58 protein-coding genes and 1 riboswitch (2 of these 59 only partly in view) are annotated in these 54931 nt (G+C 65.7%); of the genes, 21 read left to right on the top strand and 37 right to left on the bottom strand.

The annotated features are described in order from the left end of the window. Positions 1-168, bottom strand: the start of a protein-coding gene (locus AB7F10_RS03265; protein WP_428557703.1) for a ferric reductase-like transmembrane domain-containing protein. Its footprint begins 441 nt before the window's first position; only the first 168 of its 609 coding nucleotides appear in the window; its start codon is at positions 166-168; its stop codon lies beyond the left edge, outside the window. A gap of 20 nt (positions 169-188) precedes the next feature. Next, positions 189-677: a Twin-arginine translocation pathway signal gene (locus AB7F10_RS03260; protein ID WP_428557704.1), complete on the bottom strand. Its 489-nt coding sequence runs from the start codon at positions 675-677 to the stop codon at positions 189-191. Between the two features lie 162 nt (positions 678-839). Between AB7F10_RS03260 and AB7F10_RS03255 the strand changes: the two genes are divergently transcribed. Next, positions 840-2054 (top strand): NADP-dependent isocitrate dehydrogenase, encoded by a 1215-nt coding sequence (locus AB7F10_RS03255; protein ID WP_428557705.1) that lies wholly within the window; start codon positions 840-842, stop codon positions 2052-2054. A 136-nt stretch (positions 2055-2190) separates the two neighbouring features. Here AB7F10_RS03255 and AB7F10_RS03250 read toward each other — a convergent pair whose 3' ends face one another. Beyond that, on the bottom strand, positions 2191-3945 hold the full coding sequence (locus AB7F10_RS03250) for a cation:proton antiporter (protein ID WP_428557706.1): 1755 nt from the start codon (positions 3943-3945) through the stop codon (positions 2191-2193). 155 nt (positions 3946-4100) lie between these two features. On the opposite strand from AB7F10_RS03250, the gene AB7F10_RS03245 reads away from it, so the two are divergent. After that, positions 4101-4655, top strand: coding sequence for an AAA family ATPase (locus AB7F10_RS03245; protein WP_428557707.1), 555 nt, complete (start codon positions 4101-4103; stop codon positions 4653-4655). Here the strand turns inward: AB7F10_RS03245 and alaS are convergent. The 4 genes from alaS to recA all read right to left on the bottom strand — a co-directional run bounded on the left by alaS (position 4652) and on the right by recA (position 11830). Beyond that, positions 4652-7327 (bottom strand): alanine--tRNA ligase, encoded by a 2676-nt coding sequence (gene alaS, locus AB7F10_RS03240; protein ID WP_428557708.1) that lies wholly within the window; start codon positions 7325-7327, stop codon positions 4652-4654. The genes AB7F10_RS03245 and alaS overlap by 4 nt on opposite strands. Positions 7328-7530: 203 nt before the next feature. After that, the gene (htpX, locus tag AB7F10_RS03235) at positions 7531-8460 is read right to left on the bottom strand and encodes a zinc metalloprotease HtpX (RefSeq protein WP_428557709.1); all 930 of its coding nucleotides are present in this window, start codon (positions 8458-8460) and stop codon (positions 7531-7533) included. Positions 8461-8654: 194 nt separating this feature from the next. Continuing rightward, positions 8655-9953, bottom strand: a complete 1299-nt coding sequence (locus AB7F10_RS03230) for a hypothetical protein (protein ID WP_428557710.1) — start codon at positions 9951-9953, stop codon at positions 8655-8657. A gap of 779 nt (positions 9954-10732) precedes the next feature. Continuing rightward, positions 10733-11830, bottom strand: a complete 1098-nt coding sequence (gene recA, locus AB7F10_RS03225) for a recombinase RecA (RefSeq protein WP_428557711.1) — start codon at positions 11828-11830, stop codon at positions 10733-10735. A 325-nt stretch (positions 11831-12155) separates the two neighbouring features. Between recA and AB7F10_RS03220 the strand changes: the two genes are divergently transcribed. Then, positions 12156-12554 carry a response regulator gene (locus AB7F10_RS03220; RefSeq protein WP_428557712.1) on the top strand — a complete coding sequence of 133 codons (399 nt, stop codon included), beginning with the start codon at positions 12156-12158 and terminating at the stop codon, positions 12552-12554. Between the two features lie 887 nt (positions 12555-13441). Next, positions 13442-13819 carry a hypothetical protein gene (locus AB7F10_RS03215; protein ID WP_428557713.1) on the top strand — a complete coding sequence of 126 codons (378 nt, stop codon included), beginning with the start codon at positions 13442-13444 and terminating at the stop codon, positions 13817-13819. A gap of 54 nt (positions 13820-13873) precedes the next feature. Here AB7F10_RS03215 and AB7F10_RS03210 read toward each other — a convergent pair whose 3' ends face one another. Further along, on the bottom strand, positions 13874-14038 hold the full coding sequence (locus AB7F10_RS03210) for a hypothetical protein (protein ID WP_428557714.1): 165 nt from the start codon (positions 14036-14038) through the stop codon (positions 13874-13876). Positions 14039-14060: 22 nt separating this feature from the next. Next, positions 14061-14122, top strand: a riboswitch (Fluoride riboswitch). A 127-nt stretch (positions 14123-14249) separates the two neighbouring features. Between AB7F10_RS03210 and AB7F10_RS03205 the strand changes: the two genes are divergently transcribed. Then, entirely contained in the window at positions 14250-14402 is a 153-nt protein-coding gene (locus tag AB7F10_RS03205; protein ID WP_428557715.1) for a hypothetical protein, read from the top strand. Positions 14403-14420: 18 nt separating this feature from the next. Here the strand turns inward: AB7F10_RS03205 and AB7F10_RS03200 are convergent, their stop codons facing one another. Together AB7F10_RS03200 and AB7F10_RS03195 are read right to left on the bottom strand one after the other, a co-directional pair. Then, a complete protein-coding gene (locus AB7F10_RS03200; RefSeq protein WP_428557716.1) occupies positions 14421-14867 on the bottom strand; it encodes a DUF2231 domain-containing protein in 447 nt (148 codons plus the stop codon). Positions 14868-15113: 246 nt separating this feature from the next. Continuing rightward, the gene (locus AB7F10_RS03195; RefSeq protein ID WP_428557717.1) at positions 15114-15380 is read right to left on the bottom strand and encodes a hypothetical protein; all 267 of its coding nucleotides are present in this window, start codon (positions 15378-15380) and stop codon (positions 15114-15116) included. A gap of 342 nt (positions 15381-15722) precedes the next feature. Here AB7F10_RS03195 and AB7F10_RS03190 point away from each other — a divergent pair, with 342 nt between their 5' ends. The 3 genes from AB7F10_RS03190 (at position 15723) to AB7F10_RS03180 (ending at position 16774) form a co-directional block, all read left to right on the top strand. Next, positions 15723-15863 carry a hypothetical protein gene (locus AB7F10_RS03190; RefSeq protein ID WP_428557718.1) on the top strand — a complete coding sequence of 47 codons (141 nt, stop codon included), beginning with the start codon at positions 15723-15725 and terminating at the stop codon, positions 15861-15863. A gap of 169 nt (positions 15864-16032) precedes the next feature. Then, positions 16033-16212, top strand: coding sequence for a hypothetical protein (locus tag AB7F10_RS03185; RefSeq protein ID WP_428557719.1), 180 nt, complete (start codon positions 16033-16035; stop codon positions 16210-16212). Between the two features lie 385 nt (positions 16213-16597). Further along, a complete protein-coding gene (locus AB7F10_RS03180; protein WP_428557720.1) occupies positions 16598-16774 on the top strand; it encodes a hypothetical protein in 177 nt (58 codons plus the stop codon). Between the two features lie 10 nt (positions 16775-16784). Here AB7F10_RS03180 and AB7F10_RS03175 read toward each other — a convergent pair whose 3' ends face one another. Then, a complete protein-coding gene (locus tag AB7F10_RS03175) occupies positions 16785-17063 on the bottom strand; it encodes a DUF6894 family protein (protein WP_428557721.1) in 279 nt (92 codons plus the stop codon). 261 nt (positions 17064-17324) lie between these two features. Here AB7F10_RS03175 and AB7F10_RS03170 point away from each other — a divergent pair, with 261 nt between their 5' ends. Both AB7F10_RS03170 and AB7F10_RS03165 read left to right on the top strand, forming a co-directional pair. Beyond that, the gene (locus tag AB7F10_RS03170; protein ID WP_428557722.1) at positions 17325-18455 is read left to right on the top strand and encodes an OpgC family protein; all 1131 of its coding nucleotides are present in this window, start codon (positions 17325-17327) and stop codon (positions 18453-18455) included. Between the two features lie 20 nt (positions 18456-18475). Beyond that, complete coding sequence (locus AB7F10_RS03165) at positions 18476-19243, top strand: SGNH/GDSL hydrolase family protein (RefSeq protein ID WP_428557723.1); 768 nt, start codon at positions 18476-18478, stop codon at positions 19241-19243. A gap of 12 nt (positions 19244-19255) precedes the next feature. On the opposite strand, the gene AB7F10_RS03160 is transcribed toward AB7F10_RS03165, so the two are convergent. The 4 genes from AB7F10_RS03160 to AB7F10_RS03145 all read right to left on the bottom strand — a co-directional run bounded on the left by AB7F10_RS03160 (position 19256) and on the right by AB7F10_RS03145 (position 24248). After that, positions 19256-19954: an ABC transporter ATP-binding protein gene (locus tag AB7F10_RS03160; protein WP_428557724.1), complete on the bottom strand. Its 699-nt coding sequence runs from the start codon at positions 19952-19954 to the stop codon at positions 19256-19258. Continuing rightward, complete coding sequence (locus AB7F10_RS03155) at positions 19954-21831, bottom strand: ABC transporter permease subunit (RefSeq protein ID WP_428557725.1); 1878 nt, start codon at positions 21829-21831, stop codon at positions 19954-19956. The genes AB7F10_RS03160 and AB7F10_RS03155 overlap by 1 nt, the downstream gene beginning before the upstream one ends. 13 nt (positions 21832-21844) lie before the next feature. After that, positions 21845-22720, bottom strand: a complete 876-nt coding sequence (locus AB7F10_RS03150; protein ID WP_428557726.1) for a branched-chain amino acid ABC transporter permease — start codon at positions 22718-22720, stop codon at positions 21845-21847. A gap of 181 nt (positions 22721-22901) precedes the next feature. Then, the gene (locus tag AB7F10_RS03145; protein ID WP_428557727.1) at positions 22902-24248 is read right to left on the bottom strand and encodes a substrate-binding protein; all 1347 of its coding nucleotides are present in this window, start codon (positions 24246-24248) and stop codon (positions 22902-22904) included. Between the two features lie 721 nt (positions 24249-24969). On the opposite strand from AB7F10_RS03145, the gene AB7F10_RS03140 reads away from it, so the two are divergent. Beyond that, complete coding sequence (locus AB7F10_RS03140; protein WP_428557728.1) at positions 24970-25560, top strand: hypothetical protein; 591 nt, start codon at positions 24970-24972, stop codon at positions 25558-25560. Between the two features lie 107 nt (positions 25561-25667). Here the strand turns inward: AB7F10_RS03140 and AB7F10_RS03135 are convergent, their stop codons facing one another. The 4 genes from AB7F10_RS03135 to AB7F10_RS03120 form a co-directional block, all read right to left on the bottom strand. Beyond that, positions 25668-26042, bottom strand: coding sequence for a hypothetical protein (locus AB7F10_RS03135; RefSeq protein ID WP_428557729.1), 375 nt, complete (start codon positions 26040-26042; stop codon positions 25668-25670). Between the two features lie 251 nt (positions 26043-26293). Further along, on the bottom strand, positions 26294-27280 hold the full coding sequence (locus AB7F10_RS03130) for a Bug family tripartite tricarboxylate transporter substrate binding protein (RefSeq protein ID WP_428557730.1): 987 nt from the start codon (positions 27278-27280) through the stop codon (positions 26294-26296). Positions 27281-27282: 2 nt separating this feature from the next. Then, entirely contained in the window at positions 27283-27621 is a 339-nt protein-coding gene (locus AB7F10_RS03125) for a GIY-YIG nuclease family protein (protein WP_428557731.1), read from the bottom strand. Positions 27622-27782: 161 nt separating this feature from the next. Further along, positions 27783-29444, bottom strand: a complete 1662-nt coding sequence (locus AB7F10_RS03120; RefSeq protein ID WP_428557732.1) for a fumarate hydratase — start codon at positions 29442-29444, stop codon at positions 27783-27785. Between the two features lie 177 nt (positions 29445-29621). Here AB7F10_RS03120 and AB7F10_RS03115 point away from each other — a divergent pair, with 177 nt between their 5' ends. Together AB7F10_RS03115 and AB7F10_RS03110 are read left to right on the top strand one after the other, a co-directional pair. Continuing rightward, entirely contained in the window at positions 29622-30059 is a 438-nt protein-coding gene (locus tag AB7F10_RS03115) for a DUF1360 domain-containing protein (RefSeq protein ID WP_428557733.1), read from the top strand. Between the two features lie 125 nt (positions 30060-30184). Then, entirely contained in the window at positions 30185-30853 is a 669-nt protein-coding gene (locus AB7F10_RS03110; protein ID WP_428557734.1) for a hypothetical protein, read from the top strand. A gap of 56 nt (positions 30854-30909) precedes the next feature. Here the strand turns inward: AB7F10_RS03110 and AB7F10_RS03105 are convergent, their stop codons facing one another. The 3 genes from AB7F10_RS03105 to AB7F10_RS03095 all read right to left on the bottom strand — a co-directional run bounded on the left by AB7F10_RS03105 (position 30910) and on the right by AB7F10_RS03095 (position 33093). Then, on the bottom strand, positions 30910-31149 hold the full coding sequence (locus AB7F10_RS03105) for a hypothetical protein (RefSeq protein ID WP_428557735.1): 240 nt from the start codon (positions 31147-31149) through the stop codon (positions 30910-30912). Continuing rightward, on the bottom strand, positions 31130-31414 hold the full coding sequence (locus AB7F10_RS03100) for a BrnT family toxin (protein ID WP_428557736.1): 285 nt from the start codon (positions 31412-31414) through the stop codon (positions 31130-31132). The genes AB7F10_RS03105 and AB7F10_RS03100 overlap by 20 nt, the downstream gene beginning before the upstream one ends. A 713-nt stretch (positions 31415-32127) precedes the next feature. After that, positions 32128-33093, bottom strand: a complete 966-nt coding sequence (locus AB7F10_RS03095) for a DUF5996 family protein (protein ID WP_428557737.1) — start codon at positions 33091-33093, stop codon at positions 32128-32130. 135 nt (positions 33094-33228) lie between these two features. Between AB7F10_RS03095 and AB7F10_RS03090 the strand changes: the two genes are divergently transcribed. From AB7F10_RS03090 to AB7F10_RS03075, 4 genes are all read left to right on the top strand, one after another. Continuing rightward, the gene (locus AB7F10_RS03090; RefSeq protein WP_428557738.1) at positions 33229-34671 is read left to right on the top strand and encodes an MFS transporter; all 1443 of its coding nucleotides are present in this window, start codon (positions 33229-33231) and stop codon (positions 34669-34671) included. Positions 34672-34778: 107 nt separating this feature from the next. Continuing rightward, positions 34779-35288 (top strand): SET domain-containing protein, encoded by a 510-nt coding sequence (locus AB7F10_RS03085; protein ID WP_428557739.1) that lies wholly within the window; start codon positions 34779-34781, stop codon positions 35286-35288. Then, entirely contained in the window at positions 35285-35812 is a 528-nt protein-coding gene (locus AB7F10_RS03080; RefSeq protein ID WP_428557740.1) for an SET domain-containing protein, read from the top strand. Before AB7F10_RS03085 ends, AB7F10_RS03080 begins: the two co-directional genes overlap by 4 nt. Next, complete coding sequence (locus AB7F10_RS03075) at positions 35812-36288, top strand: cupin domain-containing protein (protein ID WP_428557741.1); 477 nt, start codon at positions 35812-35814, stop codon at positions 36286-36288. The genes AB7F10_RS03080 and AB7F10_RS03075 overlap by 1 nt, the downstream gene beginning before the upstream one ends. A 108-nt stretch (positions 36289-36396) precedes the next feature. Here the strand turns inward: AB7F10_RS03075 and AB7F10_RS03070 are convergent, their stop codons facing one another. From AB7F10_RS03070 to AB7F10_RS03060, 3 genes are all read right to left on the bottom strand, one after another. After that, positions 36397-37110 carry a glutathione S-transferase gene (locus AB7F10_RS03070; protein WP_428557742.1) on the bottom strand — a complete coding sequence of 238 codons (714 nt, stop codon included), beginning with the start codon at positions 37108-37110 and terminating at the stop codon, positions 36397-36399. Between the two features lie 99 nt (positions 37111-37209). Further along, positions 37210-37887, bottom strand: coding sequence for a lectin (locus tag AB7F10_RS03065; RefSeq protein ID WP_428557743.1), 678 nt, complete (start codon positions 37885-37887; stop codon positions 37210-37212). A gap of 211 nt (positions 37888-38098) precedes the next feature. Next, a complete protein-coding gene (locus tag AB7F10_RS03060; protein WP_428557744.1) occupies positions 38099-38302 on the bottom strand; it encodes a cold-shock protein in 204 nt (67 codons plus the stop codon). A 380-nt stretch (positions 38303-38682) separates the two neighbouring features. Here AB7F10_RS03060 and AB7F10_RS03055 point away from each other — a divergent pair, with 380 nt between their 5' ends. Both AB7F10_RS03055 and AB7F10_RS03050 read left to right on the top strand, forming a co-directional pair. Further along, complete coding sequence (locus AB7F10_RS03055; RefSeq protein ID WP_428557745.1) at positions 38683-39015, top strand: PilZ domain-containing protein; 333 nt, start codon at positions 38683-38685, stop codon at positions 39013-39015. 233 nt (positions 39016-39248) lie between these two features. After that, complete coding sequence (locus AB7F10_RS03050; RefSeq protein ID WP_428557746.1) at positions 39249-39542, top strand: hypothetical protein; 294 nt, start codon at positions 39249-39251, stop codon at positions 39540-39542. Positions 39543-39595: 53 nt separating this feature from the next. Here AB7F10_RS03050 and cckA read toward each other — a convergent pair whose 3' ends face one another. From cckA to flgB, 7 genes are all read right to left on the bottom strand, one after another. After that, a complete protein-coding gene (cckA, locus tag AB7F10_RS03045; RefSeq protein ID WP_428557747.1) occupies positions 39596-42211 on the bottom strand; it encodes a cell cycle histidine kinase CckA in 2616 nt (871 codons plus the stop codon). A gap of 143 nt (positions 42212-42354) precedes the next feature. Next, entirely contained in the window at positions 42355-43425 is a 1071-nt protein-coding gene (gene flhB, locus AB7F10_RS03040; protein ID WP_428557748.1) for a flagellar biosynthesis protein FlhB, read from the bottom strand. A 12-nt stretch (positions 43426-43437) separates the two neighbouring features. Beyond that, on the bottom strand, positions 43438-44208 hold the full coding sequence (fliR, locus tag AB7F10_RS03035) for a flagellar biosynthetic protein FliR (RefSeq protein ID WP_428557749.1): 771 nt from the start codon (positions 44206-44208) through the stop codon (positions 43438-43440). 2 nt (positions 44209-44210) lie between these two features. Beyond that, positions 44211-44474 carry a flagellar biosynthesis protein FliQ gene (gene fliQ / locus AB7F10_RS03030; RefSeq protein WP_428557750.1) on the bottom strand — a complete coding sequence of 88 codons (264 nt, stop codon included), beginning with the start codon at positions 44472-44474 and terminating at the stop codon, positions 44211-44213. Positions 44475-44516: 42 nt separating this feature from the next. Then, a complete protein-coding gene (fliE, locus tag AB7F10_RS03025; protein WP_428557751.1) occupies positions 44517-44837 on the bottom strand; it encodes a flagellar hook-basal body complex protein FliE in 321 nt (106 codons plus the stop codon). Positions 44838-44849: 12 nt separating this feature from the next. Beyond that, complete coding sequence (gene flgC / locus AB7F10_RS03020; RefSeq protein WP_428557752.1) at positions 44850-45260, bottom strand: flagellar basal body rod protein FlgC; 411 nt, start codon at positions 45258-45260, stop codon at positions 44850-44852. A 31-nt stretch (positions 45261-45291) separates the two neighbouring features. Continuing rightward, positions 45292-45684 carry a flagellar basal body rod protein FlgB gene (gene flgB / locus AB7F10_RS03015; protein ID WP_428557753.1) on the bottom strand — a complete coding sequence of 131 codons (393 nt, stop codon included), beginning with the start codon at positions 45682-45684 and terminating at the stop codon, positions 45292-45294. Between the two features lie 275 nt (positions 45685-45959). Between flgB and AB7F10_RS03010 the strand changes: the two genes are divergently transcribed. Then, a complete protein-coding gene (locus tag AB7F10_RS03010; RefSeq protein ID WP_428557754.1) occupies positions 45960-46901 on the top strand; it encodes a flagellar biosynthetic protein FliO in 942 nt (313 codons plus the stop codon). Between the two features lie 38 nt (positions 46902-46939). Next, the gene (fliP, locus tag AB7F10_RS03005; RefSeq protein ID WP_428587095.1) at positions 46940-47674 is read left to right on the top strand and encodes a flagellar type III secretion system pore protein FliP; all 735 of its coding nucleotides are present in this window, start codon (positions 46940-46942) and stop codon (positions 47672-47674) included. A 13-nt stretch (positions 47675-47687) separates the two neighbouring features. Here the strand turns inward: fliP and AB7F10_RS03000 are convergent, their stop codons facing one another. The 5 genes from AB7F10_RS03000 to fliL all read right to left on the bottom strand — a co-directional run. Continuing rightward, the gene (locus AB7F10_RS03000; RefSeq protein WP_428557756.1) at positions 47688-51866 is read right to left on the bottom strand and encodes a tetratricopeptide repeat protein; all 4179 of its coding nucleotides are present in this window, start codon (positions 51864-51866) and stop codon (positions 47688-47690) included. A 145-nt stretch (positions 51867-52011) separates the two neighbouring features. Then, on the bottom strand, positions 52012-52926 hold the full coding sequence (locus tag AB7F10_RS02995) for a MotE family protein (RefSeq protein WP_428557757.1): 915 nt from the start codon (positions 52924-52926) through the stop codon (positions 52012-52014). Between the two features lie 30 nt (positions 52927-52956). Beyond that, a complete protein-coding gene (locus AB7F10_RS02990) occupies positions 52957-53451 on the bottom strand; it encodes a DUF6468 domain-containing protein (RefSeq protein WP_428557758.1) in 495 nt (164 codons plus the stop codon). Beyond that, positions 53448-54659, bottom strand: coding sequence for a flagellar motor switch protein FliM (gene fliM / locus AB7F10_RS02985; RefSeq protein WP_428557759.1), 1212 nt, complete (start codon positions 54657-54659; stop codon positions 53448-53450). The genes AB7F10_RS02990 and fliM overlap by 4 nt, the downstream gene beginning before the upstream one ends. 11 nt (positions 54660-54670) lie before the next feature. Beyond that, on the bottom strand, positions 54671-54931 hold the 3' end of the coding sequence (gene fliL, locus AB7F10_RS02980; protein ID WP_428557760.1) for a flagellar basal body-associated protein FliL. It continues 264 nt past the right edge of the window; only the last 261 of its 525 coding nucleotides appear in the window; its start codon lies off the right edge, out of view — the gene reads right to left on this strand; its stop codon occupies positions 54671-54673.

Here is a 54931-nt window from a genome sequence, read left to right as displayed (position 1 = left end):
CAGCGGCTGGACGAGGATGAGACCGAGCCCCGCGATCCCGGCAAACCCGGCGAGGATGTAGACCGGGCCGCGCCATTCGAGCAGTGGGCTTGCCGCTGCGAGGACGATCGGCACGCACAGGACAGCTGCAAGGGCGGCCCAGATCAGGGTCACCTTCGCCGATCTCATCACCCGTGGTCCTGCTTCGCTCAGGCCGGCTGAAGAACGAAATGCGCCTCAAGGCTGGTCTGCTTGGCGCTGCGCATCACGGGGCGCAGAAACACGGTTTTGAACTCGCCGCTATCATAGGCGAGATGGCCGTGCGGCTGGCCGAAGATCGGGATGATCTGCGGCATCTCAAGACGGAACGCGCCGTTCTTGTCGGTGAGCGTCGCCCCGTGGCTCTTCTGTTCGTGCTCCTGGCCCTCGACCGTGTGCGCCCAGATCTGGATGCGCTGCCCGGCAAGCGGCGCGCCGTCGCCGGCGCGGCGCACGGTGCCGCTCATCACGAAGCCGCCCTTGCCGATTCGCTCCACGATCGGCGCGCCCTTGAGATAATTGTTGGAGCCGCCCGACATCGACGCGGTCGGCGCGACGCCTTGTGCGCAAGCCGGCACCACAAGTCCCGAAACTCCGGTTGCGAGGACTGCGCCGCCGCCGGCGAGAAGATTGCGGCGGTTGAGGACAAGGATGGTCATGTCAGTTTCTCCGGGCCGTGCGATTGCTCCGCGCGAGGACGGCAACAAGCGGAGACATCCGCAATTTTAGCGCGATTTGCGACCAATTTCCAATTGAGGGGACGTGCTAGGCTGCAATAACGGTTTCGTGAACAGGTCCGCTCTCAAGAGGTGGCGCGCTCAATGGCGAAGATCAAGGTAGCCAATCCCGTCGTCGAAATGGACGGCGACGAGATGACCCGGATCATCTGGCAGTTCATCAAGGACAAGCTGATCCACCCTTATCTCGACATCGACCTGCTCTATTACGACCTCAGCGTCCAGAAGCGCGACGAAACCGGCGACCGGATTACCGTCGAGGCGGCGAACAAGACCAAAGAGGTCGGCGTCGCCGTCAAATGCGCCACCATCACGCCGGACGAAGGCCGGGTGCAGGAATTCGGCCTCAAGGAAATGTGGCGCTCGCCGAACGGCACCATCCGCAACATCCTCGGCGGTACCATCTTCCGCGAGCCGATCATCTGCAGGAACGTGCCGCGCCTCGTTCCGGGCTGGACGCAGCCCATCGTGATCGGCCGCCACGCCTATGGCGACCAGTATCGCGCCACCGATTTCAAGGTGCCCGGCAAGGGCAGGCTCACCCTCACCTTCACCGGCGACGACGGCGAGAGGATCGAACGCGAGGTGTTCCAGTTCCCCGGCCCCGGCGTCGCCATGTCGATGTACAACCTCGACCAGTCGATCGTCGATTTCGCGCGCGCCTCGATGAACTACGCGCTCAACCGCGGCTATCCGCTCTACCTCTCCACGAAGAACACCATCATCAAGCAGTATGACGGCCGCTTCATGGACATCTTCCAGGAGATTTTCGACGCCGAGTTCAAGGACGCCTTCGCCAAAAAGAACATCATCTACCAGCACCGCCTGATCGACGACATGGTGGCCTCGGCGCTCAAATGGTCCGGCGGCTATGTCTGGGCCTGCAAGAACTACGACGGCGACGTGCAGTCCGACACCGTGGCGCAGGGCTTCGGCTCGCTCGGCCTGATGACCTCGGTGCTGATGACGCCGGATGGCAAGGTCGTGGAGTCGGAAGCCGCCCACGGCACCGTCACGCGCCACTATCGCCAGCATCAGAAAGGCGAGCAGACCTCGACCAACTCGATCGCTTCGATCTTCGCCTGGACGCGCGGCCTTGCCCATCGCGCCAAGCTCGACAACAACGAGCGGCTTGCGAAATTCGCCGCGACGCTGGAGAAAGTCTGCATCGATACCGTCGAGTCCGGCTTCATGACCAAGGATCTCGCGCTGCTGGTCGGGCCGGAGCAGAAGTGGCTCACCACCACCGGCTTCCTCGACAAGGTCGACGCGAACTTGAAGGCGGCGATGGCGGCGTAACGCATACTGTCTTGATGCAGTCGTCCCGGGCGAGCGAGTGAACGAGCGAGGCCCGGGACCCATAGCCTCCGGTTCTCGATTCACGATCAGCGCCTGCGGATATGGGTCCCCGCCTTCGCGGGGACGACCATAACCTTCAGCTTGCCGTTCCTTTTGCCCCCGCCGCCTTGGCCGGACCTTCATCCAGCTCCGCCGCCCGGATCGCGGCGACGCGCTCGGCCACTGCGTCTTCCGACAGGTCGAGTTTCTCCAGCACGCGCGCGGCGAGTTGAAGGCTCGCCTCGAAATTCTCCGGCACCACGCCGACCGCGCCGAGCGAGCGTAGCCGCTCGGCATGTTTGGGATCGCGGGCGCGGGCAAACACCGGCACGTCGGGCCGGATGCGCCGCGCCGCCGTCACCATGCGCTCGGCGGATGCCGCGTGGTTCACCGTGACGACGAAGGCGCGGGCCCGCTCCGCCCCCACCCGCTCGAGGATTTCGGTGCGCCCGGCGTCGCCGTAGAACACGAAGGGATTGGTGATGCGCTCGACCGCGACCAGTTCGCCATTGGTGTCGAAGGCGACATAGGGCACGCCCTCGGCGGCGAGCACCCGCGCGACGAGTTGCCCCGCGCGTCCGTAGCCGCCGATCACCACATGGCTGTCGAATTCGGCCGCGTCCGGCAGCGCCGCGCCGCGCGCGGCGTCGGCGGATTCGAGCCGGGCCGCGATCCTGCGCGCCAGCGCCGCCGCCACCGGCGTCAGCATCATCGAAAGCCCCACCACCGCGATGGTGGCCGCCGCGAGCCGCGGCGACAACAGCCTGCCGGCCGCCGCCGCGCCGACCACGACGAAGGCAAATTCGCCGGCCTGCGAGAGCAGCAGCGCCAGTTCGGCGGCCAGCGGCCGCGCCACGCCGAAGGCACGGGTCGCGCCGTAGATCACCACCGCCTTGCCGGCCATCAGACCGATCACTGCGAGCACGATCCACAGCACGTCGCCGGCGACGCTGACGACGTCGACTTTGGTGCCGACCGAAACGAAGAAGACGCCGAGCAGCAGGCCCTTGAACGGCTCGAGGTCGATCTCGAGCTGGTGGCGCACCTCGCTGTCGGACAGCAGAATGCCGGCCAGGAACGCGCCAAGCGCGATCGACAGTCCGCTCGCCACCGTCACCAGCGCGAACACGACGAGGATCAGCAGCGCGATCGCCATGATGAGGTCGCGGCTGCCGGTGCGCATCGCGGAATGCAGCAGCGGTGACGCGAGAAAGCGCCCCAGCACCATGATGACCGCGACGGCGCCGAAACCGACCGCAAAGGGCAGCAGCAGATCGAGCCAGCCGCCGCCGCGCGTCGCGCCCGAGAAGATGCCGACGATGAACAGCACCGGCACCACCATCAGGTCCTGGAACAGCAGGATCGACAGCGCGATGCGGCCGACCGGATGCGCCACGCGATGCTGCTCGGCGAGGATCTGCATGACAATCGCGGTGGAGGACAGCGCGAGGCAGAGGCCGAGGATCAGCCCCGCCGGCGGCGGCGCGATCAGGAAGCGCACCGCGAAGCCGATGGCGAGCGTCGTCACCGCGACCTGCACGAGGCCGACGCCGAGCACGTAGCGGCGCAACTGCCAGAGCCGCTGCACCGACAGTTCGAGGCCGAGCAGGAACAGCATCACGACGATGCCGGCTTCCGCCAGCACTTCGGCGTTATGCGGATTGTTGAAGGTGATGTAATGGACCCACGGATACTCCGCGTCGAAGCGGCCGAGTCCGCCGGGGCCGAGCACCACGCCCGCGATCAGGAAGCCGAGCACGGCCCCGATCCGCGCCCGGTGGAACAGCGGCACCACGATGCCGGCGACCACCAGAAACAGGATCAGGCCTTGGGCGGAGGGCGGATGCGGCACGGGGTGGAAATGTCCTGCGGAAATATGCGCTCTGTGTGCCGCAGGCCGCGAGCCGGTGCAACGGCCAAGGCCAACTGCGCCTAAAAATCGCCGCCGCGGCGGCGCCCTTCCTCACACACTCAGCCAGGGATCTTTGCGTGACCGAGCCGGACCTCATGACCCGCCGCAGCGACGCAGCGCCGCCCTTCTTCGTCCTCACCGGCGGCCCCGGCGCCGGCAAGACGACGCTGATCGAGGCGCTGGCGCGGGCTGGTGTCACCACCGTCGCGGAGGCCGGCCGTGCCGTTATCCGCGACGAGGAAACGCGCGGCGGCCGCGCCCTGCCCTGGCTCAATCCCCTCGCCTTCGCCGGCGCGATGCTGGCGCGCGACGTCGCGAACTACGAAGCGATGCGCGGCGCCGCCGCGCCGGTCGTGTTCGACCGCGGCATTCCCGACATCGCCGGCTATCTGCGGCTCGAAGGTCTGGACCCGCCGCAGGCGCTGCGGGCGGCGATGCGGCGGCACCGCTACCGCCCCTGCGTCTTCATCTGCCCGCCCTGGCGCGAGATCTACACCGCCGACAGCGAACGCTGGCAGAGCTTCGACGTCGCGCGTCGCACGTACCGCGCGATGGTCGAGGTCTATGGCGAACTGGGATACGAGTTGGTCGAGGTGCCGCGCGCGCCGGTCGAGGCGCGGCTGCGGTTCATCCGCGACAGGATCGGCTAGCCGCCCGCCAGCGCGGCCTCGACTGCCTTGAGCGCGGCGTCGGCCTTTCCGCCGTCCGGCCCGCCGGCCTGCGCCATGTCGGGCCGCCCGCCGCCGCCCTTGCCGCCGAGCGCCTCGGCGCCCTTGCGCACGAGGTCCACGGCCGAGAAGCGCGCGGTGAGATCGTTGGTGACGCCGACCACGATGCCGGCCTTGCCGTCCTCCGCGGTGCCGACAATGGCGACGACGCCGGACCCGACCTGCTTCTTGCCCTCGTCGGCCAGGCTGCGCAGATCCTTGAGGTCGATGCCGGTCACGGCGCGGGCCATCAGCCTGACGCCGGCAACCTCGCGTACGTCATCGGCCGCAGGGCCGGCCTTGGCCCCCCCGCCGCCCATCGCGAGCTTCTTGCGCGCATCCGACAGATCGCGCTCGAGTTTCTTGCGTTCTTCAAGAAGCGTGGCAATGCGAGCCGGCATGTCCTCCAGCGATACTTTAAGTTCCGCAGACGCCGCTTTAGCCGCCTGAAGCTGTTTGTGAGCGGCCTTGCGCGCCTGTGCGCCGGTCAGCGCCTCGATGCGGCGCACGCCGGCGGCGACGCCCGCCTCGCCCACGATTGACACCAGCCCGATGTCGCCGGTGCGCTTCACATGGGTGCCGCCGCACAGTTCGACCGACCAGCCCATCGCGTTGGAGCCGCCGGCGCCGGCAGCCTCGCCCATCGCCACCACGCGGACCTCGTCGCCGTATTTCTCGCCGAACAGCGCTCGGGCGCCGGAGGCAATCGCGTCGTCGACCGCCATCAGCCGCGTCGTCACGGCTGCGTTCTGCAGCACGATGGCGTTGGCGATGTCCTCGACCTTTTCCAGTTCCTCGGCCGTCACCGGCTTGGGGTGGGAAATGTCGAAGCGCAGCCGTTCCGGCGCGACCAGCGAGCCCTTCTGCGCGACGTGGTCGCCCAGCACCTGGCGCAGCGCCTCGTGCAGCAGATGGGTGGCGGAATGGTTGCGGCGAATGTCGCCGCGCCGCTCGTGGTCGACGTCGAGCAGCAGCGGATCGCCGACCTTCACCGTGCCCTCATTGACGGTGACCATGTGCGCGAACACGTCGCCGGCCTTTTTCTGGGTATCGGTAACGGTGACGCGCACGCCGTCGCGGCGCATCTCGCCGGTGTCGCCGACCTGGCCGCCGCTCTCGCCGTAGAACGGCGTCTGGTTCAGCACGATCGCGCCGGTATCGCCCGTCTTGAGCTCCGCGACGTCCTTGCCGTCTTTCACCAGCGCGGCGACGACGCCCTCCGCGCTCTCGGTCTCGTAGCCGAGGAATTCGGTGGCGCCGGTCTTCTCGCGCAGCGGAAACCACACCGTCTCGGCCGCGGCCTCGCCGGAACCGGCCCATGACGCGCGCGCCTTGTCGCGCTGGCGCTCCATCGCATCCTCGAACGAAGCCAAATCGACCGAGATGCCGCGCGAGCGCAGCGCGTCCTGCGTCAGGTCGAGCGGAAAGCCATAAGTGTCGTACAGCGTGAAGGCGGTCTCGCCGTCGAACATGTCGCCCTTTTTCAGCGACCCACTCTTCTCATCGAGGATCGTGAGGCCGCGCTCCAGCGTCCGGCGGAAGCGTGTCTCTTCCAGCTTCAGCGTTTCGGTGATCAGCGCCTCGGCGCGGATCAGTTCGGGATAGGCCTGCCCCATCTCGCGGGTCAGCGAGGGGACGAGCCGCCACATCAGCGGATCTTTGGCGCCCAAGAGCTGCGCATGGCGCATCGCGCGGCGCATGATCCGGCGCAGCACATAGCCGCGGCCTTCGTTCGAGGGCAGCACGCCGTCCGCGATCAGGAACGAGGAGGCGCGCAGGTGATCCGCGATCACCCGGTGCGAGGCCTTCTGCGCGTCGTCCTTCGCCGGGCCGGTCAGTTCGGCGATGGCGCGGATCAGCGCGACGAACAGGTCGATGCCGTAATTGTCATGCGTGCCCTGCAGCACCGCGGCGATGCGCTCGAGGCCCATGCCGGTGTCGATCGACGGGCGCGGCAGCGCGGTGCGCTCGCCCCCCGCCTGCTGCTCGAACTGCATGAAGACGAGGTTCCAGATCTCGATGAACCGGTCGCCTTCCGAATCCGGCGAGCCGGGCGGGCCGCCGGGAATCTTGTCGCCGTGGTCGTAGAAGATTTCCGAGCACGGCCCGCACGGGCCAGTGTCGCCCATCGCCCAGAAATTGTCCGAGCCGGCGATGCGCACGATCCTGCTCTCGGGCAGGCCGGCGATCTTCTTCCAGAGGCCGAACGCCTCGTCGTCGTCGATGTAGACGGTCGCCATCAGCTTGTCTTTGGGCAGACCGAATTCCCTGGTGATCAGGTTCCACGCCAGTTCGATCGCGACGTCCTTGAAGTAGTCGCCGAACGAGAAGTTGCCGAGCATCTCGAAGAAGGTGTGATGCCGCGCGGTGTAACCGACATTGTCGAGGTCGTTGTGCTTGCCGCCAGCGCGCACGCATTTCTGCGCGGTCGCGGCGCGGCTGTAGGGGCGCTTCTCGAGGCCGGTGAAGACGTTCTTGAACTGCACCATGCCGGCATTGGTGAACATCAGCGTCGGGTCGTTGCGCGGCACCAGCGGCGACGACGCCACCGGCTGATGGCCGTGCTTCTCGAAATAGCCGATGAACTGCGACCGGATGTCGTTGACGCCACTCATGCCAATTCCGCTTTGCCCCCGAAAGACGATTGCCGCCGGGCGGACCGGCGGACCCGCGCTAAATCCCGGCGCGGCCTTGCTTTTAGGCTCTGTATCTAGCGGCGGGGTTGCCCGGAGTCCACTGACGCGGCCCGACGGGACCGGGGATTAAGCGCCCGGAATGGCCCGGACATCGCCGGGGGAACCGCGCGAGGCCGATGGCGTCAGCCCCAGGGGCCACGCGGCCGGGCCGCGCGGGGCGTTGCGCTGCCGAGCGCCGAACGCGCCGCCGGGCGCGCCTCTCCACCCGCCGCGCCGGCGAGCCGCTCCAGCGCCGCGATACGGTTCTCGGTCGCCGGGTGGGTGGAGAACAGGTTGTCCATGCGTGCGCCGGACAGCGGATTGACGATGAACATGTGCGCGGTGGCGGGCGAGGCCTCCGCCGCGTCGTTCGGGATCGCATGCGCCATGTCGGAAATCTTGGCGAGCGCGGACGCCAGCGCCAGCGGCTCGCCGCTGATATGCGCGCCGATCTCGTCGGCGGCGTATTCGCGCGTGCGGCTGATCGCCATCTGCACCAGCATCGCGGCGAGCGGCGCGAGGATCACCATCGCCAGCGTGCCGATCAGGCCGACGCCGTTGTTGTCGCGGTTGCCGCCCATCCCGGTGAACATCGCGAAATTGCCGAGCATCGAGATCGCGCCGGCGATCGTCGCCGTCACCGTCATGATCAGCGTGTCGCGGTTGCGGATATGCGCCAGCTCATGCGCGATCACGCCGGCGACCTCGTCGTGCTGAAGCGCGCGCAACAGGCCGGTCGTCACCGCGACCGCGGAATTCTCCGGATTGCGGCCGGTCGCGAAGGCGTTCGGCTGCGGATTGTCCATCAGGTAGACGCGCGGCATCGGCAGTCCGGCGCGGCGCGCAAGCTCGGCGACCATCGCGTGCAAATCGGGCGCGGAGGCAGCATCGACCTCCTGCGCGCCGTGCATCGACAGCACCATCCTGTCGGAATTCCAGTAGGCGAACAGGTTCATGCCGCCGGCGACAATGAGCGCGATGAAAGCGCCCGCCGCGCCGCCGATGAGATAGCCGACGCCCATGAACAGCGCGGTCAAACCCGCGAGCAGCAGAGCGGTGCGGAAATAGTTCATCGTCGGTTTGCCTGTTCCGGTCCTGTATCGGCGCTCGCAACGCCGCGACGCGCCAAAGCGCAGCCGAATCCGGCCGCGCTTGCGGGTGGTGAAAAATGTCGGGAGTCCCGCCGCCATACGCAAGATGCGCCGGTGTCCTGCGACAGCATGTCCGGGGGTTTCGCCGGGCCGTCCTTCAGGCCCGGCGGCGGCGGTCAGCCGCCCCGCGCGGCGGCGGCCGCCTCGGCGGGCTTCGACGAGGGGTCCTGCCCTTTCGCGTCGATCCAGCCGACCAGAATCTTGTTGGCCGGCGTCACGATCAGCACCTTGTCGGCCGTCTTGATGTAGCCGTAGGTCGCGAGCGCCGGGAATTTCTTCAACAGCGCATCGGGAAACGGCTGTGACGGCGTCAGGTTCGGCAGTTGCGCCGCCGGAGCGGTGGCCTTGATGTCGACCGCCGGCACGGATTTATCCGCCATCACCGTGCGGAACACCTCGGCCGCCTGCTCCGCGGTCAGGTCCGCGCCGCCGGACATCGTCGGATGGCTGTCGAGCGCGGCATTGACCTCGGAGAATTTCGCCGGCGCGGTCTCGCTGTTTTTCGGCGCGCCCGGCGCTGTCAGCACGCCGTCGCGCAGCACGGTCGAGTCGGCCTGCTTGGCCTGATCGGCGGGCTTTTCGACATGCGGGTCGTTGGTGTCGTCGTCATAATGCTTGTTGCGGTCGATATGCGCGCGCGAGCCGCCATCCTTGGTAGCGTTATCCTTGGCGTCGTCGCTCGCGGCCTTGCTGCCGTCCGCCGCGTCCTTGGTTGCATCCTTGGTTGCATCCTTGGTTGCATCCTTGGTTGCATCCTTGGTTGCATCCTTGGTTGCATCCTTGGCTGCATCTCCGACCGCCTGTTCACGGCTCGTCTCTTTGACGTCCTTCGCCGTCTCGGCAAAGCCGCTGGCGGCGGCCGGCGCGGCATTCGCCGCATCGCCCGGCGCCGCAATCACCGCCACGATCTTGCGATCCATCGCGTTGACGACCAGCACCTGCCGGTTCGCGATATCGGCGACGAAGAAATGCCGGAGTTCGGGAATGTCCTGAATGATTTCCGGCGGCATCGACTCAAGCTTGAGCGCGCGCGGCGCCGTCTTGCCCGCTTCCGGCTCGAAGCCCGGCAACGCTTTCTGCGCGGTGTGCCGGGCGAACACGGCTTTACGAACCGCCTCGCGCTGCTGGTCGTTGAGCGTCAGGTCGGGCGCATGGTCCTTCTGCGCGACAGCGCCACCATGCTGGGGCACCGCGCCGGGCGCGGCACTGCCGCCGTCCGAAGCCGCTGCGGGCTTGCCGGCGTCCGGCGGCGGCGCGGCGGGCTGGCCCTGCTGCTGCATGTCCTGCCGGGCCGCCGGCGGCGACCCCATGCTTTGCCCATTCCCCTGTCCGCTTCCTTGCGCCACGGCGGCGCTCGCGAACGCAACGGCAAGCGCGACGGCGGCGACCGTCGACAGCATCGCAGCGGGCGACATCAGCCTCGCTGCGCTTTGGATTGAGACGCTCCGGATAACCGGAGAGTTGCGGAACAAAGGCGCGGCACAGCGCCCGCGTGCTTCGGGTGACGTCATTCGATCCTCCCCGGATCAAGGCCACCCCCTGCCCCGGCCAGTCATGACGCATCTGTTCGAGGCGTCATCGACAAAACGGTTTGCCGCTGCGATTGGTTCCCGCCGGCGCAAACCGAATTGACGCAGCCAGCCCCGGAAAATCAGGCAAGCGCCAGCAAATTCAGGCAAGCCTCCAAAAACCCGGGATTGCCGCACAGCCGGCGCCCAAAACGCATCTCGCCCCCGTCCTCGGTGGCGGCCGCGTTATGCAGCCGGGTGCCGACGGGGGCGATACGCGCGACAGAACCGGAATGGCGCGGCGATCGGATGGTCGATCGTCAGGCTCCCGCTTGGATCGCGATCAGGCATGGGGCGCTGGCGCAACTCCAATGGCTGACGATCACTCGGATACGACACACAACAACACGCACGAACACGCACGCTACGTTCCAGCCGATAAAGCCTCCGCTCGCGGCACCCCGTTCAGACACTCAAGCTGCGACACCGGGGCTACTCAACACGGGCGCCGCTTCGCGGGGCAATATCGACAGGCAACGCTCACACACCACACGCAACACACTCAGCGATCGAGCCATCTCCGGTTCAGTGGCAAAACATCAAAGGCAAAAAGGAGGGCAGCCGGCCCCGGGGACAAGGGGACTGGGGCGAAGCCGGCTGCCGGAAGACGATGAGGCTTCCGGCGGTTAGGCCTCCGCCGCCTCGTCGTCGTCATCTTCGTCGGGGTCTTCGCCGGCCAGGATCGCTTCGGCAATCAGGCCGGCGTTCTGGCGCACCGCCGCCTCGATCTTGGCGGCAAGGTCGGGATTGTCCTTGAGGAACGTCTTGGCGTTTTCGCGGCCCTGCCCGATGCGCTGGCTGTCGCAGGAGAACCAGGCGCCCGACTTCTCGACCACGCCGGCCTTGACGCCGAGGTCGATCAACTCGCCGAGCTTGGACACGCCTTCGCCATACATGATGTCGAACTCGACCTGCTTGAACGGCGGCGCGAGCTTGTTCTTGACGACCTTGACGCGGGTCTGGTTGCCGATCACCTCGTCGCGGTCCTTGATCGCGCCGATGCGGCGAATGTCGAGGCGGACCGAGGCGTAGAATTTCAGCGCGTTGCCGCCCGAGGTGGTTTCCGGCGAGCCGTACATCACGCCGATCTTCATGCGGATCTGGTTGATGAAGATCACCATGGTGCGCGAGCGCGAGATCGAAGACGTGAGCTTGCGCAGCGCCTGGCTCATCAGGCGCGCCTGCGAGCCGGGCTGCACGTCGCCCATCTCGCCTTCGAGTTCGGAGCGCGGCACGAGAGCCGCGACCGAGTCGACCACCAGCACGTCGATCGCGCCGGAGCGCACCAGCGTGTCGGCGATCTCGAGCGCCTGCTCGCCCGCGTCGGGCTGCGAGATCAGGAGGTCGTCGACATTGACGCCGAGCTTACGGGCATAGATCGGGTCGAGCGCGTGTTCGGCGTCGACGAAGGCGCAGATGCCGCCCTTCTTCTGGGCTTCCGCGATGGTGTGCAGCGCCAGCGTCGTCTTGCCGGAGGATTCCGGACCGTAGATTTCGACCACCCGGCCGCGCGGCAGGCCGCCGATGCCGAGCGCGATGTCGAGGCCGAGCGAGCCGGTCGAGATCGCCTCGATATCCATCGCCTTGTCGTTCTTGCCGAGCCGCATCACCGAGCCCTTGCCGAACTGGCGTTCGATCTGGGACAGGGCGGCCGTCAGCGCCTTCGACTTGTCGGCTTTTTCCATCGGACTTCCATCAACAACACGAAGCGCAGGCTGGCTCATCGGTGGCTCCCTATATGCCCTCAGATTCGACACCCCGACAACGCGCCCCCCGCCTTATCCAAGCCATTGTGCGCATTTGATTTTGCGCCCTGGCCGAACCGTGGAGCATCCCCGCCGGGTCAGCCGGCCCCCGCCGACTGAGGAACCATCGTACACTATTTGTTCTCCGTTCGCAATATGTTCTTCCCCAGAATTTGGTGCTGGCCTGTTTCGACCCCTAGTGGCCTAGTTTGATTTTTGGAGTGGCCTACTTCGGTTTTTGTACTCACTTATGAACCATTAGCTTCTGCGCTGCGTTTACTCCCCGACATATGGGGGGATCGCCGTGGAAGTTGTTTCGATTCTATACGTGGAAGACGAGGTTCTCCTTCAGGGCGAAATCGAAGCGGCGCTTCAAGAGGCGGGCTTCACCGTCGCAACAGCAACGCTCGGTAAGCAAGCCCTCGCAATGCTGGACGCACCGGAAGCCAACTATCGGGCATTGGTCACGGACATCCATCTAGGCCCTGGACCGATCACGGGGTGGGATGTGGCGAGACATGCCCGCGAACTGCACCCAGAATTGCCGGTTGTTTATGTAACCGGTCACGGCGCAGATGAATGGGCGGCTCAAGGTGTCCCCAACAGCGTGTTAGTGACAAAGCCGTTTGCGCCGGCCCAAGTGGTGACTGCGGTATCGCAGCTTATCAACCAAGCGACCTCCGCGCCGCCTGCCCCTGAGTAGGCCGCCCCAATCGGCGGGTATTGGCCTGTTTCGACCCTAGTGGCCTGATATACGGAAAAGATCAGCGAACGTTGGGTCTTGTATTATTCAGAATAGACACCATTTATATAATGTACTTGAGAAATCCTTTTCAGGTATTTGAGGAAAAATACTATGACGAATATTTCGGTCAATACCGATGAAACCAAGAAGACCCCCGTCGAGGGCGCTCCCGCCAAGCCGGCCGAGCAGAACCCGGGCAATCAGTCGAAGCCTTCCGAGCAGCAAAAGTAAGTCGTCGTCCGACTTCGTAGACCCCAGCTTGGAAGCAGGGAGCCCGGCATATTGCCGGGCTTTTCTTGCACTCGACCGCTGGGAAAACGAAGGCGGTACGGCCCGAAGGGACAATCAATGAAAAATCATAAGGCCGCGGCGACTTATTTCGTTCCGCCACAATGGGCGGTCGCCACACTCGCCGTCGTTGTGATGTTTATGGCGATGTACGCTTTTCGCCTGGACTGGACAGCGCTCGCGCCAAGCTACCCATGAGACATCACGCTCAGTTTGGGCTGACCGTGAATGAGAGCGGCTAACGCATAGCCAGCTCGGAGGCCGCCCTAACCGGCGGCCTCTTTCATTTCAGATGCGCCCATCCAGCGCTTTTTAGGCTCGTTCATGAAGGCGGAGCCATAATTTTTGTATTGCGAAACTACCAATTTTTTTTGCCGCTTTGTGAAATGGCACTGTCCATTGTGCGAAATATGCAGTTTTCACGATACGTTCTGACGTCCCCCCGCTGATGGGTCTCCAATTTTCAAATGGCCCCGGCGCAAGCGCACCCTTACACTTTCGGCGCGAGCAACAAGCAAAACCAGAACAAGCAAACGGGACATGGGGAGGATCGAATCATGATGCGCATCGCAGCGCTGGCACTGACACTGACCGCCGCACTGACCCTGGGCGGCTGCTTCGAGGGACCGAAAGGCGACGCCGGCCCGGCCGGTCCTGCAGGCCCGAAAGGCGATGCGGGTCCGAAGGGCGAAGCCGGTCCCGCGGGAGCGAAGGGCGAGCCTGGTCCGGCCGGCCCGAAGGGCGACAAGGGTGACAAGGGCGATGCCGGTGCGCCGTTCTATGTGGTGCGCGGCTCGGGCAACCTTGTCTGCGCGCAGGGCGGCCAGATCATCGCGCTGACCTGCAACGGCGCGCCCGGCACCATGTCGTCCGAAGGCGGCAAGGATGTCGGCCAGTGCGGCGCGGCCGCGGGCGTCGCGGTCTGCTCGCGCTGACGCCTGCGCGACTTGGAACAGCGAAGGCCGCCCTCGCCGGCGGCCTTTGTCATTTCAGCGCCGGCCGCGCAGCGTCAGCATCGCCATCGCGCCGGCGATGATCGTCAGCACGGCGAGACCGCCGAGCTGCTGCGAAGAGGCGTCGCCGAACAGAACCGCCAGCCACACACCCGCCAGCAAGGCCAGCGTAATGGGGCCTATAAAACGAGACTGGCTCATGCGCCGCACTCCCGCTACACTCGAGACCGATGGGGATGGGGTCCCCCGATAACCGCCGGTCCGGCTGATGACTCCTACCAATGCGCTTGGCGCAGGTAGGAGCTATGGCGGTGCAAGAACAATTTCTCGTCAAAGGTCTGTCGGATCGTCGTCGCGAATTCGGCCGTGTGTGCGCCCGCCGCGCACTACACTGTACAACTGCGTGACTGCGATGGTCCCCCGCCTGCCGCCCGATATATGGTTTGCGATCGCCGCCGCCATCGCCGTGCTGCTGTTCGGCATGGCGGAACCCGCCGGCGTGCTGGTCGCGGCTTATGTCGCGATGTGCGGCTACATCGCCTTCAAAGTTTTCGGCCGCGAGTAGACCCGGACGACATCGGCGTCACAGATCGGCGACGCCAACGCGATGGCGATAGACCATCTCCCATCCCTTCCAGCCGGTGAACAGCAGGATCAGCACCACGATCAGCGACAGCACGATGCCGCTCGGGATCACCGCGGCCGCGCCGTGTTCGTAGCGCGTGAACCAGTTGCAGAGTTCGATCAGCACGGCGACGATATTGCCGCCGGCATGCCACCACACGTCGCGTAGCGCACGGATTTGGCGGTCGCCGAACAGGTCGATCAACCCCATCGCCGCCGCCAGCGCGCCCATCACCAGGCCGGCGCCGAGCAGCCAGAGCGAGGCGGTGACCCATAGCGGGTTGCCAGAATACCAGTAGCCGAGGTCGGCCGCGAAGGTGCCGACGAAGAAAGCGACGGGAAACGGAATCAACATCGGATGAATCGGATGGCCGGCAATGCTGGCCGTGCTGCGCGGATTGGCCATTGGATTGTCCTAACTTGACCCGCCCCTGCTATGATTGATGTGAGATTCCATCATGGAAACGCGCGGCAGCGCGCTGCGGTTCCGCCGGCGGTGCAGCGGACGCTGCATTTGGGAATCGCGCGCTGCGCTTCGCAACCGATTGTCGCGGGAGCGTTTTCAAGCGAAGTGGAGCCCGGATCGCGTCAAAAGACGCGACAAAGCAAAACTAGAAACCCCGGCTTCGATTCCATCGAAGCCGGAAAGGCCCTAGCAGGTCCGCTTCGCCGCCGCGCCGCGCAACATCGCGGCGGTATGCATGAAGTCGCGGCAGCGGCAGATCTCGGCCTGCGGCTCGCCCTCGCCGTTCTGCACCGAGAGGCGGGCCGGCTTGCCGCTGCGGGCGAGATCCTGCACCTGCGCCAGCGCCACCCGCATCGCCATGTCGTCGGAGAAGTAAGGGCCCGACTGCTGCGGCCCCTGTTCGACGATCCAGCCGCCATGGGCCGGCCGTACAGCCACCACGGTGCAGTCCATTCCCATTCCTCCGACCCTTGAGGCCGCCCGGTCACGGGCGTCCTGTGTCGTGCCGGCCGTCGCAGCGGTGCGCGACGGTCCGGACTTCGTCCCGAATTTCGTTACGATATGTGCCATTAAAATATGAGATAAGTCTTAACCACCGGTCGACCAAAGGCCGAAACGGCCCGAAGCCACCTTGTTTGAGCCGTTATTCCGCCGGATTGGGCATGCACGGCTACCGCACCGGCTCGTGGGGGCCGGCCCCGTTAAGCACGCGGATTTACTGCGTTCCGAGCCTGCGATGGGCGGGCCCCGGTTTCAGCGCGTAAGGTCGCCGGCATGTCAGGAAGGGTGGCACCGATGGCTGATTGTTGGGTCCGGCTGGGCTTTGCCCTGACCGCAATCGTTCTGCTCACCGCCGCATTCTATCAGGTCAACACACCCCCGGCTGTCGGTATCGAAACCGCGGCGATCGGCGTGACGCAGCCCGCCAGGCGGTAAGCGCGCTCCGCGATCTTTTCCGCGGCTTTCCACGCAAGATTCGTTCGGTCCGGCCGCGCTTTGCAGCCATTTCTTGCAATTTGAAAATTTTATTTTGCGTACATATATTTTATACTTGAAATAAACCCGCGTGTTCTATAGCTGCTCGCGTATTAGGAGCAAGGGTTCGATGCGCGACGCCCAATATTTCATGGACAAGGCCGACGATTGCCTGCGGCTCGTGCGCCAGGCGCGCGAGGCTGCCGATCAGCTCGAAGCGATGGCCAGCGAATTCTGGGCGAAGGCGGTCGAGATCGACACCGAACGCGACCGCAAGGTCAAGAAGTCCGCGCTGTCGCGCGGCAAGTAAAGGCGTCGAGTAACCGCTGCAAATAAAGGCCGCAAGTAAAGGCCGCCAGTAACGGCGTGAAGTAACGGCGTGAAGTAACGGACGCGAGTAACGCCGCTCGCTCCGATGAAATTCTGCCGGCGCATTCTCGCAAGCCGCCGTCGTAACAAGTCGTAGTACCCCGTCACCGCCACGCGCGGCCCGCGTGGCCGCCGCGAAGCGGGGCGTTTGCGGCGTCGCGTACCAGCCGCCCTCGCCCCGACCGTCCCGCCTGCACCATGCGCGGATGCATGGCAGATATTTCAAATTACAACTTTTTAAACTTGAAATATTAACCGGCGCGGATCATGGTCGATACACAACCGATCCCGCGGATTTTCGTCCGCGTGCAACCGAGAGCCGAACCGTGACGAAGTCTTCCCTGACGGAACTGGCCGAAGAATGCCGAAGTCTCGTGCAGACCGCGCGCGAAACGGCGAGCCGCCTCGAATTCGTTGCCGATGAGCTTGCGGCCCGCGCCGCCTGGATCGACGAGGCGAACCCCGCCGCACCGCGCAAGCGCGCCTGCGGCGACGACAGCTAATACGATCGTTCTAGTTCTGCGGGCCGGCCGGCAGCGTGTCGCGCGCCGGCAACGGCTTCGGCGTCAGGTCGAACGCCATATGCAGCACCGGCGCGCCCCGCGCGTCGACCGCGGTCACCGTCCAGTCCGGCCACGACCCGTGCATGCCGCTTTCCAGTTGCGCCGCCTTCATGTCACGGATCTGGCGCACCGCCTCGCGGCGCAGCGCGCCGAATCCGGTCAGATCGACCCCTTGCGTGTCGCTGAACGTCCGCCGTCCGTCGCTGAAATGGAAATAGAACTTCGGCACGGGTCAGTCTCGCCTCACGCACATCGTTGCCTGGCGCACACGTCGCCACGCACGTCGTCACTGACGTACATCGTCCGCGACCAGCCGCCGCTCCGGTCCCGCCCTCGACCTGACCCTTGCAAGCGTCTGCGTCGATATCGTGACAAGTCTAACACGAGGCTTGCGCGGCTCGTCAAAACGCGAATGATTGTCATTCCAGAGGCTCGAACCGGCGGGGTTTGCCGGCATAATCTCGACGCCGACAGACTGAGGCCACCGATTATGCCGCGTGAACCGAATGCCGTCGATTTCTGGCGCGGCTTCGCACTCATTACAATTTTCATCAATCACATTCCGGGGCTTTATTACGCGCGCTTCACCCACGGCAATGTGTCGCTGTCGGATTCCGCCGACCTGTTCGTGTTTCTCGCCGGCTGGTCGGTGCGGCTCCTGTCCGGCGTCGGCGAGCGCCGGATGCCGACCCGCGACCTGATGCTACGGCTGACCGGCCGGGCGCTGGAGCTTTACGCCGCCCAGGTGCTGATCACGATGATCGCGATCGCCCTGCTGGCGGCGAGTGCGCTCGAATTCGCCAATCCGCTGCTGCTCGAATGGCACAACGCGGCCGCGGTGTTTCACGATCCGGTCCCGACCCATATCGGGCTTGCCGCGCTGACCCATCAGCTCGGCTATTTCGACATCCTGCCGCTCTATGTCGTGCTGATGCTGGTGGCGCCCGCCTTTGCCGCGCTCGATCGCGTCGCGCCGAACGCGGTGCTGCCGGTGTCGCTGGCGCTTTATCTCGTCACGCTTGTCTTTCGCCTGACGCTGCCGACCTGGCCGGTGCCCGGCACCTGGTTTTTCAATCCGCTCGCCTGGCAGCTTGTCTTCGTGCTCGGCTTCGTGATGGCCAAGGGCGACGCCGGCGCCGGCGCTTTCGTGCGCCGCCATATCGTCCAGATCAGGATCGCCGCGCTGCCGGTCGTCTTGCTCGGCGTGCTGATCGTGTGGTTCGGCTGGTGGCCGGACCCGACCAAGGTGCCCGCGCCGAAACTGTTCTTTATCGCCGACAAGACTTTCGTGACGCCGATCCGCCTGATCCAGTTCCTGTCGCTGGTCGCGGTGTTCTCGGTAGCGTTCCCGTATATCCGCCGGCTCGGCGCTTTCGCCTGGACGCGCCGGTTCATGACGCCGCTGATCGCCCTGTTCGCGATGCTCGGCCGCAATTCGCTTTACGTGTTCTGCGTCGGCTCGCTGCTCAGCCTGCTGGCGCAGGTGGTCCGCTACGTCTTCCGCGGCACTGTCGGCGTCGACACCGTCGTGGTAATTTCCGGCATCCTCATCATGGCGTTCACCGCATGGCTTGCAGAACTTCGAGAACGCGGACGCAAAGAGCGCCCGGTGCGCGCCTGATCGCCGCCGCCGCGGCGGCGATGCTGCTTGGCGCGGCGCCCGCTGTCGCGCAAGGCAACGCGCCGCAGTCCGCGCCCGCGCAGGAGGCCCCGTCGGAGGCGCTGCCGATGCCGGCGCTGTCGCGCTTCTGCCAGCCCGGCGCCAGCGCGCTCGCCGCCGAGACGGCGCTGCCGAACGTCGCGGCGGCGCTCGCCCGCGGCAAGACGCTGCGCATCCTGTCGTTCGGCGCCGCGCCCGGCCGCATCCGCGCCCGCGGCGATTACAGCGGCGTGATCGAGTCCATGCTGGAACGCGCGTTGCGCGGCATCGACGTCGTCATGATCAATCGCGGCGTTTCGGGCGAACTCGCCGCCAACGCCGCCTTCCGCATGAAGAACGAGGTGGCGCTGAACGAGCCGGACCTCGTGCTCTGGCAGGTCGGCACCAACGACGCCCTCGCCTATGTCCCGATCGAGGATTTCGCCGCCGCGGTGCGCGACCAGATCGTCTGGCTGAAAGACCACAAAATCGACGTCGTGCTGGTCGGCCTGCAATTCGCCAGCGAGATGCTGCGCGACACGCATTACAAGTCGGTCCGCGACACCTTGCGCAAGGTCGCCGCCGAGGAGGAAGTGCCGGTGATCCGCTTCTACGAGGCGATGCAGATCGTCAACGGCCCGACCGCCGCGGCGCCCGCCGCCGACGAGTTCGAGCGCGACGAGGCCGGCTACAATTGCCTCGCGCAATATGTCGCGCGCGCCATCACGCTCGGCACCTTCGCCAAGGGACTGAAGCGGCGGCCGCAATAACGCGGCCGCGCCTTACACGCCCAGATAGCGATGCAGCACGTCGGGGTTGGCCTTGATCTCGGCCGCCGGCCCTTCATGCGCAATGTGGCCGTTGTTGATGATGTAGACCCGGTTGGCGAGCGCGAGCGTCGCCGCGAGGTTCTGCTCGACCAGCACGATGGTCTGCCCCGCTTCCGCGAGATTGCGGCAGGCCTTCATCAGGTCGCGCACGATCACCGGCGCGAGCCCCTCGAACGGCTCGTCGAGCAGGATGATCTTGGGGTCGCGGACCAGCGCGCGGGCGATCGCCAGCATCTGCTGCTCGCCACCCGACAGATCCGTGCCGCGGCTGGTGCGCCGCTCCTTGAGCCGCGGGAACATCTCGTAGATGCGCTCGAGCGGCCATTTGGCATCCGCCGTCAGTCCGGCGAGGACGATGTTCTCCTCGACATTGAGGCTGCCGAAGATGCGCCGCTCTTCCGGCACCAGCTGCATCCCGGCCCGCGCGATGGCATGCGCCTTCTTGCCGGCGATGTCGGCGCCGTCGAACAGGACCGCGCCGCTGCGCGGCGTCACGACGCCCATCAGGCTCTTCAGGGTGGTGGACTTGCCGGCGCCGTTGCGGCCGAGCAGCGCCACCACCTCGTTCTTCTCCACGCGCAGATCGACGTCGAACAGGATATGGCTGTCGCCGTAATAGCTGTTCAGTCCCTTGACCTCGAGCAGGCTCATCAGTGGACCTCCCCGTGCATGCCGCCGAGATAGGCTTCCTGGACGAGCGCGTTGCTCTTGATTTCTTCCGGCGTGCCTTCGACCAGCACCCGTCCCTCCTGCAACACGGTGACCCGCTCGACCAGTTCGAACAGCGAATCCATGTCGTGATCGATGATGATCATGGTGCGGCCTTGGCTGATCGACTTCAGCAGGCGCACGGTTTCGACGCGCTCGCGCGGGCTCATGCCGGCGAGCGGCTCGTCGAGCAGCAGCAAGGATGGCGAAGTCGCAAGCGCAAGGCCGACCTCGAGGCGGCGCTTCTCGCCATAGGCGAGTTCCGACACCGGGGTTTCGAGCCGCTGCGTCAGATTGACGAGCTCGGCCGTGTGGTCGACCTGTTCGGTGAGATGCGGGATATTGCCGACGCTGCGGAACATGTCGAGGCGGAACTTGCCGCGAATATCGGCGAGCGTCGCGATCGTCAGGTTCTCGCGCACGGTCAGCCGGTTGAACAGCTGGTTGACCTGGTAGCTCTTGGTCAGGCCGCGCTGGCAGACGTCGGTGACGCTCATGCCGGTGATGTCCTGCCCCTCGAACATGATGGTGCCCGAGGTCGGCGGGATCTCGCAGGTCAGCATCTTGAAGAAGGTCGACTTGCCGGCGCCGTTCGGGCCGATGATGCCGCGCAGTTCGCCGCGGTTCACCGTGATATCGACGTCGCTGTTGGCGACGAGACCGCCATAGCGCTTGGTCAGGCCGGTCGCCTTGAGGATCGGCCCCTCGAAGTTCGACGGCGGACGGTGATGCGCCAGCACCGGCGTCGCCGGCGCGCGCGTGGCCTCGCCGACGCCGCGGCGCTGCTCGTCTTCCTCGGGCGTCAGCCCGAGTTCCATCGGCGCCTCCTCCGGCGCCTCCTTGACCTTCTTGCCGGTCGCGAGGTCATAGAGATCGACGATCGCGCCGATCAGGCCCCGGCGCAGGAAGCAGATCAGCAGCACGAAAATCATGCCGAGCACCAGCTTCCAGGCGGCGCCGAGATGCAACGCGGCCTGCAGGAAGTCCTGCAGGAACAGCCACAGCGTCGCGCCGACCAGCGGGCCGAACAGCGTGCCGGCGCCGCCGATCGCCGTCTGCATGACGAGCTGGCCGGAGGTGTCGAACACGAAGGCTTCGTAGGGCATGAAACCCTGCAGCACGCCGAGCAGGCCGCCGGCGAAGCCCGCATAGGCGGCCGCGATCACGAAAGCGGTCAGCTTGTAGCCGTGAATGTTGTGGCCGACCGCCTGGGCGCGCAGCGGATTCTCGCGCACCGCGCGCAGGATGGTGCCGACCGGCGAACGCACGATGCGCAGCGCGACGACGATGCCGACGAAATAGCAGACCGCGAGATACTGATAGAGCGACCAGCCGCTGGTGAAATTGATCGACGTGAAGCCGAGATTGAGCGTCGGCGTCGGCACGCCGGGCAGCCCGTTCTCGCCGCCGGTCCATTCCGAGAGCGGATTGAACTCGAGATAGAAGAACACTTCCGCGATCGCCACCGTGATCATCGCGAAATAGATTCCGGTGCGCCGCAGCGCGATCAGGCCGACCAGATAGCCGGTCACGGCCGCCGCCACGGTGCCGGCGACGATCGCCAGCGTCACGTAGGGGAACCCGGCGCGCGTCATCAGATAGGCCGCGAAGAACCCGCCGGTGCCGTAAAAGGCCGACTGGCCGAACGACAAGAGGCCGGTGTAGCCGAACAGGATGTCGAAGCCGATGCCGAACAGGCCCCACACCAGGATGCGGTTCACGGTGTCGGGCGCGAAGTCGAGATAGGGCAGCACCAGCGGCGCCAGGATCAGGCCGATGGCCGTCAACGTCTCGACGAGGAAAGGTCGCTGTTTAAGCATGAGAGCAATTCACCTATTCGCGGCCTTTGACGCCCAGCAAGCCGTACGGTCGCACCACCAGCACGACGACCATCGCGGCAAACAGCATGACGTAGGAGTAAGCGGGGTCGAACATCGAGGTGATGCTGATGATCTCGCCGGCGATCAGCCCGCCCAGGATCGCGCCGGGGAAAGACCCGACGCCGCCGATCACGACGACGACGAAGGTCTGCACCAGGATCGCCTCGCCGACGTCCGGCGCAATCGACACCACCGGTGCATTGACGATGCCGGCAAAGCCAGCCGCCATCGCGCCGATGCCGAATACCAGCATGAACACCTTGTAGACGTCGATGCCGAGCGCATCGACCATCACCGCGTCCTCGATGCCGGCCCGCACGATCATGCCGATCCGCGTCTTGTAGAGCACGATGAACAGTGCGAGCAGCGCCACCGCGACGATGCCGAGCAGCGCGATGCGGTAGGTCGGGTAGAACATGAAGCCGAGATTCATGATGCCGACCAGCGGCGGCGGCGGCGGCACCATCTTCGAGAGGCTGCCGAAGAAGAACCGCACCGCTTCGACGAATACGATGCCGAGGCCGAAGGTGACGAGAAGCTGGTCCTCGTGCGGGCGCGTATAGAAGTAGCGGATGATGACCCGCTCGACCACGATGCCGACCACCATGACGAACAGCGAGCCGCAAAGCACCGCGACGATGAACGAGCCGGTGTAGCCATAGGCGACCCAGCCGGCATAACCGCCCAGCATGAACATCGCGCCATGCGCGAGGTTCAGAACGCCGAGCGTGCCGTAGATGATCGTCAGGCCGGAGGAGATCAGCGCAAGCAGCGCGCCGAGCACCAGCCCGTTGAAACATTGCGAAATGAAGTTGCCCCAGTTGATCACGATCCCGTCCCGTTCGTGTCCGCTATCGTCTCCGGCGCGTCGCCGGCCTCGACGGCCTGGTCATGGCGCGTCATGCGGTGACAGCCGGCGCGAGGGCGGGCTGCCTTGCAGCTCGTCCCGGCGCGCCGGCCGTTATGCGGAAAGCCGCCTCCGCCCTGCGGCGGAAGCGGCTCCTGTCACATCAGGTGTAGTCGCCGAGCTTGCAGCCGAAGGCGTCCGGCTTCTGCATCAGCGGCTCGCCCGGAACAACCTCGAGAACTTCCCAGAAGTCTTCCTTGTTCTTCATCGCCTTCGGCTCCTTGCCGCGGACGATGACGACCGGACGCACCAGCTGGTGGTCCTGCGGGCGATAATGGGCGTCGCCGACCATCGACGGGACGGTCTCGCCCTTTTCGTACTGCTTGATGACCGCCGGCGGATAGAAGGTGCCGGCCGCTTCCACCATCCGCGCCCAGTGGGCGAAGCTGACATAGGCGTTTTCCGCGCCCCACTCGGGGTGATAGCCGAACTTCTTGACGAAGGCGGCGTTGAACATCTTGGCGAGCGGATACTTGTCTTCCAGCGTCCACCAGTAGTCGGTGGCGGCGAACACGCCCGCCATCAGCTCCGGACCGGCTTCCTTCGCCAGGAACGGAATCTGGTACGGGATCACCATCTTCATCTTCGGCGTCAGGCCGAACTGCTTGGCCTGCTGCACCGACAGCACGGCGTCACGGCCCCAGTTGACGTTGACGATGACGTCGGCGCCGGAGTTCGCGATGTTGGTCAGGTACTGCGAGAAGTCCTGGGTGCCGAGCGGCGACACCTGATCGGTCACCTGCGTCCAGCCGCCGTTCTTGGTCAGGTACTCGTTGACCGACTTGGTGACGGTGTGGCCATAGGTGTAGTCCGGCGTCATGAACGCCGCCTTCTTGCCCTTGCCGAACGCCTTGACCAGCACCGGGCCGATCGCGTTCGCCGCGGTCTCGCCGTAGAAGTTCTGGCGGAAGCCGTAGCGCACGCAGTCCTTGCCGGTGGTGTCGTTCGAGCCGGAGATGCCCGAGACATAGAGAACGTGTTCGCGCTGCGCGAGCTTGTTGGTCGCAACCGCGACCGCCGACGAGGTCGAGCCGGTCAGCAGCACGGCCTTGTTCTCGGAGATGGCGCGCTGGTGAGCCTGCACGGCGATGTTCGGCTTGGCGCCCGAATCGGCGACCACCATCTTCACTTCCTTGCCGAGCACGCCCTTCTTCAGGGTCGGCACAAATTTCTTCATCAGCTCGTGGCCGGAATTCATGTGCTCGACCGCGAGCTGCCAGCCCTTGAGCTCGTCTTCGCCCTGCACCGCATAGGCGCCGGTGCGCGGCACCGCGATGCTGACGGTGACCGAATTACCTTTCGAGCCTTCCGGCCAGGTGCCGATCGCCGGCTCGTTGGCCGCAAAGGCCATGCCCGCGAAGCCGGGCAGCATCATGCTGCCGGCGAGACCCGCACTGCCCTGCAGCAGCGCACGGCGGGACACGCCGTTATCGTCAAAAGAAAATGCCATATCAGTTCTCCTCCCTTATGAGGTTCATTCGAGGCGTGCCCCGAATGTGTTTGTGTATTTTTCTCGACGACGATGTGTTCGCTCGTCGCTGACGGCTGCCGCGAAAGCCCCCAATGCAACAGTCGTGTCATCCAACGCGCCAATTCGTTTGCGCGCCGATGCCGTCATTGTTGCAAATTCCGTCATGGAGAGCACGTCGCGTCAATGCCACTTTCGTTCGAGAAAATTTTTCGTGGCGATCCGCGATGCAATGAATGTCGGTGCGCATGCTTCAACGAAAGCTGCACGCATTATCGCGTCACGTGCGCGCGCACTAAGTGCTCTCGTGCAGCGACTATCGTTCAATTAAGTTTGCCTATGGAACTTTCTCGCGCAGATGATGCGTGACGGATGCTCGCGCGTATCGTCTTCCGACGCATGACGACGACGCAGAGCGCGAGCCTTCATTCACGCGCATCGCAACGCGCGTAGGAGATAAAGACTCCGCCGACGCGGAAGCGCCCTCGCCCGAGGCGGCCGTGTCATGGGCTTCGGTTCGCTCACCGCGCGACACGACGAAAGTCGAAGACAGAGGCCGGATTCCGCCGTTTCGTTATCCCGCGCCGGCGATGTTGCAGTGCGGTCGGAACCCTGCTTGCCAAATCGTCCGCTTTTCGTTTCTGTCCTGCGCCGGCCGGCATCCCGCCCCGCCGGCGAGGCCGCCCATCGCCGAAGCAGTCAGATGACCGAAACCGCCAATCCCGCCACCCTTGCGCAACCGGAATCCGGGCTGGTCCGCCCGCTGGCCGTCGCGCTGTCGCTGATCGCACTCGCCATCATGGTCGCCGCGATTGTCATCGGCAATCAGTGGTTCCTCACCTACGTTCACATCATGGCGGGCGTGCTGTGGACCGGCATCGACCTGTTCATGGGCTTCATCGTCGGGCCGGTGCTGCGGATGACCGCGCTGCCGGTGCGACGCGCCGTGATGCTCAATCTTATTCCGCGCACCATGTTCCTGATGCCGAGCCTGTCGATCATCACCTCGACGTCGGGCTGGTTTCTCGCCTCGCAGATCGGCTATCTCGATCTCGGCTATCCGGAATTCTGGTGGGTGATCGCCGCGCTTGCGATCGTCACCGTGCTCGGCGTGCAGGGACTGTTCTACCTGCTGCCGACCAACATCCGTCTCTATTACATCTACAAGCGCCCCGACGCCGACCCGGCCGAGATCGGCCGCGTGATGGGTTCCTATATCCGCGTCGTTGCGATTCAGGGCACGATGCAGGTCGCGATCATCGTCGTGATGGCGAAGTTCGGCTCGGGCCTCTGATCCCGCGAGCGCCCGCGCATGGTCCCGAAAAGTGGGGACCGGTTTCCCGCCTTCGCGAAGTCCGCTTCGGCGGACGAAGCGAGGCCGGATAAGACCATGCGCAAAAATTAGTCGCGATCGATGCAAAGCCAGACGCCGCCGCGCGAGGCCGACTGCACGCGGATGCGCAGGTCGCGCTTCGGATTGTCGTAGTCGCCGGTCCAGCCGAATTCGAGATTGACGCCGCCCTGCTCCGCGGCCTCTGCGATCCGGCCGCAGAAATCCAGTCCGCCGAAACGCTCGCAGAATTCGTAGAGATTGATTCCCACCGCCGACTGATTGTAGCCCGACAGCCGCGCCTCGGTGTCGCTGTAAAACCGGATCAGGCCGTCGAGATCGAGCAGCATGACTCCGAACGGCAGTGCGTTGATTTCGGCCTGGCTGAGCTTCTCGATTTGATGGGCAAGATCGGGGGCATCGAAATCGACTTTCGGTCCAGCCATGGCTTCCCCTTCCGAACGTTTCTTCTTGTTTGCCGTTTCTTATCGTTTGCCGCGCGCTGACGGCGGCGGCATCTGAGCATGCCGGCCCATCCGGCGCAGCCCTCATTTCATCTTACACACGAAATTTGTCCGGCCTGAAAATTTTAAGGTTGAATAGTCGGCGTCTCAGATTTGAGGCACCTGATTTTATGCGGTCGAGAAATCGACCGTACACAAATGAATTGTTCGCGAAATGTTTTCGCCGCGAAGAACTAGCCGCCGACCCTGATGTGCGCGGCATCCACCGCGCGCTTCATCCGGACGAGTTCGCGCGCGATCTCGGCGCGAAAAGCGTCGGGCGAGTTGCCGACCGGCCGCGCCTGCTGCAAGGCCAGCGTGTGTCCGACCTCCGGTACAGCCAGCGCCTTCACCACGGCGGCGTTCAGCCGCGCGACGATCGCCGGCGGCACGCCCGCCGGCGCGACGAGGCCGAAGAAGGCCATCCAGTTGAGGTCGGCGAGGCCCAGTTCCGCGAAGGTCGGCACCGCCGGCAGCGCGGCGACGCGGGCCTCGCCCGAAACGCCGAGCGCGCGCAGCTTGCCCGCCTGCACCTGCGGCAATGAGGTCGGCAGGTTGTCGAATAGCACCTGGATCTGCCCGCCGATCGCATCGCTCATCGCCGGCCCGATGCCGCGATAGGGCACATGCACGAGGTCCGTGCCGGTCGCGAGCTTGAACTGCTCGCCCATCAGATGCGCGACCGAGCCGTTGCCGGACGAGCCGTAGCTGAGCTTGCCCGGCTGCGCCTTCGCCAGCGCGATGAACTCTTTCATGTCGCGCGCCGGCACCGACGGGTGGACCGACATGATGTTGGGCACCGCGGCAATATTGGAAATCGGTGCGAGGTCTTTGGTCACGTCGTAAGGCAGGTTGCGATAGGCGGCCGGGTTGATGGCGAGGGTCGAGGCGGTGCCCATGCCGAGCGTATAGCCGTCGGGCGGCGCCTTCACGATCAGCCCGGTGCCGAGCGAACCGCCCGCCCCGGCGTGGTTCTCGACCACGACCTGCTGTTTCAGTTCGGCGGCAAGCCCGCGCGCAACGACGCGGGCGATCACGTCGGTCGAGCCGCCCGCCGCGAAGGGCACGATCAGCGTAATGCGTTTTGCGGGGTACGCGCCTTGCGCGCGCGCCGCGCCGGCCAATGCGCCCGCGCCCAGAGCAACAAGAAGCGCGCGGCGATTGATGGAATGGATAAGCACGCTCACCCTCTCCCCTCATCCTGAGGAGGCGCGCAGCGCCGTCTCGAAGGATGAGGCCGCCCACGCCGCGCAAGCAAAGATACACGGCTCCAATCGCCATCGATCAGAGCCTGTTTCTTGGCCCTGCTCCAGCCTTTGATTTTTCTCTCCGTTGCAATCGCGTCCACCGTGTTGGGAAAGTGCTCGGAGAAAACGAGCTTCACCGGCCGACGCGCGGCCGTATAGCCGTTGAAAGCGCCAGCGTTATGCTCGGCGACACGTTGGCTGAGAGCCTTGCGTGTCGTTCCGACATAGAAATGCCCGTCGGCGCAACGCAGAATGTAAAGAATGGCTCCGCTCACGGGCCTCATCCTTCGAGACGCGCCTGACGGCGCTCCTCAGGATGAGGATTATCGTTGCGGGAAGTCAATCTCTCCTCATCCTGAGGAGGCACCATCAGCGCGCGTTCACGCGCGTCTCCGACGCGCGATGGCGCCGTCTCGAAGAATGAGGCCCGCCTCACCTAGCCCAGATTCAGCTCTTTGAAGAAGTCGTTGCCCTTGTCGTCGATGACGATGAAGGCCGGAAAGTTCTCGACCTCGATCTTCCAGATCGCCTCCATGCCGAGCTCCGGATATTCCTGCACCTCCACTTTCTTGATGCAGTTTTCCGCGAGGTTCGCCGCCGAGCCGCCGATCGACGCCAGATAGAAGCCGCCGTGCGTCTTGCAGGCCTCGCGCACCTGCGCCGAGCGGTTGCCCTTCGCGACCATCACCATCGAGCCGCCGGCCTCCTGGAACTGGTCGATGTAACTGTCCATCCGCCCCGCCGTCGTGGGCCCGAACGCACCGGAGGCGTAGCCCTCCGGCGTCTTGGCCGGGCCGGCGTAATAGACCGGGTGGTTCTTGAAATAATCCGGCAGCCCCTCGCCGCGCTCCAGACGCTCGCGCAGCTTCGCGTGCGCCAGATCGCGCGCGACGACCATGGTGCCGGTCAGCGACAGCCGCGTCTTCGGCGGATACTTGGAAAGCTGCGCGAGGATCTCCTTCATCGGCTTGCGCAGATCGACCTTCACCACCTCGCCGCCGGCGAGCTTGTCCTGATCGACGTCCGGCAGATACTGCGCCGGATTGTGCTCCAGCTCCTCGAGGAAGATGCCGTCGCGGTTGATCTTGCCGACCGCCTGGCGGTCCGCCGAGCATGACACGCCAAGTCCAATGGGTAGTGACGCGCCGTGGCGCGGCAGGCGGATCACCCGCACGTCGTGGCAGAAGTACTTGCCGCCGAACTGCGCACCGACACCGGTCGACTGCGTCATCTTCAGCACTTCCTGCTCCATCTCGAGATCGCGGAAGGCGTGGCCATCCTCCGAGCCCCTGGTCGGCAGCGTGTCGTAATATTTCGTCGAGGCGAGCTTCACCGTCTTCATGGTGAGTTCGGCCGAGGTACCGCCGATCACGATGGCGAGGTGATAGGGCGGGCACGCCGCGGTGCCGAGCGTCAGCACCTTCTCCTTCAAAAACGCCAGCATGCGGTCATGCGTCAGGATCGACGGCGTCGCCTGAAACAGGAACGCCTTGTTGGCCGAGCCGCCGCCCTTGGCGATGAACAGGAACTTGTATTCGTCGGCCGGCGCGCCCTCGCCTTCGGCATAGATCTCGACCTGCGCCGGCATGTTGGAGCGTGTGTTCTTCTCCTCGAACATGGTCAGCGGCGCGAGCTGCGAATAGCGCAGGTTCTTTTTCAGATACGCGTCGCGCGCGCCTTCCGCGAGCGCGGCCTCGTCGGAGCCGTCGGTCAGCACCGCGCCGCCCTTCTTGCCCATGATGATCGCCGTGCCGGTGTCCTGGCACATCGGCAGCACGCCGCCGGCGGCGATGTTGGCGTTCTTCAGGAAGTCGAAGGCGACGAACTTGTCGTTCGCGCTTGCCTCCGGGTCGTCGAGGATCGAACGCAACTGCTTCAGATGCGCCGGGCGCAGCAGGTGATTGATGTCGGCGAAGGCGGCCTCCGACAACAGCCGGATCGCCTCGCGCTCCACCACCAGCATGTCGCGGCCGAGCACCTTCTCGACCCGCACCCCCGCGGTGCCGATCTTGCGGAACGGCGTCTTGTCCTTGCCCAGCGGAAACAAAGGCGTGTGCTTGTAGGGCGGCAGTGTCGGGGGCGTGACCGGGGCGTTCATCGCGGCATCCTTTGGCGGCAAAACGGGAGGTTCCGCTCTGCCATAGCTGGAACGGCTCCAAAGAAAAAGGGGGAGCGGTTCAAGGGAAAGTCCCACTTTTAGAGGGTCATGCCGCGCCATCCTCACGCACGGAATAACAGCCTTTCATGGCCGCCCGCGGGCCGTTACCTTCGCCGGATGCCGCGCGAACAGCACTTCTGGAACTCGGTCGCCCTCGCCGTCTTCGTGGCGCTTTCCGCCATCTCGGTGGCGCTGGTCGACGCCTATGGCAACCGCGACTTCGACGCGCTGGGCTTCCTCGACCTGACGCTGATGGGGCTGGCCGCCTTCCGCATGGTGCACCTGCTCACCTACGACAAGATCTTCGAGATGGTGCGCGCCGCCTTCATGGACGAGAAAGGCGGGAGGCTGAAGAAGGCCGAGCGCGGCTGGCGCCGCCTCGTCTGCGAATTCCTCGAATGCATCTGGTGCACCGGCATCTGGTCGGCGCTGGTCGTGGTGACGATCTACCTGCTCGGCTTCTGGGGCCGCTTCACGGTGCTGCTGTTCGCCGTCGCCGGCATCGGCTCGCTGCTGCAGCTGGTGTCGAAGGCGGTGGCGAAGAGGAGTGAGTGAGGGGAAGATTAAATAGTAGGGCATTAGCTCAGCTATGCCCCATGCCAATCTAAGGAAATCATTTCATTCATAGGTTGCAATAGCTTGCGCCCACAATACAATTTACTCGGGCTTGGGGGCCTGCAATGCGTGGCGTGCTGAATATTGCTGCTCTTATAACGTCGCTTGTCGTGTCCGGTTGTGTCACGACATCGATGCAAGGTTACGCTGATCGTCAGTTACCGTCCAAACCAATTCGACATATCGCCGCCTTGGTAAGCGCACCGGGAGCTCTCGGCCCTCAGATTCAAACCAGCGTTAATGAGGAGGCGCAAAAACGCGGCGTTGCTTCGCAAGATGCTTTGATTATTTTTCCTCCAACCCGAAATTATTCTAACGATGAAATTCGCCGCGGCCTTGCACAAAATGGAATCGATGCGGTGCTCACAATTCAGGTTGGTGACACAGGCGTCATAAGTCAGTATGCGGGAACCATTTTTCAAAGCCACACTAGTGGCACCTTTACCGGAACAGGTACGGCAACAACTTTTGGAAATTCTACCAACATCTCAATTGGTGGCGTCTCTCAACAATCTACTTTTGGTAGCGCAACTCCGATCTATCGACACAGTCGTAGAACGGAATTTCACGCGCGCCTCATTGAAGCTTCCTCTGGAAGGACTTTATGGATTGGGAACGGTCAAGTAAGCGCGAGTGGAAGGCTTTTTGTCGGAGACAGAACAAGCGCGTCGAGTTCCATTTCCGCGATTTTTGATGATCTACAACAAAAGCAAATTCTAAGCCCAACTTCCTAGAAGGACGATGTAGGAGACACTGCGGACTCCTCAAAGAAGACAGAGACTCCTCCTTCTCACTTCCCCTCCTGCTTCTCCGCATACATATCGACCAGCGAGCGGATCATGCGCTGGTAAGGCACGCGGCGTTTCTTCGCCTCGCGCTTGAAGTAATCGAGCGAGCGCTTCGACAGCGACAGCGTCACCTTCACATGATCCTCGCGCGGCACCAGCGCGTCGGGGCTCGGCAGGAAATCCTCGATAACCCTGACGCGGCCGATCTCGCCGGCGGTGTATTTAACGGTTCTGTTGCTCATAGATCGCCTTTCCTTTCCGCCAGTAACCGGCGCCGAAAATCCGGATGCGTCCGCCGCGCCAGGTGAAGCGCACCGTCATCACGCCATTGCCCACAATGCCGAAGCAGAAATAGCGCTGTTCGGCACCGCTATGACCGAGGTCTTCGGCGATGACGCGGGCGGGATCGAAAAATGCTCGCTGCGCCAGCGCGAAGGCCACGCCATGTTTCGCGCGATTGGCGCGGTCCTTGGCGTCGTCCCATTCGAAGCTCGCGTCCCGCGCCATCGTATGGTCAAATTACCATACTTAAATATGGTCTTCAATTGTCGTTTGACAAATCCGCGTATAGGATTATAGTCATACCCATCCCGCCCCACCATCGGGGCGTCTGATCAGCGTCATTTGGCGCGGGGCGGGTCCGGCGGCGCTTGGGCGGAGATCGGCCCTTGACGCAACCGGAGCCGGCCGATGCGGCGCGTCCCTCAAAAGACGCGCAACAAAAGCCGGTCACGCGGTGGCCGTTTCGCGCGCGACGCAGCGCGCGGATGGCAGGCGGAAGCCGCGCGATCCCCATCCGGCAGGCGGCCGGAACAGCGGCGGGTACAACGGTCCCCCGCCGGGGCTTGCGCAGGCGACGTCTTCAAACACCGCGCGCGGGACGCTGGAGATGACAGCGTTCGCGGCGACTACGCTCGTGTGACTAAAAACTCACCTGTCACACGGGGCCGAGGACGCGGCTTATCGTCCGGCGTTCCGCGCGCCCGATGCTTCGGGAAGGAACGTAAGTTACGACAGGTCCGGCGTACCCCGCGCCGTTAAAGAACAGGGGCGATCCCGCACACCCTCATGGTGAGGAGCCCGCCGTAGCCCGAAGGGCGAAGGCGCGGCGTCTCGAACCATGAGCCAGGAGCTTCATCCTTCGAGACGCCCGCCTCCGCTAAAGCTTCGGCGGGCTCCTCAGGATGAGGTCACAGACCAAGGAGTCCGCCACCTCCCTCTCACACCACCCTGCACTGTCCCGGCTGCCCCATCGCGCATTCCAGCGCCTTGCGGTCCCATTTGGCGAGGCTGGCGGCGGCCTCGTAGGTCGAAACAAGGAAATCCATCAGCGCCGCGTCGGGGTCGCGCGCGGTGCGCACGGCTTCGTAAGGCAGCAGAAACTCGCCGAGTGGTTTCGACCAGAACGCAGCCTGCGGCTTCACGCGCGCGTCGGCGAAACCCTGCGGCCCCGGATAGGCATAGGAATAGAACGCCGCCTCGTCGTAGCCGCCGCCGCCCGGCCAGAAGCCCGCGCTCGACACCTCGTGCGAATAGGCCTCGCAGGCGACGTCGTCGGACAGGCCGGGCACGCCGCCGGGATGGGGCGGCGCGGTGCGGCCGGAAAACCGCGTCACCGCGAGATCGAACGAACCCCAGAAGAAATGCACCGGGCTCGCCTTGCCGAGAAAGCCGGTGCGGAAGCGGGTGAACACCTGATGCGTCGCCAGCAGCGCGCGCCAGAATGTGTGCGCGGCGTCGCGGTCGTAGGAGGCGTGCACGCCGTCGGTGTTGAACGGGATAGCGCCGGGGATTTCGCTGGGCCGCGGGTCGATCGTCACCGCGATGCCGAGGTCGCGCAGCGCCTTCATCACCTCGCCGTGGAACTCCTTGGTCGCGGTCGGCCGCAACAGCACTTGTCTCGTATGGTCGCCGGAGGTGCGGATCATCAGGGCGTGGTCGATGAAGTCGAACTCCATCTCGAACTCGCCAAGTCCACCAGATGTGCCCGCCGGCTCCGCATAGGGGATCGGCCCGGTGGTCAGGCCGCGCGCCGAGACGTAAAGCGCGACGTGCCAGGAGTGGTTGAGCCACGGCGTCAGCGCGAGCCGCACCTTGCCCACAATTTGCGTCCACAGATGCAGCGTGTCCTTGGTGTCCTTCCAGGCGGCGTAAGGCAGCGCGGGCCAGCGTTCGCTCGTCGTCATGGTCGCCTCCTCGGTCGCCGCAAACCGTCGCACAAGGGCGCCGCGCAGGCAAAGCCTCCGGGCACGCGCCGCATGGCGAACCTTCCCCGGCCTGTGCGCGTTGACGATGCGACCCGAAAGGCCCGCCGTGCCGTCATGACCGCGCCCGCGTTCCGCACGCTGATCCCGCACCGGCTCGACCGGCTGCCCTTCGCGCGCTTTCACCGGCTGATCGTCGTCGCGCTCGGCGTCACCTGGATTCTCGACGGCCTCGAGGTGACACTGAAGGGCGCGGTGTCGGGCGTGTTGCAGGACGAGGCGACGCTCGGCCTCACCAGCGCCGAGATCGGCCTCACTGCCTCCTGCTATCTCGGCGGCGCGGTCGCCGGCGCGCTGCTGTTCGGCTGGCTGACCGACCGCTACGGCCGGCGGCTGATGTTCTTCGTCACGCTCGGCATCTATCTCACCGGCGCGTTCCTCACCGCCTTCTCGTGGGACCTCGCGAGCTTCATCGTCTTCCGCGTCATCACCGGCGCCGGCATCGGCGGCGAATATGCTGCGATCAATTCGGCGATCGACGAGTTGATCCCGGCGCGGCTGCGCGGCCGCATCGACATCTATATCAACGGCTCGTTCTGGCTCGGCGCGGCGCTCGGCTCCGGCGCGACGGTGGTGCTGCTCGACCCGGCGGTGTTCGCGGTCGACACCGGCTGGCGCGTCGGCTTCGCGATCGGCGCGCTGCTCGGCCTCGTCATCATCGCGGTGCGCCGCCACATCCCGGAAAGCCCGCGCTGGCTGATGACGCATGGCCGCCACGAGGAGGCCGAGCGCGTGGTGGCCGGGATCGAGGCGCGCATCGCGCGAGAGAGCGGCCGCGCGCTCCCCGCGGTGCCGGACCGGCCGGTGGCCCTGCACGCGCATCGCCGCTTCGGCTTCGGCGTCATCATCCCGGAGATCTTCGGCCGCCACTGGCGGCGCTCGCTCGTGGGCTTCGCGCTGATGGTGTCGCAGGCCTTTCTCTACAACGCGATCTTCTTCACCTACGCGCTGGTGCTGACGCGGTTCTACGATGTGCCGGCCTCCGACACCGGGCTTTATCTGCTGCCCTTCGCGATCGGCAATTTCGCCGGCGTGCTGGCGCTCGGCCACCTGTTCGATACCTGGGGGCGGCGTCAGATGATCGCCGTCACATATATCCTGTCGGCCGCGCTGCTGGTTGCGACCGGCTGGCTGTTCGCCACCGGCGCGCTGACGGCGGCGACGCAGACCGCGCTGTGGACGCTGATCTTCTTCGTCGCCTCGCCGGCGGCGAGTTCGGCCTATCTCACGGTCAGCGAGATCTTCCCGCTGGAGACGCGCGCGCTCGCCATCGCCTTTTTCTATGCGGTCGGCACCGGGGCCGGTGGCGTGGTGGCGCCCTGGCTGTTCGGCACGCTGATCGGCACTGGCGCGGCGTGGAACCTGTTCTATGGCTATCTCGCCGCGGCGGCGCTGATGGTGATTGCCGCCCTCATCGCGCTGGTGTTCGGCGTGGCGGCGGAACGGCGCTGCCTTGAGGACATCGCGGAGCCGCTGTCGGCGCGCCGGCCCACGCCATGAGGCCCTGCCCGGCCCTCCACAAGCCACCGCCAAGGCCGTTGACCCTCTCTGCCTGAGCCCTTACGCCTTTGGCGACCATCGGAATCGAACGAAAACGCCCCGCCGCAATGCCCGCAAGACCGTTCCGCGTCGGCCGCAGTTTGACCGGCCTCGGCCTGTTCGCCACCCGCGAGATCAAGAAGCGGGCCCGCATCGTCGAATACAAGGGGCCGCGCCTGTCCGAACCGGCGGCCGAGCGCGCCGAAACGCGCGGCAACCGCTACCTGTTCGAGGTGTCGAAGCACGTCACCATCGACGGCACCACGCGCGCCAACGTCGCGCGCTACGCCAACCATTCCTGCAACCCGAATGCCGAGGCGATCGTGTTCCGCGGCCGGGTCTTCATCAAGTCGCTGCGGCGGATCAAGCCGGGCGAGGAAATCACCTACAGCTACGGCGGCGATTACCTGCGCAACGTCATCGGCAAGGGCAACTGCAAGTGCGGGCGCTGCCGGCGGCGGAAGGCGAGACTGGCAAGAGAACGCTACGCGGCAAAGCAGCGCGCCGAACGCCGCGCCGCCACATCGCGCCGCAAGAAGACAACCAAGAAGACCTCGCGTAGAACCTCCCGGCAATGACAGACATCAAACCGTTCCGCGTCGGCCGGTCGCGCACCGGCCTCGGCCTGTTCGCCACCCGCGACATCGCACGCGATACCGACATCGTCGAATACAAGGGCCGCCGTATCGAGACGACGAAGGCCAAGGAACTCGAATGGGTGCGGCCGAACCGCTATCTGTTCGAGATCAATTCGCGCTGGACCATCGACGGCGCCTCGCGCCGCAATCTCGCGCGCTACGTCAATCACGCCTGCCGGCCGAACGCCGAAGCCGTGCTGACGGGCGGCCGCATGGTCTATCGCGCGACCAAACGCATCCGCGAGGGCGACGAGATCACGGTCGATTACGGCAAGGAGTATTTCAACCTCTATCTCAAGCCGATCGGTTGCCTGTGCCTTTCGTGCATCGAAAAACGCCGCGAAACACGCCGGCTCGCGCGCAAAAGAGCGGCCAGGCGGGCAAGCAAATCGTTGCAATCGAAACGCCGCGCAAAGACAATCCGCAAGACAAAGGCGCGCAGGAAAACCGCAAGGAGGACGTGATGGCGCACAAGATTCGCCGGGTCGTGACCGGTCACGACGCGCAGGGCAAAGCCAAGGTTCTGTTCGACGAGGTGATGACCAACCCGCAGCAGAACCGGCCGGGTGCGGCGTTCTACAACATCTGGACGACCGAAGGTTTCCCGGTGAACAACGACGGCAGCGACGACGCCAGCAAGCGCCCCGTCAAGACCGCGCTGCCCGGCGGCATCGTGTTCCGCATCGTCAGCTTCGAGCCCGGCGTCGCGCCGCGCAATCACCGCACCGACACGGTGGACTTCGCGGTGGTGATGTCCGGCGAGATCGACATGACGCTCGATATCGGCTCGATCCACCTCAAGGCCGGCGACGTGCTGGTGCAGCGCGGCACCATCCACAACTGGATCAACAAAGGCACCGAGCCCTGCGTCATCGCCTTCACGCTGGTCGATGCAAAGCCGGTCGAGGCCGGCGGCCAGGTGCTGCCGGCGCACGGCTGATAACGCTCTGTCATGCCCGGCTTTATGCCGGGCATCCACGACTTGATTGTCGAAGAAAGACGTGGATCGCCGGGACAAGCCCGGCCATGACGCACGATGCCGGAAAGGCTACACGTCCAGTTCCGGATAGCGGCGGAAGATGCCGTTCTCGTTGAAATCGATGCGCCGCGGTGACGCGAGATAGGCCTTGATGTTGGGCCGCTCGCTCACTCTGTCGTGGATCGCGACAAGCCGCGGCGCCTTTTTCTCGATTCCCTTCATCGCCCTCGGGAATGCGTAGCGCAGCCCGGCGATCAGCTGGAACACCGACAGGTCGACATAACTCAGCCGGCGTCCGGTGACGTAAGGCCCGCCGCTCGCCTCGGTCACACCCTCCAGATAGCCGAAATATTTCGGCGCGCGCTCGTTGCGGAACTGGTCGGCGAAACGCAGCGCCTCCGGCTTCTGGTCCTCGTAGTAGTAGGACGAGCCGACCGGATGATGGGTGTCGTGAATTTCCTTCGCGAAGTCGGTGATGGTGAGCTGCAACTGGTGTAGCCAGAGCCGCGCGGCGTCGGACTTCGGCGCAAGGCCGTGGCGCGGCGCGAGCCAGTGCAGGATCGCCGCGACGTGCGACACCGTAAGCTTGCCGGCCTTCAGGAACGGCGGCGCGAAGGGCGGCGTCTTGTTGGCGGCATTTGCCTTCATCAGGCGGAACATCGCCTCGGTGCCGCCCCTCCCCCGGCAGACGTCGTCATAGGACACGCCCGCGTCCTCGAGCGCAAGGCGGACGAACTCGCCGCGCCCCTGAATGCCGGGCCAGTAATAGAAGTCATAGCGCATCGGAGCCTCCGTTCGCGGAGCGGAGCATAGCAATGAGGCCGCGCCATGAAAAATCCGCGCCGGGCGACCGGCGCGGATTCGTCCGTGCGGTGAAGACGCTTAGTTGACGGCGAAGCAGTACAGCAGGCCGTCGCCGCCGGTGCCGCGCAGGTCGGCCTGCCCGCAGCCGGCGCCGGTCGAGCCCTGCGGCCCGCGCGAAGGATGCGACGAGTTCCACGACTTCGACGGCGCGTCATCGCGCAGGCCCTGGCGGTCGTGATGGCCGACCATCGCCGCGCCATCGGTGCTGCTCGTCCAGTTCTTGCAGGTCATATCCTTGTCGGCGGGGAACGCCTTGCCGTCCGCGGTCGAGCCGGTCAGCACGTCGTGGCGGTTCGGCTGGTCGCCGCGGCCGTTGATGACGTCGCCCTTCTCCGAGAGCGCGGTCTGCTTGGTCAGGTTGTTGGCGTCGCTGTGCAGGTCGTCGACGCTCTTGGCGACGACGACGCCCTTGGCGTTCTGCCACGGGCCGTTGCCGATGCGGTCGCGCGCGTTCACCGCGCCCGACCCTTGCGTCGACAGGTAGGCATGCCAGGTCTTGCCGGTGGTGCCGGCGGCCTGCGCGAGCTTGCCGCAATGCGCGTCGGCGCCGGCAAGTCCGCCGAGGTCGCCGCCCTTGCCGGGTCCGGCGCTGGTCAGAAAGAACGTCATGTTGGCCTGCTGCGCCTGCGCGGGCGCGGCGAACGGCAGCAACGCGAGACAGGCGACAAGCGGCGCAGACTTGATGACGAAACGCATGGAAGTCCTCCCAAATGACGCGCGCGAGGCACGCGCGTTCGACGGAGGCTAACACCACACCTCGGGGGCTATTCCTGCACGACTTCGTGAGCGCCGCGCCCGGCCATGCGCAACGATGTCGCAGCCGCGACACACGCAGCGCCGAAATAAAGAGAAATAAAAAAGCCCGGCGCGAACGCCGGGCTTTCGAAACTCAAACCGATTCTGGCGATCAGGCCGGCTGGATGTTGCCGGCGGCCTGCTTGCCGCGCTCGGTGATGATCTCGTAGCTGATCTTCTGGCCTTCGACCAGCGAGCGCATGCCGGCGCGTTCGACCGCGCTGATATGCACGAACACATCCTTCGAGCCGTCATCCGGCTGAATGAATCCGTAGCCTTTCTGGGTATTGAAGAACTTCACAGTACCGACAGCCATTGCACGCGTTCCTTTCACGCTTCGTTGCATTTGCCGCCGCGAACCCGCGGCTGCGCAACAGTCCGAGTTTCGGGGGTATTCACATCGAGAAGCAGCCCCAGAGATCGGGAGCGTGTCAGCAAGGTGAAGCCGAAAATCCAGTTGCGGGCGGGAACCTATCCGATTTGCGGGCAAGGTCAACGGTTCCACGGCTAGCCGGCCCGCGAAACCGGCCGTTTATGCGGCTTTCGGGCCACAATTGGCTCCCAAACCCTTAACCCGACCCCCTGCTTGGTTATCGGTCTGCTTTATTCATCGATAAGAAGCAAACGATAGAGTGCAGTGCATCGGCCGGGCCGCCCCGTGGCATCCGCGGTCGGAAGTTTGCCGGACCGCTGAACATGTCTGTCGAAAATCGCAGATCGCGCCGTTTCCGCCTGTCCTATCGCGCATGGATTGCATCGGCCGGCGCACGCCCGCAGCCCTGCGCACTTGTCGATATTTCAGACACCGGCGCCCGCCTGCGGGTCGAAAACCCGGATGCCGTACCCGAGCGCTTCGCCGCGCTATTCGCGACACGCGGCGAACCGAGACGGCGCTGCCGTGTGGTCTGGCGGTCGCCGAAAGAGATCGGCGTCGTTTTCGAAAATCATTCGCCAATGGCGGGGCGCGACAGACGGTTCGCGCGCGTGCACCAGGCGCAGAAGTTCGCCGATCTGGTATTGGCGATCTGAGTTCCGCTGCATCTAGCGCCAGCCCAGCCCTATTTCGTCCACGCATGCGACGCGTGCGCGACAAGTCTTCACGAAATGACCTTGTGAGCGCCGCAGCCCCGCCCCGCACAGCGAACACGGTGCGCTGCGCGTCGGTCACTGGCTTCACTGCGATAGCGTCATTGGGACGCATCGCATTCCGATGCCGCCACTGGCGACGGCGCGTTGCAACATCCGAACCGAAAGGTGATGCAATGAACACTCTGACCAAAACTGCCTTGTCCGTTTCCTGCGCGGCGCTGCTCGGCGCCACAACCCTGGTGGCGACACCGAAGCCCGCTCACGCACTCGCGGAATGGGTGATCCCGGTGATCATCGGCACCGCCATCGTCGGCGTCGGCACCGGCGCGGTGGTGAACGAATCCGCGCACCGCGACTACGCCTATTACGGAGGCCCGCGCGGCAATGTTTACGTGCAGCCAACCGGCTGCCACTGGGAGCGCACGCGCTACCAGGGCCGCTGGCACAATGTCCAGGTCTGCCCGTAAGACAGCAGCATCTCAGCGTCGCGCCGTTTTCGGCGCGGCGCGGATGCTTCGCCTCAGCTCATCGATTCCTTCACGGTGGCGACCAGTTGCTTGAGCGTGAAGGGCTTCGGCAGGAAGGCCGGCATGTCGCCGTCCGGCAGGCTTTTGGCGAAAGCGTCTTCGGCATAGCCCGACACGAAGATGAACTTCACCGTCGGATAGCGGCGGCGCACTTCCTTGAGCAGCGCCGGGCCGTCCATTTCCGGCATCACCACGTCCGACACCACGAGGTCGACGCTGCCTTCCTGTTCCAGCACCTCGATCGCCTCGACGCCGTTGCCGGCCTCGAGCACCGTGTAGCCGCGCGAGGCGAGCCCGCGCGCGTTGAGCGCCCGCAATCCCTCCTCGTCCTCGACCAGCAGAATGCGGCCTTGGCCCGTGAGATCGGCATTGGCGGTCGCGGCCTTTTCCGCGCGCGCCGCAGCCGACATCGCGTCGGCGATGGCCGGGGCTTCGCCGGCGGCGAGCTTCGGCAGGCTGTCCTCCGCGACCGCATCATGGCGCGGCAGGAAGATGCGGAACGTCGTGTTGCCCGGCTTCGAGTCGACATACACATAGCCGCCGGTCTGCTTGACGATGCCGTAGACCGTCGAGAGGCCGAGGCCGGTGCCCTTGCCGACTTCCTTGGTCGAGAAGAACGGCTCGAAAATCTTTTCGATAATGTCCTGTGGAATACCGGTGCCGGTATCGCTCACCTCGACCAGCACATAGTCCGCCGCGGGCATGCCCTTGGCGTTGTAATTGATGCACTCGCTCGCCGTGACGTTGGAGGTGCAGATCGTCAGCTTGCCGCCATCCGGCATGGCGTCGCGGGCATTGACCGCGAGATTCACCACCACCTGCTCGAGCTGCGACAGGTCGGCCTTGACCGGCCACAGGTCGCGGCTGTGCAGCACGTCGAGCGAAACTTTCTCGCCGATCAGCCGCTTCAGCAGCATGCCGAGATCGGACAGCGTCTCGCTGAGATCGAGCACCTGCGGCCGCAGCGTCTGCTTGCGCGAGAACGCGAGCAGCTGCCGCACCAGCGCCGCGGCGCGGTTGGCGTTCTGCTTGATCTGCATGATGTCCTGGAAGGACGGATCGGTCGGCTTGTGCGCGTTGAGCAGGAAGTCGGTCGCCATCATGATGGCCGACAAGACGTTGTTGAAGTCGTGCGCGATGCCGCCGGCGAGCTGGCCGACCGACTCCATCTTCTGCTGCTGGTTGATGCGGTTTTCCAGCGTGCGTTGCGCGGTAGTCTCCAGCGCATAGACGATGGCCGCCTCGCGGTCGCGATCCTCGTCCTCGACCGCCAGCACGAAGAAGCTTGCCCAGCGTTCGCTCGGACCCACGAGCTGCGCCTCGACCGGCGGAATGTCGCCCTGTCCCTCGGAGGCTTTCTGAATCGCGGCCTCAAGCGCCGGCCGGTCGCGCTCCGCGACGAGCGTGAGGATCGAGGCGTTGCCGTCCTTCATCGTGTCGGTAAAGGTCCGCGCGAAACGCGGATTGTTGCGGGCGACCCGGCCAAATTTGTCGACGGTCGCGATCGCCATCGGCGTGTTGTGGAAGAAACGCATGAAGCGCACTTCAGCCGCGCGCTGCATGTCGTCGGTGCCGTCGTCGCGGCCGCGATTGAGGACCAGCGTGCGCGACACGCCGGGCACACCGTCGGCGCCGAACGCGATCTGGTGATGCAGCCGCACCGGCACCGGACGGCCCATCGCGGTCTTGAGGTCGAGATCGACCACCTCGGTGCGCACCTCGCCGGGTGTCGGGTTGCGCGGAATCAAAAGCGCCGCGCCGTCGCCCGCCACGATGTCGGTCAGCGTGAGACCGCCGGAGCCGACGCGGGCAAAATCCTGGTCGAGCCAGCCGGCCAGTGTCGCGTTGAGATAGACGACGTCGCCCGCGCCGTTGACCGAGAAGAAACCGGCCGGCGCGTGATCGAGGTAGTCGATGGCGTGCTGAAGATCCTGGAAGACGTTTTCCTGCCGGTCGCGGTCGCGGGTCACGTCTGCGACCGACCATACCGCCATGCGGGCGTCGCGGCCGTCGGCGCCGAGCGGGCGCACGCGGATGCGCAGCCAGCGGCCGGGCGCGTCGTTGCCGCTGGCGATCCGCACTTCTTCTTGGTGCCGCCGCCCCTCGCGGGCCGCCTTCATCAGCCGGTAGATCGCCTCGGACACTTCCGGCTCGCCGATGAACACCCGCTCGAGCGGCCGTACATCCTGCGTGCCGTCGGCTTCGATCAGCTCGAGATAGGCGGCATTGGCATAGACGACGCGGCCGCCGGCGTCGGTGACGACGATGCCGTCGAAGGCGCCGTCGGCCACCGCCTTCAGCGCGGTCGGCGCGTCGTCCTTCGACGAGGTGCGGAAAATGCCGGAGGCAAGCGCAAACAGCGAGAACACGCCGACGGTGGCGAGCACGGCGAGCAGCGCCATGATGTAAAGCTCGGCCCGCTCGGGCGGGATCAGCAGCATGCCGCCCGCCGCCGCGATCAAGAGCAGCGCAACGAGGAGCACCCAGCCGATGCCGCCGGACCGCGCGACCTGCCGGGTGCGGTCGAAGGCCGGCCGCGGCGCGGGCGCGCGCGTTTCGCCGGCCGGCTCCGCCGCCGAGTCCTGTGCCGCTGAATCCTGCGTGGACATGCCGCTGTTGCGCCTCATCCTGCCGCGACGTGATTTGCGCCCGTCCCCCTGAGTGCCCCGCCGCAACGGCTGGCGCAAGGGCGTCGCCGCCGCAATCCAAGCCCTTTAAGGCCGGAAAACGTCCCCATTGCCGGGCAAAACCGCTATTGGCGCGCGAGGCCGCGGCGCAGCCGCATGACGTAGCCGATCACCTCCGCCACCGCCTTGTAGTGCTCGGGGGTGATCGCCTGATCGATCTCGACCGAAGCGTGCAGCGCGCGCGCGAGCGGCACGTTCTCGACGATTGGCACGTTATGCTCGCCGGCGACCTCCCTGATTTTCAGCGCGATGCGATCGACGCCCTTGGCGACGCAGACCGGAGCGTCCATGCCCGGCTCGTATTGCAGGGCGACGGCAAAGTGGGTCGGGTTGGTGATCACCACGGTCGCCTTCGGCACCGCCGCCATGATGCGCTGGCGCATCCGGCTGTGGCGCAGCGCGCGGATGCGGCCCTTGATCGCCGGATCGCCTTCCGACTGCTTGTATTCGTCCTTGATCTCCTGCAGCGACATCTTCTGCTTCTCGTGCCACTGGCGGTACTGGAACAGGTAATCGGCGATGGCGACGACGGCGAGAATGGCGACCACCGCGCCGAGCATCTTGGCCGACAGCGACATGGTCAGGCCGCTGATCGCGGCCGGGTCGGCCGAGATCAGCCCCTCGAGACGGTCGCGCTCCGGCCACAGCAGCGCGGTGAGCACGACGCCGACCACCGTGAGCTTCAGCAATCCTTTGATGAAATTCGCCAGCGCCTGCTTGGAAAACATGCGCCCGAGACCGGCGATCGGCGAAATCTTCGACAGCTTCGGCGTGATCGTCTCGGTGGTCCACACCAGGCGATGCTGCACCATGTTGCCGGCGATCGCCGCGAGCAGGAGCAGCAGGAACGGAATCGCGACCGCCGCGATCGTCTCGATGCCGATCTTCTCGCCGAGGCTCACCAGCGCGCGGCCATCGGTGCGGATGGCGTAGGAATTGGCGATCAGGCCGCGGAAGGTGGTGTACAGCCCGTTGGCGAAACTGCCGGAAAACGTCGTCAGCGCCAGCGCGCCGGCGGCGATGATGAACCAGGTGTTGACCTCCTGGCTCTTGACGACGTCGCCGCGCTTGAGCGCCTCGTCCAGTTTTCGTTGGGTCGGGTCTTCTGTTTTCTCGTTGTCGCTCTCGTCGGCCACAGCGATCTCCGGTCAGAACGGCCGCAGCAGTTCGCCGAGCACGCCTTCGAGATAGCCGACAAAGACGCCCATCATCGTGCCGATCACCGCGAGCAGCAGCGCGAAGCCGAGCATGATCGACAGCGGCAGGCCAATGAAGAACACCTGCATCTGCGGCATCAGTCGCGACAGCACGCCGAGACCGAGATTGAACAACAGGCCGAAAACGAGGAACGGCGCGGAGAGCTGAATGCCGATCTTGAAGGCGGTGGCAATGGTGCGCGTCATCAGCTGCGCGATGTCGCCGACGATCGGGATTTCGCCGGGCTGGAACAGCCGGTAGCTGTCGTCGAGCGCGGCGATGACGAGATGGTGCAGGTCGGTGGCGAAGATCAGCGCGACGCCGAGCAGCGTCAGGAAATTGCCGATGATGACGCCCTGCTGGTTCTGCGTCGGGTCGACCGCGGTGATGAAGCCGAGGCCGAGCTGCTGGGCGACCACCGCGCCGGCAACCTGCAGCGCGGAGACCGCGAGCCGCGCCGTCATGCCGAGCACGGCGCCGATCAGCAGCTCCTGGAACAGCATGGTGATGACCGGACCGAGCGACTGCAGGTCGATCTGATAGGCATTGCGGTGCATCGGCAGCAGGATCGCGGCAAGCACCAGCGCGATGGTGAGCCGCACCCGGCTCGGGATGCTCAGTTCGCCGACGCCCGGCAGCAGCATGATCATCATGCCGACGCGCGCGAAGACCAGCAGGAAAGCCGCCGCCAGCGCCGGCAGGAATGAGACGTCGAACTGCATCCTCAGCCGCTGATGATGCGGGCGGCGAGCCGCATCATGTGCTGCTCCAGCCGCTCCGCCATGAATGGCAGCACCACCAGCATGGCGATGAAGATCGCGAGGATCTTCGGCACGAAGGCGATGGTCATTTCCTGGATCTGCGTCAGCGCCTGGAACAGCGAGATGGCGAGGCCGACCACCAGCGCGACCACCATCAAGGGGCTCGACACGATGAGCAGCGTGTAGATCGAGTCGCGGGCGACATCGAGAACGTCAGGTCCGGTCATTTCGATTGTCCGTCTGGAGTGTTGGAGCGCAGCGCCGATCCGTCAGATCGGCATCCGCATGATTTCCTCATAAGCCGCGATGACCTTGTCGCGCACCGCGACGACGGCATCGATCGCCACCTCGGTCTCGGCCACCGCGGTGACCGCATCGACGATGTTGGCCTTGCCGGTGATGACGGCCTTGGTCTGGGCGTCGCTCTTCTGGCCCATTTCCTTGACCGACATCAGCGCGTCCTTGAGCGCGGCGCCGAAGCTCGCGCCCTCCTCCTTGCCGGCCTGCGGACGCAGCGCGCGCAGCGCCGCGTCCGGCGAGAGTTTCGCCATGCTGGCGTAGGCGCTGGCGGCGGAAAGCGGCGATGCCATGGTTCAGTTCCTTCAGGCTTTGAGGATCTCGAGCGTGCGCACGATCATGCGGCGCGTCGCGCCGATCACGTTGATATTGGCCTCGTAGGATCGCTGCGCCTCGCGCATGTCGGTCATTTCGACCAGCGCGTTGACGTTCGGGTATTTGACGTTGCCGTTCTGGTCGGCGGCCGGATGGCCGGGCTCGTATTTCAGGCGGAACGCCGACTGGTCCGGCTGCACGCGGCCGAGCGACACCACCTCGGCGTTCAGCTCGCGGTCGAGCGTGGTGCGGAACGTCGGAATCTTGCGCCGGTAGGGATCGGCGCCGGGACGCTCCGGCACCGAGTCGGCATTGGCGATGTTTTCCGAGATGACGCGCATGCGTCCGGCCTGCGCGCGCAGGCCGGAAGCGGCGATGCTCATCGTCTTGAAGAAGTCCATTGCGATCCTCCTGCGCCCCCGCTAACCGCGCTCACCTCTTGCCGAGCGCCGTCTTCAACAGGCCGAGGCCGCGCTGATAGAGCGCGGTCGCCGCCTGGTAATCCATCTGGTTGGCCGACACCTTCATGATCTCGTCCTCGAGGCTCACCGCGTTGCCGCCGGGGCGAACCTGGCTGGCGTGCCGGTTGGTGGCGCGAAAATTCGTGCCGCTCTGCCCGACCGCGGCGATGTGGGAACCCGAGGTCAGCGTCAGGCCGACCGTCGGCGGCGGCGCGTCGTCGAATTTCGGCATTTCGAGATCGCGCGGCTTGAAGCCCGGCGTGTCGGAATTGGCGATGTTCTCGGCGAGCAGTTTCTGGCGCTCCTGATGCCACTCCATCTTGGTGCGCAGCATCGAGAAGATCGGAATATCGGTGATCGGCATCGCGCCACTCCGCCGGCGGCGCCGCGACGACGCGGTCCGCACCCGGCAGACTTTGCCGGGCTTATGGTTAACGGGCGGTAAAAACGCCACGTTTGGCCGCTCCTGTCGGCGACGAAGCGTTAACCATCAGAAAGGTTGAAAATCAGCGCCGGGGATGGCAAAGCCCCCGTTCTGTTAATGATCTGTTAGTATTCCGGGCGGCAAATAGTGCCGGCGGCGTTAACCAATCCGGCGATTCCCGCGCCGGCTCGGTTGGCAAAAATGGAGCGCCATTGATGTTCGAGTTGCTTCCAGAGATGCCGCTACCGGCGAAATTCTTCGTCGCGTTCGTCGTCGTTCTGGCGCTGATCGCGCTGACGGCCTGGCTGGTGCGCCGGCTCGGCGCCAACCGCCTGGGCGGCGGCGCGACGCGCGGCCGCCAGCCGCGCCTTGCCGTGATCGACGCGGCTTCCGTCGACGGCCGCCGCCGGCTGGTGCTGATCCGCCGCGACAACATCGAACACCTGCTGATGATCGGCGGCCCGACCGACGTGGTCGTCGAGCAGAACATCGTGCGCGCCTCCGGCGCGAGCCGCGAGACGGGCCGCATGGCCGGCGACGGCCTGCCGCGCACCATGCCGCTCGGCGACAACAACGGCTGGCCGCTGCAGCCGAGCGTGGAAATCGCGCCTGCCCCGGCGATGCCGCCGGCCTCGCCGCCGGTGCAGCAGCAGACGGCGCTGCGCGCCACCCGCGTCACGCCGGCGGAAGACGCCTGGACGCCGCCGCCCGAGCCGCCGCGCCCGCGCGCCGCGCCGCCGGTGACGCCGGTTCCGCCCGCGCCGCAGCCCGACCTGTCGGCGCGCTTCACCGCGCCGGACCTCAATATTCCTCCTCCGCCGCCGCTGCCGGAACCCGCCGCCATCGAGCCGACGCTTCCGGCCGAACCGGCGCATCCGCCGCAGAGCGACCGCAACCTCGCGGAAATGGCGCAGCGGCTCGAGGCCGCGCTGCGCCGCCCGGCCGCCGAGACCAAGGCCGCCGAGGTCAAGGCGGCCGCGCCCGATCCGTTCTCCGTTCCCGTCCCGTCGTCGCCGCGCGCGCCTGAGCCGCCGCGGTCTGCCCCGCGCGACAGCGCGGCCTCTGGTGAGAAACCCGCGTCGTCGTCGAAAACGCCGTTCGACAGTCTCGAACAGGAAATGGCCAACTTGCTCGGCCGTCCCGCCAACAAAACGTGACATCACCAACGTCCGGCCGCCGGGTTCGTCTGAGGACGGTGGTGGCTGGCGTAACAGGGTTGATTGCGCTGACGCTCGCAGCGGGGCTTGCCACGCCCGCGCTCGCGCAGGACGTCAGCATCAATTTCGGCCAAGGCTCCGGCCTGACCGAGCGCGTCGTGCAGATGATAGCGCTGCTGACGGTGCTGTCGCTCGCGCCGTCGATCCTCGTGATGATGACGTCGTTCACGCGCATCGTCGTGGTGCTGTCGCTGTTGCGCACCGCGCTCGGCACCGCGACCGCGCCGCCCAACGCCGTCATCATCTCACTGGCGCTGTTCCTCACCGCCTTCGTGATGGGCCCTCACCTGCAGAAAGCCTATGACACCGGCGTGCGGCCGCTGATCGCCAACGAGATCACGCCGGAGCAGGCGTTCGAGCGTTCCGCCGCGCCGCTGCGCGAGTTCATGCAGAAGAACGTGCGCGAGAAGGACCTCAAGCTGTTCATCAACATGTCGCACACCGCGGCGCCGGAAAAGCCCGAGGACCTGTCGCTGCGCGTACTGATCCCGGCCTTCATGATCTCGGAACTCAAGCGCGCCTTCGAGATCGGCTTCCTGTTGTTCCTGCCGTTCCTCATCATCGACCTCGTGGTCGCCTCGATCCTGATGTCGATGGGCATGATGATGCTGCCGCCCGTGGTGGTGTCGTTGCCGTTCAAGCTGATCTTCTTCGTGCTGGTCGACGGCTGGAGCCTGGTCGCAGGCTCGCTGATCCAGAGTTACGGGACTTAACTCCGAAAACCCGTCAAGGGCTGACGCGCGGCAACCGCGGCACGCCGATTTGCGGCGGCGGCACGCGCGTGAGTTTCACGCCGCGCGGCGGCCGTGGCGGCAGGATCAGGCCGTGCGCCTCGCTGCCGATCGAGCCGGTCGGCGCCGGATCGGGCTTGCTGTTGGCGGTTGTATTGGCCGGCGCCGACGCCGGCGCCTCGACGCGCGGCTCGCCCGGCGGCTGCGGGGCCGGCGTCGCCTGCGGTGGCTCGGCGGGCGCCGGCTCCTGTTTCGTCGCGTCGGGGAAGCGCGCCCGCACCGCGTCGAGAAACGCGCCGAGCGTGTTCTGCGCCGCCACCACGCTCGCCACCTCGCGGAACTCGGGGCTGTTGACGCCCTGCTTGCCGGTGATGGTCTCGAAGGCCATCCGCGAGGGGCTGTCGATCATCTTCGCCGCGTATTTGTCGCGGAACGCGGCAAGCCCGATCGCGTCCTCCGCCAGCGCGTAACCGAGCGCCGCGCGCAGGATGTCGCCGCGCTCGGCCTCGGTCAGCGGCGTGAAATCTTTCCAGCGTTCGCCGTAGAGCAGCTCGATCTGCTCGGCCGCCTCGCGCCATTTCTTCGCCGCCCAGTAGATGTCCGACCGCAGGCGGATGACCTCGTTGCCCTTCATGCTGGCGATCACCTCGATGGCGAGGTCGTGCCGCCCGATCGAGGACAGCGCGCGGGCTTCGAGCAGCAGGCGCTGGCTGCGCAGTTCGGTGGAGAGGCCCGAGATTCGCGTCGTGCGCAACGTCGCCAGCGCGCGGTCGGCCTTGTGCGCCATCAGATAGACGATGGCGAGCCGGGTCGCGACCTGCGCGCGCGCCGCGCCCTGCAGGCGGTGCGTGACCTGATAGTCGAGCAGCTCGGAAGCCTGCTCGAGCAGATCGACCGCGATCAGCCGCTCGGCGAGCCGACGGATCATCTCGTCGCCGCGCCGGCCGATCGGCGTCAGGTCGCGATAATCGTAGAACAGGCCGAGCGCCTCGATCGGCGGCAGCGCGTCGCCCTTGCCGCCGAGGAACAGGCTGCCGAAGGTCGCCGCCGCCTCGTCGTGGATCTTGCGCGTCAGGTCGGAGTTCGGATGCGCGAGCAGCGCCACCCGCATGACGTGGAAGGCGTCACGGAAGCGGCCGTCCTGCGTGTAGAAATGTGCGAGCAGCTTGAGGCCCTCGGCCTCGGTCTCGTCGCCGCGCCAGGTCGCGGTCAGCCGCTCGAGTTCTGCGACCATGTTGGCGCGCTTGATCTCGTCCGATTTGAAGCGCAGCACCAGTTCGCGCAGCCGCCCTTGCGCCGCGGCGCGGCGGTCGTCGGACTCCGCGGCCGCGCGATACCGGGCCAGCGCCTCATCCTTCTTGCCGAGCGCCTCGTCGAGCCGGCCGGTCTGGACGGCAAGTTCCGGCGCGACCTCGGCCGAAGCGCCGATCGCCTCGAAGTCGTTGACCACCTTGGACGCGGCGGTGAAATCGCGCGTCTCGATATAGCTGCGAAGCGCCGAGAGCATCACCAGCCGCTGCAGTTCGATGGGAATCGTGCCGAGCAGCGCCGCCGAGGCCTTGAATGCTTCGCGGGCATCTTCCCAGCGGCCCTGCTTCGCAAGCGCGACCGCGCGCCACAACGGCGCGTCATGCTGCTCGCCGACGACCGGGCTCGCCAGTTCCTTCAGCGCCTCGTTCGGCCGGTCGAGCATGACGTTGGCGATCGCCATCATCAGTTTGCCGGTGACGTCGTCGGAATTCGGCGGCTCGTCCTGCAGCACCACGTCGATCACCGCCTTGGCTTCGGTGACGAGATCGCGGGCGAGATAGAACCGCGCGAGGTCGAGCCGGGCGTCGCGGCGGCGCGCCTCAGGCGCGCTCGCGGCGTCCGCGATCAGTTCCGCCTGGCGCGGATAGAACGCGGCCTGCCGGTTGAAGCCCCAGGTCTGCGGATCGAAGGTGTATGACCGCGACACCTCGGCCTGCTTGATGTTGCCGGGAATCGAGGACGACAGCGTCAGCCCGTCCGGCCGGCTGATGATGATCTTGTCCGGCGACAGCTTTGCCGCGACGTCGTCGGCAAGCGGCTGCACGACGACGCCGTGCGCGGACGACAGCGCGCGCAGCTCGACGAAGGTCTGCGGCTTGAGGAAGCCGCGCGCCGGCCCGAGCGCCGTCACGACGAGCAGCTTGTCGCCGATGTCCGGATCGGTCAGGCGGTGAACTTTCGCCGGGTTGGCGAAGGGAATGGTGATGGTCGGCTGGCCCGACGCATTGAGGCTGCGCGTCACCGTCAGCGGCGCGACCGACTGGCTCGACGCATCGCCGATGGTCAGGCTCCAGCCGTTGCCCGCGGGCGCGAGCGTGGCGAGACGCGGCCGCTCGAGCCGGATGCGGACGATGGTTTCGCCGGGGCGCGAGTCGTCGAGTGCGACGTGACGCAGCGTTGCATTGCCGCTGCTGCGGATCGCCGAGAAGTCGAGCGGCTGCTCGCTGTCGAACACCAGCCACAGCGTCTCGGCGCGCTGGAACGCGGCCGCGGGCGTCGCGGCGGAGAACGGGAAGTTGAGCACCAGCGTGTCACCCTTCGGCGTCACCGTAACGGCCGGCTTGTTGACCGCGGATTTGGCGCGCGCCGCGTCGGGCGCGGGTTTGGCCGCAGCCGGCGTCGTCGCCGGCGCAGCGACGGGCGGTGGCGCGGTCGGCGGGAGCGCAGCCGCGGGCGGCGTCACGCTCTCCGCCTTCGCGACGGCTTGCGGTGCGGCCGGCCGCTCGGCGGCCTTGGGCATGTCCGGCGCGGCCTTGCTCACAGCCGGCGCGACCTGCGGCGGTGTTGCCGCGGCCTCGGCTTGCGGCGCCGGCGTCTGCGGTGCTTGGGGCTGTGACGTTTGGGGCTGTGACGCTTGGGTTTGCGATGCCTGGGTTTGCGGCGCCTGAACCTGCGGCGGCGGAGCTTTGTCGCCGCCCATCAGCCGCATCGCCTCTTCGACCGCCGTGGCGGCCTTGGCCGCAGCATCCGGCGTGTCGAGCTTCATGCGTACGGTCGCGGCGGCCGGCTTGGCGCCCGGTACGGTATCCCCGCCAGGCTCCGCCATCGCCGTCGCGGCGTTGTTCGGCACAATGGGCTGTCCGGGCAGGCCGTCGCTCGCCGGTTTCATGTCGGCGACAGCAACCGCGGACGGCGGCAGCGCGGTCTGCGGCTTGCCGCCGGCGCTCGCCTTGTCTTTCCGGTCCTTGTCCTTCTGATCCTTCTGCGCCGACGGCACCGTCTCCGGCGCGGTCAGCGCCGGCGCCTTGATCGCCCCGTCGGGCGAGGTTTCGACGAAACCGTTCTCGGTCATCTTTTCGGTTTCGGTGGCCGCGCCGCCATTGTCGATATCGATCACGACGCTGCGATCCTCGCGGAACAACCGGACATCCGGCTCGCCCTTGAAGACGAAGGACACGGCGACGGAGTCGTGCTCGACCTCGGCATCGACCGACTGTAGTGTCGGCGGCATCGCGGCCTTCGCGTCGGCGAGGTCGTATTTGATCGACTGGTCGAAATTTAGCGTCAGCTTGTCCTGGCTGCGCTCGGGAACGACGTTGGCGAAATTCGGCAGGTCGAAAACGTAGCGCGTGAAGGTCGGCTGAGTACCGACCTTGACCGGCACGGTCTCGTCGTTCTGCTTCTTGCCGAACAGACGCTGCTGGCGGAGCTGACGCTCCGCTTCGCGCGTCCGCCGCGCGAGTTCGTCGATCACCTCCTGCGGCAGACCCGGCAGCATGCCTTGCCAGTCGGTCGGCAGAATGTCGACGAACAGCCGCTCGGCCGCGGGTGTCATGTTGATCCGATAGCCGCGCACCAGCGCGAGCCGCACCGCCTTGCCGTCGGGATCGAGCCGGCCGGCGCTGATGTAATCCGGCGCCGCCGCGTTGAGGCGATCGACCGCGACGTCGATCGGCTTCTTGAAATCGAGGATGAGCACGGTACCCGACAGATGAATCCGGGCGTCCACCTGCTCGTCGAGCCGAAACACCAGCCGCGCATAGCCGCGGTCCGTCGTCACCCGCACGTCGCCCCTGACCGGATCGGCGTGCGCCGGCGGAACGAACGTCAGCACGGCGAGCAGCGCGGGCACGATGCAGCGCGCGGCGCGGAACACCGTCCGCGCGCGTTCGCCACAACACCTTACAAAGACCCAGCCCACCATACCGTCATCCAGCCGTCCGCGATCTCCGCCGGAATCGAAACTCCGCGGAGCGCGCCGTGGCCGAGCCTAAAGACCGCCGTTTAACGGCGCGTTAAGGCTGTTTTGCTGATTTTCGATGGATTGGCGGCGCTTGCCGCCGGCGGCTTCAGTTTGCCTTCGGGGTGGTCTGCGCGGGCCGCATCTCGGTCCGCTGACCCTCGATCTTGGGCAGTTCGGGCGCTTTCGGCCCGTGGTTCGCGGTCGCCCGGGTCGCCAGCTCGACCGTCAGCTTCTCCGCCGCCTGCGGCGACATCTGGCCGAGGATTTCCGACATCTTGCGCGGGGCGATCTGGCTCGTCACCTCGACGAGAATCTGGATGTCGAGCCGGTCGAAGATGCGCGCGGCATCCTTCGGCTTCATGTTCTCGTACATCGTGACGAGACTCTTGAAACGCTCCTTGTCCGACTTCTCGCCGGCCTCGGTGCTTTCCTTCAGTTTCGTCTCGGTCTTCTTGACTTCGAGGAGCTTGGCGTCGATGCGCTTCTCCGCCTGCTTCATCAGGCTTTCGCGCATGTCGAGCTCGCGCGCGCGGCGCTCGATCTCCTCGCGGCGGTCCTGCAGGCGCTCCAGCACGGCGCGCTCACCGGCCGAGGCGATGCGGGGCGGCTCGGTGGTGACGACGGTGCCGCCGGGGTCCTTCGGCGGATTTTCCACCTTCTTGGTCTGGCCCGGTTTTGCCGCCTCGTCCTTCTTTTCGTCTTTCTTTTCTTCCTTCGGCTTGCTTGCGCCGACCGAGCCGGTGATGTCGCCGCCGGGATAATTGAACATGTCCTGTGCCCAGGACTTCTTCTTCGCGCCGGCCATGTTGTCGGGCGTCGCGCCGGCGACCACGATGGTCGGCGTCTCCGGAATATCGGAGCCGTCCGCGATCTTCGGCCCCTGCCGGTTGCGGTCGGCGAGCCGGTCGCCCAGCGTGTAGCCGCCCTCGAAGACGAGGCCGGAGAATTTCAGCACGAACAGGCAGACCGCCGCGACCACGACGACCGGGATCAGCCTGATGTCGCGCCCCAATCCCTTCATGCCAGCACGCCCTTCATGCGAGACCGTCCGTCACGCCGCGATGTTGCCGGCGGCGCGCGCCTCGAGATGCGCCTTGGCGCGCTCGGCAAAAGCCTGTGCCGCCGCCGCGATCGATTTCGCATCGGGCGCCGCGCTCTTGTCGAGCGTCTTATCGATCGCTTTGGCGACCGCAACCGCCGCGGCGCCGACCGATGACGGCCGAACCACGCCGGCGATCCGCGCGAGCTTGCCGAGCAGGTCTTCGCCCGAGGCAAGCTGTTCGCCGAGATCGGCGGACAATTGTTCCGCGCCGGCGATCTGGACGCCGAGCGTCTGCTCGCCGTCGCGCATCGTCGCCTTGAGGCCCGCGATCGCGCGCTCGGCGATCTCGGTCGCAGTGACGAGTTCGGCGATGGTCGCGCGCAACGACTGCTCGTCGGCGCGCAAGAGCCGCAACTGCTTGGACAGCCGGACGCAATAGAGAATCGTCAGCAGCAGCAGGATCGCGACCATGCTTTCGATCATGAAACCGAAACTGTGGCTCACGGGACCTCCATCGGGCTGGCGGATTGTTCGTCGGCTTTCTCAAACATCGCGTAAGTGGTTTTCGGCTTGCGCAAGGGCTTCGCCACGCGCACCGCGACACGGTCGCCGACCTTGCCCATGCGGCCTTCCGTCAGCGTCACGTCGCCGCAGCGCACCGTCACCATCGCGTCGCGCTTCAGCTCCAGCGGCAGCGTATCGCCGACATTGAGATTCATCATCTGCCGCAGCGGCAACTTCGCCTCGTACAGCACGGCGTCGACGCCGACCTGCGCCTGGCCGATTTCAGTCGCCAGATGCCCTTCCCAGATCTCGTCGCGGCCGAACTTCTCGCCCATGAACATCTGGAGCAGAACGGCGCGGATCGGCTCGATCGTCGCGTAAGGCAGCAGCAGTTCGACGGTGCCGCCGCGGTCTTCCATGTCGATGCGCAGGCGCACCAGAATGGCGGCGTTGGCGGGCCGCGAAATGGCGGCGAAGCGCGGATTGGTTTCGAGCCGGTCGATGTTGAATTTCACCGGCGACAGCGGACGGAACGCGAGTTCGGCGTCCGCCAGCACCACCTCGATCATGCGCTTGACGAGGTTGGTTTCGATCGTGGTGTAGGGCCGGCCTTCGACGCGCACCGCGGTCTGCCCGCGGCGGCCGCCGAGCAGCACGTCGATGATCGCGTAGATCAGGCTCGAATTGATCGTCGCAAGGCCGAAATTGTCCCACTCCTCCGCCTTGAACACGGCGAGGATCGCCGGCAGCGGAATGGAGTTGAGGTAATCGCCGAACCGCACCGAAGTGATGCGGTCGAGCGAGACTTCGACGTTGTCGGACGTGAAGTTGCGCAAGGACGTCGTCATCAACCGCACGAGACGGTCGAACACGATTTCCAGCATCGGCAGGCGTTCGTAGGACACCATCGCCGAGTCGATGATGGCGCGAATGCCCGAACGGTCGGTCAGCGAAACGTCGGCGAGGCTGAAGCCGAGCAGGCTGTCGATTTCGTCCTGGTTCAGGACACGCTCGGCGCCACCCTTGGAAGCCTGATTGAAGACGCTGGCGTCGCCGGCAAGACCGCCCCACTGCGCCGCGAGATTCTCGCCGGAGCTTTCGCTGCCTTCACCGCCAGCGCCGGCTGCTTTCGCGCCGCCTTCGGATTCGAGCGCGAGGCCCCACTCGGCGGCGAGCGCTTCCTGATTGACCGGTTCCTTCTGAGACATGGCTCAGGCCGTCACTGCACGACGATTTCTTTGAACAGCACGGCGGTGACCTTGTCGGGCGCGAGCGCGACATTGACACGCCGGGTCAGTTCTTCCTTCAGGCGGTAGAGGCCCGCCGAACCGTCGAGATCGGTCGGGCGCAATTCGCGCAGGTAAGTCTGGAAGGCGTCCATCAAGCGCGGTGTCAGCGGCGTGATCTTTTCGACCACCGCCTTGTCCGGCACCTCGAGCACGATCTTCACCTTGAGATATTGCGTGCGGTCGCTGTTGGC

This window comes from Pseudolabrys sp. (assembly GCF_050250095.1).
In the GTDB taxonomy this organism is placed as follows: Bacteria; Pseudomonadota; Alphaproteobacteria; order Rhizobiales; family Xanthobacteraceae; genus Pseudolabrys.
This window is presented reverse-complemented; position numbering and strand designations above follow the sequence as displayed.

Coding starts and splice junctions, on each gene's coding strand:
- AB7F10_RS03080 (WP_428557740.1), top strand. CDS start 35,285: ATGACAGACATCAAACCGTTCCGCGTCGGCCGGTCGCGCACCGGCCTC.
- AB7F10_RS03145 (WP_428557727.1), bottom strand. CDS start 24,248: ATGGCATTTTCTTTTGACGATAACGGCGTGTCCCGCCGTGCGCTGCTG.
- cckA (WP_428557747.1), bottom strand. CDS start 42,211: ATGTCCACGCAGGATTCAGCGGCACAGGACTCGGCGGCGGAGCCGGCC.
- AB7F10_RS03085 (WP_428557739.1), top strand. CDS start 34,779: ATGCCCGCAAGACCGTTCCGCGTCGGCCGCAGTTTGACCGGCCTCGGC.
- AB7F10_RS03010 (WP_428557754.1), top strand. CDS start 45,960: ATGTTCGAGTTGCTTCCAGAGATGCCGCTACCGGCGAAATTCTTCGTC.
- flgB (WP_428557753.1), bottom strand. CDS start 45,684: ATGCCGATCACCGATATTCCGATCTTCTCGATGCTGCGCACCAAGATG.
- AB7F10_RS03260 (WP_428557704.1), bottom strand. CDS start 677: ATGACCATCCTTGTCCTCAACCGCCGCAATCTTCTCGCCGGCGGCGGC.
- AB7F10_RS03255 (WP_428557705.1), top strand. CDS start 840: ATGGCGAAGATCAAGGTAGCCAATCCCGTCGTCGAAATGGACGGCGAC.
- flgC (WP_428557752.1), bottom strand. CDS start 45,260: ATGGACTTCTTCAAGACGATGAGCATCGCCGCTTCCGGCCTGCGCGCG.
- AB7F10_RS03095 (WP_428557737.1), bottom strand. CDS start 33,093: ATGACGACGAGCGAACGCTGGCCCGCGCTGCCTTACGCCGCCTGGAAG.
- AB7F10_RS03115 (WP_428557733.1), top strand. CDS start 29,622: ATGCCGCGCGAACAGCACTTCTGGAACTCGGTCGCCCTCGCCGTCTTC.
- AB7F10_RS03170 (WP_428557722.1), top strand. CDS start 17,325: ATGCCGCGTGAACCGAATGCCGTCGATTTCTGGCGCGGCTTCGCACTC.
- AB7F10_RS03090 (WP_428557738.1), top strand. CDS start 33,229: ATGACCGCGCCCGCGTTCCGCACGCTGATCCCGCACCGGCTCGACCGG.
- AB7F10_RS03070 (WP_428557742.1), bottom strand. CDS start 37,110: ATGCGCTATGACTTCTATTACTGGCCCGGCATTCAGGGGCGCGGCGAG.
- AB7F10_RS03165 (WP_428557723.1), top strand. CDS start 18,476: ATGCTGCTTGGCGCGGCGCCCGCTGTCGCGCAAGGCAACGCGCCGCAG.
- AB7F10_RS03205 (WP_428557715.1), top strand. CDS start 14,250: ATGGTCCCCCGCCTGCCGCCCGATATATGGTTTGCGATCGCCGCCGCC.
- fliQ (WP_428557750.1), bottom strand. CDS start 44,474: ATGACCGGACCTGACGTTCTCGATGTCGCCCGCGACTCGATCTACACG.
- AB7F10_RS03055 (WP_428557745.1), top strand. CDS start 38,683: ATGTCTGTCGAAAATCGCAGATCGCGCCGTTTCCGCCTGTCCTATCGC.
- AB7F10_RS03210 (WP_428557714.1), bottom strand. CDS start 14,038: ATGAGCCAGTCTCGTTTTATAGGCCCCATTACGCTGGCCTTGCTGGCG.
- AB7F10_RS03120 (WP_428557732.1), bottom strand. CDS start 29,444: ATGAACGCCCCGGTCACGCCCCCGACACTGCCGCCCTACAAGCACACG.
- AB7F10_RS03105 (WP_428557735.1), bottom strand. CDS start 31,149: ATGAGCAACAGAACCGTTAAATACACCGCCGGCGAGATCGGCCGCGTC.
- AB7F10_RS03155 (WP_428557725.1), bottom strand. CDS start 21,831: ATGCTTAAACAGCGACCTTTCCTCGTCGAGACGTTGACGGCCATCGGC.
- alaS (WP_428557708.1), bottom strand. CDS start 7,327: ATGAGTGGCGTCAACGACATCCGGTCGCAGTTCATCGGCTATTTCGAG.
- fliR (WP_428557749.1), bottom strand. CDS start 44,208: ATGCAGTTCGACGTCTCATTCCTGCCGGCGCTGGCGGCGGCTTTCCTG.
- AB7F10_RS03110 (WP_428557734.1), top strand. CDS start 30,185: ATGCGTGGCGTGCTGAATATTGCTGCTCTTATAACGTCGCTTGTCGTG.
- AB7F10_RS03050 (WP_428557746.1), top strand. CDS start 39,249: ATGAACACTCTGACCAAAACTGCCTTGTCCGTTTCCTGCGCGGCGCTG.
- AB7F10_RS03065 (WP_428557743.1), bottom strand. CDS start 37,887: ATGCGTTTCGTCATCAAGTCTGCGCCGCTTGTCGCCTGTCTCGCGTTG.
- AB7F10_RS02995 (WP_428557757.1), bottom strand. CDS start 52,926: ATGAAGGGATTGGGGCGCGACATCAGGCTGATCCCGGTCGTCGTGGTC.
- AB7F10_RS03140 (WP_428557728.1), top strand. CDS start 24,970: ATGACCGAAACCGCCAATCCCGCCACCCTTGCGCAACCGGAATCCGGG.
- AB7F10_RS03160 (WP_428557724.1), bottom strand. CDS start 19,954: ATGAGCCTGCTCGAGGTCAAGGGACTGAACAGCTATTACGGCGACAGC.
- fliE (WP_428557751.1), bottom strand. CDS start 44,837: ATGGCATCGCCGCTTTCCGCCGCCAGCGCCTACGCCAGCATGGCGAAA.
- fliM (WP_428557759.1), bottom strand. CDS start 54,659: ATGTCTCAGAAGGAACCGGTCAATCAGGAAGCGCTCGCCGCCGAGTGG.
- AB7F10_RS03000 (WP_428557756.1), bottom strand. CDS start 51,866: ATGGTGGGCTGGGTCTTTGTAAGGTGTTGTGGCGAACGCGCGCGGACG.
- htpX (WP_428557709.1), bottom strand. CDS start 8,460: ATGAACTATTTCCGCACCGCTCTGCTGCTCGCGGGTTTGACCGCGCTG.
- AB7F10_RS03245 (WP_428557707.1), top strand. CDS start 4,101: ATGACCCGCCGCAGCGACGCAGCGCCGCCCTTCTTCGTCCTCACCGGC.
- recA (WP_428557711.1), bottom strand. CDS start 11,830: ATGAGCCAGCCTGCGCTTCGTGTTGTTGATGGAAGTCCGATGGAAAAA.
- AB7F10_RS03190 (WP_428557718.1), top strand. CDS start 15,723: ATGGCTGATTGTTGGGTCCGGCTGGGCTTTGCCCTGACCGCAATCGTT.
- AB7F10_RS03230 (WP_428557710.1), bottom strand. CDS start 9,953: ATGTCGCCCGCTGCGATGCTGTCGACGGTCGCCGCCGTCGCGCTTGCC.
- AB7F10_RS03195 (WP_428557717.1), bottom strand. CDS start 15,380: ATGGACTGCACCGTGGTGGCTGTACGGCCGGCCCATGGCGGCTGGATC.
- AB7F10_RS03215 (WP_428557713.1), top strand. CDS start 13,442: ATGATGCGCATCGCAGCGCTGGCACTGACACTGACCGCCGCACTGACC.
- AB7F10_RS03100 (WP_428557736.1), bottom strand. CDS start 31,414: ATGGCGCGGGACGCGAGCTTCGAATGGGACGACGCCAAGGACCGCGCC.
- AB7F10_RS03135 (WP_428557729.1), bottom strand. CDS start 26,042: ATGGCTGGACCGAAAGTCGATTTCGATGCCCCCGATCTTGCCCATCAA.
- AB7F10_RS03060 (WP_428557744.1), bottom strand. CDS start 38,302: ATGGCTGTCGGTACTGTGAAGTTCTTCAATACCCAGAAAGGCTACGGA.
- AB7F10_RS03185 (WP_428557719.1), top strand. CDS start 16,033: ATGCGCGACGCCCAATATTTCATGGACAAGGCCGACGATTGCCTGCGG.
- AB7F10_RS03200 (WP_428557716.1), bottom strand. CDS start 14,867: ATGGCCAATCCGCGCAGCACGGCCAGCATTGCCGGCCATCCGATTCAT.
- AB7F10_RS03075 (WP_428557741.1), top strand. CDS start 35,812: ATGGCGCACAAGATTCGCCGGGTCGTGACCGGTCACGACGCGCAGGGC.